Source organism: Streptomyces sp. NPDC097107 (assembly GCF_044762405.1).
In the GTDB taxonomy this organism is placed as follows: domain Bacteria; phylum Actinomycetota; class Actinomycetes; order Streptomycetales; family Streptomycetaceae; genus Streptomyces; species Streptomyces thinghirensis.
Genome location: NZ_JBIWEF010000006.1, coordinates 446,312 through 497,291 on the forward strand (window position 1 = coordinate 446,312; position 50,980 = coordinate 497,291).

Genomic DNA, 50,980 nt, shown 5'->3' on the forward strand with positions numbered 1-50,980 from the left:
AGGGAGTCGAGCAGGATGACGACGTCCTCACCGGCCTCGACCAGGCGCTTGGCCCGCTCGATCACGAGCTCGGCGAGCGCGATGTGCTGCTTGGCGCTCCGGTCGAAGGTCGAGGAGTACACCTCGCCCTGTACCGAGCGCCGCATGTCGGTGACTTCCTCGGGCCGCTCGTCGAGCAGCACCACCATCAGGTGGGAGTCGGGGTGGTTGCCGGCGACGGCGGCGGCGATCTGCTGGAGGAGGACGGTCTTGCCGGTCTTCGGCGGGGCCACGATCAGGCCGCGCTGGCCCTTGCCGACCGGGGCGATCAGATCGGCGACCCGCCCGGTCAGGCCGGCCGCCGGGTGTTCGAGGCGCAGCCGCTCGTGCGGGTGCAGTGGTGTCAGGTCGTGGAAGTGCCGTCGGCCGCCCTGCCGGTCGGGCGTGCGGCCGTTGACGCGGACGATGTCGGTCAGGGTCCGCCGGTCGCCGCGCACGCCCTCGACCAGGTCGCCCTTGCGCAGGCCGTGGCGGCGGATCAGCGCGGGGGAGAGGGCGGGGTCGGACGGCTCGGGCTGGAGGCTGCTGCCCCGCAGCTGCCCCTTCCCGCCCGCGTCGATGTCGAGGACACCGTTCGCGATCTCGGCCGGGGGCTGCTGTACAGGGGGGCGTTCGAGTGTGGTGGTCATGGTGTTCGGTCCTTTCGAGGACACGGGCATGGGGCATGCGGAAGGAAGGGGGGAGAAGCCGTGCGAGGGGTCGGACGACACGCCTCCGGACGGCGGGAACAGCACCTCGGGTACGGCGGGGAAGGGCCCTGCTCACGAGGTTGTGCTGAGAAGCGGACGCGCCGGTCGCACAGGGACGGGCGGGTCGGCGAACCGAAGGGAAACCGGCACCGGCGCCCACAGAGGGCGTACGCGAGTGCTGGACGCAGCCTACCACGGCAAGTGGACGAGCGGCCGTGGGGTGGGACGTTCACTGCGTCCCACCCCCGGGTTCAACAAGGCCGGAACGGCGTTCCATTCCGTCTTCCGCATGTGCCGGGCCGGGCTCAGACGCCCGAACGCCCCTGAGCCTCCTGCGCTTCCTGGGCGATCCGGTCGAACTGCGCGCCCATCGCGGCCTGGAGTGCCTGCGCACCCGACAGCGGGCGCACCATCACCGTGAGTTCGTCGATACGGCCGGACTCGTCGAGGTGCAGGAAGTCGCAGCCGCTGATCTCGCGGTCGCCGACCCGCGCCGTGAAGACCAGGGCGTGGTCGGGGCCGTCGGCCTCGCCGATGACGCGTTCGTAGCGGAAGTCCTCGAAGACGCGGGTGACGCCGCGCAGGATCGCGGCCGTGATCGCCTTGCCGTGGTAGGGCTTGAACACGACGGGGCTGGTGAAGACGACGTCCTCGGCCAGCAGTGCCTCGACGGCGCCGAGGTCGTGGGCCTCGACCGCCGCGCGGAATGCCTGCATCGTATCTCCTCGGTGAGAAGTACTGAACTATTTGAATAGGTGCGGAGTAGGCTAGCCTCCGCTTGCTAGCGTGTCGACATGTCTCTCAAGTACGCCGTCCTGGCCGCCCTGCTGGAGGGCGAGGCCTCGGGCTACGAGCTGTCCAAGGTGTTCGACGTCTCGCTCGCCAACTTCTGGCCCGCCACGCCGCAACAGCTCTACCGGGAACTGGAGCGCCTCGCGGGCGACGGGCTCATCGAGGCGCGGACGGTGCCGCAGGAACGCAGGCCCACCAAGCGGCTGTTCTCGCTCACGGAGGCCGGCCGGGAGCAGCTGAGCGCCTTCGCCGCCGAGCCGACCCGGCGCCCCACCGCCATCCGCGACGAGTTCCTGATCAAGATGCAGGCCATGGACGGCGTGGACCCGGATCGGGTCCGCGAGCTGGTGGAGGAGCGCAGGTCCTGGGCCCTGGGGAAACTCGCCCGCTACGAACGCGTCCGTGAGCGCCTCCTGGACGGCCGCGAGGAGGAGGAGCACCTGCGCGACTCCGACCGCGTCGGCCCCTACCTCACCCTGCTGGCCGGGATCACCTTCGAGCGCGAGAACGCCCGCTGGTGCGAGCGCGTCCTCACGGTGCTGCGGGAGCGGCGCGCCCCCACCGGGCCCGCCGGGCAGCCTCTAGGCTGACCGGATGTTCAGCCCCGAAGGCCCCACCCTGCGCGAACTCACCGTCCAGGCACTGTCGTCGGTCGAGCGCGGCTACGACCTGCTCGCCCCGAAGTTCGAGCACACCCCGTACCGGACGCCGGGCCGGGTGCTCGACGCCGTGGCCTCGGCGCTGGCGCCGATGGGGCCGTTCGGCGCCGGACTCGACCTGTGCTGCGGTACCGGCGCGGGAGTGGACGTACTGGCCCGGGTGTGCCGGGAGCGCGTGACGGGGGTCGACTTCAGTGCGGGCATGCTGGAGGTCGCGCGGGGGCGCGTCGTGCGTGAGGGGCCGGCTCTCTCCTGGGTGCGCGCGGACGCCCGCGCCCTGCCGTTCGGTCCCGAGTTCGACCTCGTGGTCAGCTTCGGTGCGTTCGGCCACTTCCTGCCCCGTGAACTGCCGGGCCTGTTCGTTCAGGTGCGCTCCGTACTGCGCCCGGGCGGCTGCTTCGCCTTCCCCGTGGTCGCGCCGCCCCGCCCCGGCTCCCGCGGCTACTGGACGCTGCTCGGCTTCGACGCCGTGATGCGGGCGCGCAACGCGCTGTGGCGGCCGCCGTTCGTCATGTACTACCGGACGTTCCGGCTCGGGGACGTGGGCCGGGAACTGGCGCGCGCCGGCTTCCGGACGGACCTGCACGCCCTGCGTGAGTTCGGGCGCCGGCCCGACGGCAGCCCGCGGGTCCGGATGGTCGTGGCCCGGCGGCTGCCCTGACGGCGGGCGCGGGCGGGGTCACCCGGCCGCCGGCAGGGTGAACTCGTAGACCAGCGCGTCCTGTCGGGAGTCCACGAGGAGGTCCGTGATCTCCAGGGGCCGTGCGTACTGGTCGTGCACCCGCCGCACGACCCGCACCGACGGCGTGTCCGCGAGGCGGCTGATCGTGTCGCGGTGATGGAGGGTCAGTCCCGCGCGGCGCATCCAGTCGTAGGCCCGCCGCAGGTGCGCCGACGCGGTGCCGTCGGCGCGGTCGCGGTACCGGGCCAGCTCCTCGACCTCGGCGAGCGCCACGGCGGAGAACGAGGTCACCGCGGTCCGCCGGCCGGTTCCGTCGGCGGTCGCGGACAGGTAGCGGTGCACCAGGGTCGGCCGGTCCGGCGCCAGCCCCAGTGCCGCGGCGTGCTCCGGCGAGGGCACCTCCCAGGTGACGGTCGCCCGGTCGCCGGTGGACGGCTCCGCGGTCCGGGCGCCGACCGGGAAGGTGAGGGACGCCGGGCTCTGCGCCGGTGGGCCGGGCAGGGCGGCGTGGCTGCCCCGCCGGTCGGTGGCGAGCAGGCCGTCCCGGCGCAGCACCTCCAGGGCCTGCCGCACGGTCTCCCGGCTCACCCCGAAGTGCTCGGCCAGTCGGCGTTCGCCCGGCAGTCGTGCGCCCGGTGGGACGGTCCCGTCGCGCAGCTCGCCGAGCAGCTGTACGGCCACCCGCCGGTAGAGGGGCTGTGCGTCGGTGAGCGGGTGGTCGTGCGGGGTGGTGGTGCGGACCATGCCGCGCCCTCCTGTTTGGTGACGTGCGGTAGCCGCGCGGGCTCGGTGCGCCACCAGAACTATCATTGGTCTAAACCAACCGGGAAGAGCTGTCCGCCGGTTCGGCCGAAACCTCACCTGCGCGTCGACCGTCCGTCACCCCCTCACAAGGCGCCGTACAGGGCCTCCACCAGTGCCGTCTTCCGCGGGTCGTCGGCGATGTGCGGTCCCGTGCGGTTCATGACGCAGCCCAGCGACACCCCGGCGTCCGGGTCCGCCAGGCCGCAGGAGCCACCGAAGCCGTCGTGTCCGAAAGCCCGCGGATCGGGACCGTAGGAGCCATGGGGGCCGCTGAGCCACAGCCCCGGCCCGGCTTCGGTCTCGTGCGCGAAGCCGGCGCCGAGGACGAGGTCGCGGCAGGCACCCTGCCCCTCGCGCACCCGCTCGGCGGCTTCCCGGGACAGCGCGCGGTGGCCGGCGTACGAGCCCCGGCCCGCGAGGAGCCCGTACAGCGCGGCGACCGCCCGCGCGGTGCCGTGTCCGTTCGCCGCCGGTATCTCGGCGGCCCGCCACGCGGCGGTGTTGGCCTCCGTGACGCCGATCGGGGGACTGGTGAGCGCCGCCACGGCCGCGGGCGCCAACCGGGCGAAGACCGCGGCCCGCTCGCCATGGGGCCGCCCTCCGCCGTACGCCCGGAGCCGGGCCGCGGCGGTGCGGACCGGCTCCATGAACACACCGACTGGTCGGACCGGACGAAAGTCCGCCGACCCGGCCGTGGCCGGAACGCGCGGACTCAGAGGTACGAGCGCAGCCAGCGCAGCTTGGCCGCCTCCTGGAAGGGTCCGCCGCCCTCGTGGTCGTTGAAGTCGTACACCTCGATCGCCTTGTCCTCGTGCGCCCAGGCGTTGAACGCCGCGAAGACGGTCGACGGCGGGCAGGTCTGGTCCTCCAGGGCCGCCGAGAACAGGGCGGGGGCCCGGCCGCGCGCCGCGAAGTGCACGCCGTCGAAGTAGGACAGCGTGCGCAGCGCGTCCTCGGTGCGGCCGCGGTGCGTCTTGAGGTACAGGCCGATCTCCCGGTAGGGGGGCCGGTCGGTGAGCCTGGTCGCGCGCGGGAAGTCGCTGAGGAACGGCACGTCCGGCGCGACGGCCGTGAGGTCCGGCACCAGGCCGCCCACGGCGATCGTGATGCCGCCGCCCTGACTGCCGCCGAGGGCGACCGTGCGTGCGGGGTCGGTGAGCGGGTGGGAGCGGGCCGCCTCGACCGCGCGCACGGCGTCGGTGAAGACGCGGCGGTAGTAGTAGTTCTCGGGGGCGTCCAGGCCGCGGGTCATGAAGCCCGGGTACGCGGGTGTGCCGCCGATGGGGTCCGCCGTCCCGCCACCGCCGCCCCAGGCGCTGCCCTGGCCGCGGGTGTCCATCACGAAGTGCGCCCGGCCGGTGGACGCCCACAGCAGGTGCTCGTGCGGCAGCCCGCGCCCGCCGCCGTACCCGACGAACTCCACTATCAGCGGCAGCGGTTCCTCTGCCGCGGCCGGCAGGATCAGCCAGCCCTTCACCGGGTGACCGCCGAACCCGGCGAACGTCACGTCGTGCACCCGCACCGTGGACAGTCCCGTGTCGACCGGTTCGAAGCGGGCGTCCAGATCGTGCGCGCGGGCTTCGTCGAGCGTCTTGCTCCAGAACGCGTCGAAGTCCTCGGGCTCGGCCGACGCGCTGCGGTAGGCGCGGAGTTCTTCGAGCGGAAGGTCGAACAGGGCCATCGAGAACCGCCTTTGCGGGGAGACAGTGCCGGACCGTACGGATGATCACACCGTACGTGAGTGGTCGGAGGACTCGCCAGATGGTGGGCGGGCAGTCCGCCGTCCTGACCTGCGGTTCGACGGATCGAACGCCGATCAGGACGATGGCGGGTCCTGGTGACGGGGCCAGGTGGTCGGGTCACCGGCGTCGCGTCAGGCCCGGCGGTGTGTCCACTGGGGCTCGGTGAGGGCCCAGTCGCGGTCCCACTCGGCCATCCGGTGCCGGAGGGCCACCTTGCGTACGGCGCAGTGAGCGAGGAGCACCGCGAGCGCCGACCCCATGGTGGTGCACACGCCGATCGTGACGCTGTGCTGCCAGACCGCGGAACCGTCCGTCGGCGGCGGCACGCTCTTGCCCCGGGAGTCCAGCCACACGTCGACCGCGTCACCGTGCCCGGTGCCGGCCGGGACACGGGCCGTAGTGCTCCGGTCGGTACCGTCCGGCGTGCTCCAGCGGACGGTCGCGCGGTACGAGTGCTGCCCGCCGGCCTGCACCGACGGCAGCGTGTCGGGAGTCCGGCCGGCCACCTCGGCGCGGACGCGGTGCCGCTCCGCGCGCTGCTCCGCCGCGACCGCCTGGGCCTGACCGTGACCCCACCAGGCCGCGGCGGCTCCGAGTAGCGGTGCCCCCACGACCAGCAGGACCGCGACGACCAGCACGGTCCACGCCTCGACGACGTCCGACCGGCGCCGCAGCGGATTGCGCCGCATACGCCGGCCGCGCACCCGGGTTCGCATGTCGACCTCCTCGCGACCACAGCGACCGGAGGCCGTGCGACGGCCGAACGAGAGTGGGGGCCGCCGTGTCTCCGAGTCGCGCCACGCGTGCGAGTGCCCGCACGAACCTGGTACCCCGTTCGGCGCGCCTCGCTCACCGTGTCGCCCACCCCGCGGCGCCGGACGGCTGCTCCGCACCGCGGTCAGGTGCCCAGCGGCGCATGAGGGAAACCCGGGCGCGGCCGGTGCGGCCCCGGGGGTTCGGAAGCCGAGGGGTGTCCGTCAGTGGGGCGGGGCGGGGCGTGGGGCGGGGCGTGGGGCGTGGGGCGCCGTCCACCGAGGCCCGGCCGTGGGTCAGCCGAAGCGTTCGATCCTGATCCGGTCCACCGGCTGACCGGCCGCGACCAGCAGCCGCGAGGCGTGCTCCGCGAAGGAGTTGGAGCCGCACACGTAGGCCTCCCAGCCGTCGGCGGGTGCCTCGGCCAGGAGCGGTGCCAGGTGCGCGGTCGTCATCCGGCCCACGGGCGTCCCGGCCGGCGCGCCGCGGGTGAACACGGGCGTCGTCTCCGCGCCGAGTTCGCGGGCGTAGATGAGTTCCCCGGGAGTGCGCGCGGACACCAGCAGCCGCAGCGGCACCGTCAGTCCCAGCGCCCGGTGGTGCCGCACCATCGACATCAGCGGTACCACGCCGGAGCCCGCGCCCAGCAGCAGGGCGGGCCGGTCGCCCGGCCAGGCGAAGAAGCCGCTCAGCGGGCCGCGCACCTCGATCCGGTCGCCGGGCCGGGCGACCGTGTGGAACCAGCCGGACACCTCGCCGTCCTCGACGTGGTCGAGGGTCAGCTCGATGTGCCCGGAGTCGTCCGGCGCGGACGCCAGCGAGTAGTGGCGCTGGGCCACGTACCCGTCCTCGGCGGTCAGCCGCAGCATCAGGTGCTGGCCGGGCAGATGGCCCGCCCAGCCGGGTACGGCGAACCGGAAGGTGGACGCGCGGTGCGTCTCGCGGCGGACCTCCGTGAGGGTGGCGGTCTGCCACGTCCCGGCCGCCGGGCCGTCCACCTCGATGCGTCCGGGCACGGCGAACCGCGTCGGGGGAGTGAAGGACCCTGCCGTGTGCGTCGCTGTCTCAGTCACCGGAGTACCGCTGCTCCTCCCAGGGGTTGCCGCGCGGGTGGTAGCCGTTCTGTTCCCAGAAGCCCGGTTCGTCGTGGTCCAGGAGCTCAAGGCCCGCTATCCACTTGACGCTCTTCCAGAAGTACAGGTGCGGCACCACCAGCCGCGCCGGGCCGCCGTGCTCGGGGACGAGCGGCTGACCGTCGTACTCCCACACGAGCCAGGCGCGCCCGCCGGTCAGGTCCGCGAGCGGCAGGTTCGCGGTGTACCCGGTGTGCGCGTAGGCGACGGCGTGCGTGGCGGACGGCAGCGGGCGCGCCGCCTCCAGGAAGGCGTCCAGGGACACGCCCCCGAAGCGCACCCCGAACTTCGACCAGCCGGTCACGCAGTGGATGTCACCCGAGTACGCCGACGCCGGCAGCCGGTGCGCCCCGGTCCAGTCCCAGGTGCGGGGCCCGGCCACCAGCCCGCTCACGCGGAAGGTCCAGTCGGCGGGCGATATGTCGGGCGTGACCTCGGCGGACAGCACGGGCCAGTCGTCACCGGCGTCGTACTGGCCGGGCGGCAGTCCCGGCCGGGCGGCGCGCGGGCGCCCGGTGAAGCCTCGGGTGGTGTTCATGCGGTGGGGCCTTTCGGGCCGCCGCGAGGGGATGCCCGCGGCCGGCGTGATCAGTGCGTACGCGGTCAACCGTACGTGCTCTCGGGGACGGACCTCAGTCCTGGTCCTCGCCGGGTGCGGCCTCCTGCCACGCGTTGTACCGCTCCAGATACGCGGCGAAGCGGACCAGGTCCTCCTCGGGCCAGTCCGCGAGCCGCTCCCGGAAGGCCGTCCGGCGGCTCTCGGTGACCTGGGCCAGTATGTGCCGTCCGGCCGCCGTCAGATGCAGGACCTGGACGCGGTGGTCGTCCGGGTCGACGCGCCGCTCGACGAGTCCGGTGCGCTCCAGGGCGGACACCTGGCGGCTGACGGTGGACTTGTCCAGGGCGTAGTGGGCGGCCAGGTCGGTGGCCCGGCAGCCGTCCCGCTCCTCCAGATGACCGAGCAGCGTGTACGAGACCAGCGACAGCTCGGGGTGCATGCGGCCCGCCGAGGCGCGGGCGCGGCGGGCGAAGGCCGTCATCTCCCGCTGGATGGTCTCCACGGCCTCCGCCGGGCGGCCACCGGGGGTGACGGTCGTCTCATCGGGTATCTCGGCCGTCGTCACACGTCCTCCTTCCCATTGCTAGTTGTATAGTACAACTTGAAGAGGGAGTTGTATAAGCCAACTACCTGCCGCCGCCGAACCAGTCGCTGGAGGAGGTGAGCGATGAGGTCGCACGCCCTGCGCCACGTGCTCACGCATCTGATCACCCCGCTGCTGATGTGCATCGGGATGGGACTCGCGTACATGGGGGCGTTCGTCACCCCCGAGCCGAACCACCTGCCGGTCGCCGTCGTCGGCTCCGGCCCCGAGGCGAAGGTGCTCGCCCAGTCGGTCAAGGACAAGGCCGGCGACGGTCTCGACGTACGGACCGTCGCCACCCGCGCCGACGCCGTCGACCTGCTGAAGGCCCGCGACATCACCGGCGCCTACGTGCCCGGCGACAAGGCGCCCGAGGTCGTGGTGGCCACCGCCGCGTCCGACATGGGCGCCATGGCGGCGGAGAAGGTCTTCACCCCGCTCGCCGAGCGGCAGGGCGTCCCGCTGAAGGTGACCGACGTGGCCACCCCGGTCGACGACGACCCCACCGGCCAGGGCCTGTTCTTCCTGCTGATCGCGGTCAGCATCGGCTCCTACGCCTCCGTGGCCGCCCTCGGCGCCGCCGGAGCCGCCCTGTCCATGCGCGTCCGGGCCCTGCTCACCCTCGGCGTCTCCGTCGTCGTCAGCGGGATCGGCGCCCTGCTCGCCGGACCGGTGTTCCACCTCGCCCACCACGACCTCGCCGGCGTGTGGGGCCTGGCCTGGCTCTACGCGGCGGGCATCCTGTTCGTCGGCGTGGGCCTGCACACCTTCCTCAAGCGGTGGACCACACTCGCCATGATGGTGCTGTTCGTGATGCTGAACTTCACCACCTCGGGCGGCCTGTTCCGCCCCGAACTGCAGAACGGCCTCTTCGGCACCCTGCACGCCTTCTGGAACGGCGCCGGGTTCGTCGAGGGCGCCCGCAGCCTGCTGTACTTCGACGGCGACGGACTGGGCCGCAGTGTGTGGGCACTGGTCGCCTGGCTGCTGCTCGGCCTCCTGGTGACGGCCGTCGCAGGCCTCCGTGAGCGGGGCGGTACGGTGCCCGCGTCGGCCACGCCTGCCAGGCACGCGAGGCCGCACGAGCGGAAGGCGGTGCCCGCGGCGGAGGAGGCGGACGAAGAGGCCGAGGAGACCGTCGGCGTCTGATCACTGGGGTAGTGTGACCGGCGGCCGAGGACAGTCCCGGCCGCCGGACGCCTGGGAGGTGAGACCCATTACCGCTGTGTCGGCCCGGGTGCTCTCACCTCACGGCAGTGCGGTCCCCGCCAACGGGTGACCGTGAGAGCGCCCTTCGGTTCTCGAAAGGCTCTCGGCTTCCATGCCTCAGCTGTTCTCCGCCCCTTCGTTTCCCTCCTCCTCCGTCCCGTCGCCCGACTCCGTCGTGGCCGTGCTGCGCGCCGCGGGCTGCGTCTTCGCCGAGGACGAGGCGGAGCTGATCCTGGGCGCCGCCCGCACCGCCGGGGAACTCGCCGCCCTGGTGGACCGCCGCGTCACCGGAGTGCCCCTCGAACTCGTCCTCGGCTGGGCCGAGTTCCGCGGCCTGCGCGTCGCCGTCGCCCCTGGTGTCTTCGTGCCCCGCCGCCGTACCGAGTTCCTGGTGGCCGAGGCTCTCGCGCACGCGCCGGACGCGGCCGTCGTCGTGGACCTGTGCTGCGGCTCCGGCGCCGTCGGTGCCGCCCTGGCCGCCGCACTGGACCGGCCCGAGGTGCACGCCGCCGACGTCGACCCGGCCGCCGTGCGCTGCGCCCGCGGCAACCTCGCGGACGCCGGGGGCCGGGTGTACGCCGGTGACCTGTTCGACGCGCTGCCCGCGGCGCTGCGCGGCCGGGTGGACATACTCGCGGCCAACGTCCCCTACGTGCCCACCGGCGAGGTCGGCCTGCTGCCCGCCGAGGCGCGGGAGCACGAGCCGCGGGTCGCCCTCGACGGCGGCACCGACGGCCTCGAGGTGCTGCGCAGGGTCGCGGCCGAGGCGCCCCGCTGGCTCGCGCCCGGCGGCTGCCTGCTGGTTGAGACGAGCGAACGCCAGGCACCGGCGGCCGTCGGCGCCTTCGCCCGCGCCGGCCTGACGACCCGCCTCGCGGTCTGCGACGAGCTGTACGCCCATGTGGTGATCGGCGTCAGGGAGTAGCGGCGCGGTCCCCGCCAGGATCTGTCGTGCGGATCAGGCAGGCTGAGAGCGACTGGGCCTTTCAGCCCACCCGTGCGGCGTGGTGCGTGCGGCTGCAAGGCGGAGGAGGGCGACGGGGCGGAGCCCCGGCAACCCACGACAACGCCGCGGATGCACGTGCCACGCCCCGCGACGCCGGCGTGTTCCGAACGGCAGGCCCTGGCTAGGGTCCGTCCGGCGGCGTGGCCCGGGCGATCAGCAGGGCCACGTCGTCGGAGTTCTCCGGCTCGTGCAGCGTGCGCAGGAGCAGGTCGCAGACCTCCTCCAGCGGGCGGTCCGGGCCCTCCAGCAGGGCGAGGAGCGCGTCCAGCCGCTCGTCCAGCGGATGCCGGCGCGTCTCGACGAGACCGTCGGTGTAGAACACCAGCCGGTCGCCCGGCTCCAGATCGACGGTGGTGGTGGAGAAGGCGACGCCGCCCACGCCCAGCGGTACCCCGGTGGGCAGGTCCAGCAGTTCCGGCGGACGGCCGGCGCGCAGGCGTACCGGCGGCAGGTGCCCGGCGTTGGCGATCAGGCACTGCCGCCGGTGCGGGTCGTGGACCGCGTAGAGGCAGGTGGCGATGGCCTGGTCCAGGCCGGCCGTGGTCCGGTCGAGGTGTCCGAGCAGGAACGCCGGGTCGAGGTCGAGGGCGGCCAGGGTGTTCGTCGCGGTACGCAGCCTCCCCATGGAGGCCGCCGCCGCGATGCCGCTGCCCATCACGTCGCCCACCACGAGCGCGGTCTTGCAGTCCTCGAGCTCGATCACGTCGAACCAGTCGCCGCCGACCTCGCTGGTCGCCTCGGCGGGCTGGTAGCGGGAGGCGACCTCCAGTCCGCCCGTCACCGGAGGATGGCTCGGCAGCAGGCTGCGCTGGAGGGTGAGGGCGGTGTCGCGGGCGTTCTGGTACCAGCGGGCGTTGTCGATCTGCACCGCCGCGCGGACGGCCAGCTCCCGGGCCAGCAGCAGGTCGTCCTCGCCGAACGGCAGCGGGTTGCCGGTGCGTTTGAGGTCCAGGGCGCCCAGCACCTCGCCCCGCGCGATCAGCGGAACGGCCAGGTAGGAGTGCACACCCGCCCGGCGCAGCAGCCCGGCCGCCTCCGGTGAACGGGCGATGCGCGGCAGGTCCTCCTCCGTCACCCGCTCCACCAGCACCGGCCGGGCCGTGCGCACGCACTCGGTGACCAGGCGCTCCGGCCCGTACCGGGCGACCTGGCCGGGCGGGTCGGCCGCCCGCAGCGCGTCCGGGGCGTCGTTCGCCTGCACGGCCAGGGCCCGGATCACCGCGGGCTCGGCCGGGCCCAGGGTGCTGCGCCGGCCCTTCACCACGGCCTCCAGCAGATCCACGGCCGCGATGTCGGCGAGCTCCGGCACGGCCACGTCGGCCAGCTCGTGCGCCGTTCGGTCCAGCTCCAGGGTGGTGCCGATCCGCGCGGAGGCGTCCGCGACGACGGCCAGCCGGCGCCGCGCGGCCTCCGCCTCGACGCCCGCCCGGTGCTGCTCGGTGACGTCCACGACCGACACGGCGACGCCGAGTACGGCACCGGCGGCGTCCTCCAGCCGGTACAGCGACAGCGACCAGGTGTGCTCCTCGTCCGGGTCGGCGGGGGTCCGCCCGGTCGCGGGCTGGCCGACGATCGGCCGTCCGGTCTCGAGCACCCGGCGCGCCGCCACCTCCAGGGGAGCCGCGTCCACCAGGGGCAGCACCTCGCGGACCGTCCGGCCGAGGTGCTCCTCGGCGGTCATGCCGTTCATGTTCTCCAGGGACGGGTTGACCGAGACGTACCTCAGATCGGTGTCGAGGACGGCCAGCCCGATCGGGGACTGCCTGATCACCCGCGTGGACAGCGCCACGTCGTGCTCCAGTCGGCGCACGGTGGACCGGTCGACGGCGAGTCCCAGCGCGTAGACGTCCCCCCGGTCGTCCAGGAGACGCATGTTGCGGAACTCCACCAATCGGGTGCCGCCGTCCTTGCGGCGGATGGGGAACGCCCCGGCCCAGCTCCGGCCGGTCTTCACGACGTCGGCGAACAGCTTCACGACCAGGTCGAGATGGCGTTCGTGGACCATGATGCGGGCGGCGTACTGCCCCAGCGCCTCCGGTGCGGTGTATCCGAACAGCTCCTCGGCCTGCGGGCTCCACAGCACGATCCGGCCCTCGGCGTTCAGTACGACCGAGGCCACGTTCAGCACGTCGAGCAGCCCGCTGGGCCGCACCGGTCCGCGCGGCGACGCGTCGCCCCCGAATCCGGCAGACCCGGCTGCACTCATCCCACGCCCCGCCTTCGCCGTTCCACGCGGCACGCCCTTTTGATGCCGACTCCTTTGTTCTACCGCGTTCCACCGCCCACAGGGCCGCTTCTCCGAGGCTCCGCCGTCTCCTTCCAGCATCACCCGGCACGGCCGCGGCCGCCGCACGGAGCACGGCCGGTGTTGGTCTGTACATGACCGCAGCGTCGGGACAGACTGTGCGCCGAGTGCGTACCGCTCCACCCCCCACCGAGGAGCCCGCCCATGCCCCTGCGCGCCCGGCAACGTTGTCATGCCGCCCTGACCGGCCTCGCCGCCCTCGCCCTCGCCCTCGGCCTCGCCGGTCCGTCCGCCGCTGCCCCGGCCGCCGACACCTGGACCGAGGTGGGCTCCGACCGCGCCGACCCGCTGACCGAGAGCCAGGGCCTGGCCTCGGTCGAGGTCCCGGCCGGCAGCCCCAACCGCTACACGGGCATCGGCACCATCCCCCTGAGCCTCGGCGCCCGCGGCTGGAACCACGTCGGCGACCCCGACGCCTCCTACGACGGCCACTACGTCGAGCCGTACCAGCGCGACGACGGGAACACCAAGATGTTCCGCGTGCAGGCGCCGGACGGGCGCTGGTCGGAGTACGTGCACACACTGAGCCCCGGCGAGGCGCTGAACAACTCCTGGTCCGCGATCTCCCCGGACGGCCAGTGGATGCTGGCGGGCGAGTGGGGCACCATGAACCGGCTGCTGGTCTTCCCGACGCCCGGCGTCAACGCGAGCACCTCGCCCTCGGCGAACCTCCCGCAGGCGGCCACCGTCCACCTGGACCACGCCGTGCGCGACGTCCAGGGCTGCGACTTCCTCGACGCGACCACGCTGCTGTGCTCCTCCGACGACCCGGCGGGCACCCTTTTCGGCATCACCAAGCCCCTGCTGCGGATCGACCTGTCCGCCGCGCCGAACGGCACCGCCGACGTCACCGGCCATGTCACCGCCCTGCGGCAGCTGCCCCTGCGCAGCGCCTGCTCCGGCGGCTTCGAGACGGAGGGAATCGACTACGACCGCCGTACCGGCACCCTGCGCGTGATCGTCGTGTCGCCGGGCTTCTGCGTGCTGACGGACAGCAGGACCTACCGCTTCACGCGGGGCTGACCCGTCCGCCGCCACCGGCACGGTCACGGCCGGACCGTGCCGGTAGTGCTCAGCCGCAGGTGGTGCTTTTCTGGTGGTATGGGCCACGAGAGGAGCGATCACGATGGACGGTGAGCGACTGCATCCGGAGTCCGTCTCGGTGGAGCTGAGCGGGTGCAGCAAGGAGGACGCCCGGACCGTGTTCGACGCCCTGTGCACGTGCTTCTCGTCCGACCGGCGCTCGGACGAGGTGCCCCGGGACTACCACGAGGTGCGCCCCACCGTGTGGCTCGGCACCTTCGACGTGGCCGAGGCCCGGGGCGAGTGCGACCCCGCCCGGCTCAGGGAGTCCGTGGAGGCCGACGTGCAGGGCGGCTACTGGGCGATCGAGCGCTTCCGCACCACCCTGGACTCCCTGTTCACCGTGCACGACCTGAGTACGGCCTCGGGGGACCAGGAGCGGGAACTGCACGTACGGCTGGAGAGCCACTGACCGAGGCCCGCCGACGCGGCGGTGTGGTGTGTGCCGCCTCTTTGTGCAACTAGTTGCACAAAGAGGCGGCCGTCCTCTACAACAGAGGCACGACACCGCCGCGGAGGGCCCGATGAGCCGTTACCCCCACCTGCTGAGCCCGCTCGACCTGGGCTTCACCACGCTGCCCAACCGGGTCCTGATGGGCTCCATGCACGTCGGCCTGGAAGAGGCCGAGCGCGGCTTCGAGCGCATGGCCGCCTTCTACGCCGCCCGGGCCCGCGGGGGAGTGGGCCTCATCGTCACCGGCGGCATCGCCCCCAACGACGAGGGCCGGCCGTACGAGGGTGGCGCCAAGCTCACCACCGAGGCGGAGGCGGACCGGCACCGGGTCGTCACTGAGGCCGTGCACCGCGAGGGCGGCCGGATCGCCCTGCAGATCCTGCACTTCGGCCGCTACGCCTACCACGCCGACCTCGTCGCCCCCAGCCCCCTCCAGGCGCCGATCAGCCCGCACGTGCCCCGCGAGCTGACCGACGCCGACGTCGAGCGCACCATCGACGACTACGCCCGCACCGCCCGCCTCGCTCGCGAGGCCGGTTACGACGGCGTGGAGATCATGGGCTCCGAGGGCTACCTGATCAACGAGTTCATCGCCGCGCGCACCAACCACCGCACCGACCGCTGGGGCGGTTCCTACGAGAACCGCATGCGCCTCCCCGTCGAGATCGTCCGCCGGGTGCGCGAGGCGGTCGGCGAGGACTTCATCGTCGTCTACCGGCTCTCCATGCTGGACCTGGTCCCGGGCGGCTCCACCCTCGCCGAGGTCGTGACCCTCGCCAAGGCCGTCGAGGCGGCCGGCGCGACCATCATCAACACCGGCATCGGCTGGCACGAGGCCCGCATCCCCACCATCGCCACCTCCGTGCCGCGCGGCGCCTACACCTGGGTGACCAAGCGCCTGATGGGCGAGGTGTCGGTGCCTCTCGTCACCACCAACCGCATCAACACCCCCGAGGTGGCCGAGCGGCTGCTCGCCGAGGGCACGGCCGACATGGTGTCGATGGCACGTCCCATGCTCGCCGACCCCGACTTCGTCGCCAAGGCCGCGGCGGGCCGACCGGAGGCCATCAACACCTGCATCGGCTGCAACCAGGCCTGCCTGGACCACACCTTCAGCGGGAAGATCACCTCCTGCCTGGTCAACCCGCGCGCCTGCCACGAGACCGAGCTGGTTCTCGCCCCGACCCGGCGGCGCAAGCGCGTCGCGGTCGTCGGGGCCGGACCGGCCGGACTGGCCTGTGCGGTGAGCGCGGCCGAACGCGGCCACGAGGTCACCCTCTTCGACGCCGCGAGCGAGACCGGCGGCCAGCTCAACGTCGCCCGCAAGGTCCCCGGCAAGCAGGAATTCGACGAGACGCTGCGCTACTTCCGTACCCGGCTGGCGGAACACGGCGTCGACGTACGGCTGAACACCCGGGTCGGAGCCGACGACCTCGCCGGCCACGACGAGGTCGTCGTCGCCACCGGCGTCACCCCGCGCACCCCGGCCTTCCCCGGCGTCGACCACCCGAGCGTCGTCGGCTACCTCGACGTGCTCCGGGGCGGCGCCCCCGTCGGCGACCGCGTCGCGATACTCGGCGCGGGCGGCATCGGCTTCGACGTCGCCGAGTACCTCACCGACGGCGGCGACAAGGCGCACGAGGACCCCGAGACGTACTTCCGCCTCTGGGGCGTCGACATGGACTACCGAGCGCCGGGCGGCCTCGCCGCGCCCGAGCGCCCCGCACCCCCGCGCACCGTGCACCTGCTCCAGCGCAAGACGTCCAAGGTCGGCGCCGGCCTCGGCAAGACCACCGGCTGGATCCACCGCACCGAGCTGAAGCACCGCGGCGTCACCATGGTCCCGGGCGTGCGCTACGACCGGATCGACGACGCCGGACTGCACATCACGATCGGCGACGAGTCCACCGTCCTGGAGGTCGACACGGTCGTCCTGTGCACGGGTCAGGAGCCGAGCCGCGGCCTGTACGACGACCTGGTCGCCGCCGGGCGCAGCGCGCACCTCATCGGCGGCGCCGACGTGGCCGCCGAACTGGACGCCAAGCGCGCCATCAAGCAGGGCACCGAGCTGGCGGCGGCGCTGTAGGGCCGCGCGGGCCGGAAGGCGCGGGGGCCGTCCCTAGGATGAGCCCATGTCACTCCCGCACGCGATCCTCACCGCCCTGGTCGAAAAGCCGTCGTCGGGGCTTGAGCTGACCCGCCGGTTCGACCGGTCGATCGGCTACTTCTGGTCGGCGACGCACCAGCAGATCTATCGCGAGCTGGGAAAACTGGAGAGGGACGGCCTGATCCGCGCGCTGCCGGGCCAGCAGCCGGCCCGCGGGCAGAAGAAGTCCTACGAGGTCCTGCCCGCGGGCCGCGCCGAACTGACCCGCTGGGCCGCCGCCGCACAGGACCCCAAGCCCCTGCGCGACACGATGCTGCTGCGGCTGCGTGCCGCCGCCGTGGTCGGCACGACCGGTATCGAACCGGACCTGCGCCGCCATCTCGATCTGCACGAACGGCAGTTGACCGAGTACGAGGAGATCGAGAAGCGGGACTTCCCGCCCGAGAGGGACAGCGCCGAGGACCGGCTGCGGCACCTGGTGCTGCGCGCCGGCATCGACCTGGAGACCTTCTGGACCCAGTGGCTCAGGCACGCGCTGGCGGAGTTCGCCGGGCTGCCGGGTGACGAGCGGAAGTGAGCGCGGCCACGGCTCAGAACCGGTACGGCTTCTGGCGGCGGCGCAGGAACCACGCCGCGGCGATGACGCCCGTGCCGACCAGCGCGCCGCCCGCCACCAGGGTGGCCGTGCCGTAGTCCTGGACGGCCCCGCCGATACCGCCCATGACACCGCGTGGCGACGCGGAGGGTGCGGGGGAGGCGGAGCGGCTGGGCGAAGGAGAGGGTGCCGCGGAGACGATGACGGTCTGGGCGCCCGCGGTGCTGTTGTTGGAGCACATGACGATGACCGTGTACGTGCCCGGGCTGATGCCCGCCCAGGAGGCGGACTGTCCGGAACTCGTTCCGGACAGCGCCACCTGGCGCCCTTGGGCGAAGTCCCCTTGACTGCCGGTGAGCAGCGAGGCGGTGCCCCAACTGCCGTTGAGCTGGGCGCAGGCGGTGGTCGTGACCGACACCGTGGTCCCGGTGGTGCTCACGGAGATCCCCGGGCCCGCGGAAGCCGGCCCGGCGGCCAGGGCGACGGGCAGCGCGGCGGCGGCTGCCGCGGTCAGGCCGGAGCGGAGTAGTGGCGATGAGATGCGCATGTGGACTGCCCTCCGGCGGCACGGTCGGCGGTACATCCCTTGCGCCGCCGAGATCGGGAACGCCCGTGCTGCCCACAGGCAGCCAACAGGGCGGCGGCCGTGCCCGCATGCCGAGCGCGACCGCCCAGGTGACGGGCCGGCCGGCCGCACGACCGCCGGGGCGTCACCCGCCGTCGCCGGTGGTCACCTTCCGCTCCGCCGACAGTCCGCCCCAGGTGCCGTCGGACAGCCTGGCCCGGACCCGCACCCGGTGCGTGACCCCGGCCTCCGGCCCCGCGTAGAAGCTGTACTCCGCCCGGTCGCGCGGCGCGTCCGCGCCGTAGACGAGTGACGTCGCCGGGCGGCCGTCCAGGTGGATCTGGTACTCGGTGACCAGGCCGTCGGTGCGCGGCGGGGTCCAGGTGAGGTCGATGTGGTAGCCGCCGTCGGCGTGGTGGGAGGCCGCGCGCAGACCGGTGGGCGCGGTGGCGCGGCCGTCGTCGGAGCCCGAGGTGGCGAGCCGGACGGTGGCGCTGGCGGGGGAGACGTTGTCGGCGGCGTCCCGCGCCCGGACCGTGAAGGAGTACCGGGTGCCCGGGCGCAGGCCCGTGACCACGGCCGCCGTCTGGCCGCCGCCGACGCTGTGCACCTTCGTCCCGCCCTGGTGGACGTCGTACGACACGACCCCGCGGTCGTCGGTCGCGGCGGACCAGGTGAGCTGGACCGCCCGGCTGCCCGCCGCCCGGCCGCGGGCGTCCGCCGGGCGCGTCGGGGCGGAGTCGTCGGCCACGGCGGCGGGGGTGGTCGCCCGCACCTCCTGGCTGCGCGGCCCCAGTCGCCCGTCGGCGTCGCGCGCCCGCACGGTGAAGGCGTAGGCCGTCGAGGGGCGCAGCCGGGTGACGTCCACCATGCGGTCGGACGCCTCCACCTTCTTCATCAGCGTGCCGCCGCGATAGACCTCGTACGTCTCGACCCCGGCGACGGCGTTCCACATCACGTGCACGGTCGTGGCGCTGCCCGCCTCGGCGGTGACGCCCGTCGGCGCCCCTGGTGGCCCGCCGCTCTCGCCGCCGTCGTCGCCCATGCCCCAGCCGCAGGACGTGACCAGGACGAGTGTGCCGCAGAGCAGGGCACAGCGGCGCGGTACGGAGACGGGGGCGGGAACAGCGGGAACGGGTGCGTCTCGCACGGCTCTGCCTCCAGGACGGCTTCGGCTCGGCTTCGGCTTCGGCTCTCCGGCTCGAGAGCAATGGTCCGGACCAATATGCGCTTGTGATGCGATCACATCAAGAGGGCGTGGTCGGTGACCCCGGTCGCGCGCCGTGCGCGGACGTGCACCGTCTGGCCCACAAAGGGTGGTCGCGCGCACGATTCGGGGACAGATGTGGCCGAGTGACCGTCCTTGTCCCCCAGGAGAGGCCACATAGTGCGTGTCCAGTCGCTGACACTGGTCGCGGCCAGCGCCGCCCTGCTCGCCCCCACGACGTTCCCCGGACCTCCGCTCCCGCCCCGCCCCGGCCCCCAGGCCCAGCTCGGCCCCGGTCACCGGCACGAGGCCCCGCCGGTCCGCGCGGGCAGGGCCGGCACCCGGGTCGGACCTGTCCCGCCGTCCGAGGCCGGTCTCGTTCCGCCCTCCGGGATCCGGCCCGGAGCCGGGGCGGGTGCCGGTGACGGGGCGAAGGAGGCCCGGCAGCAGGGACCCGTCCGCGCCGCCGACCTGCTGGCCAGGGTGCGGGACTGCGACCCCGTCTCGCGCGGGCGCTACCGCTCCGACGCCGGGGCGCCGGCGGACATCCCGGTCTGCGGAACGCGGGACGCCGTGTACTGGAAGGCCGACCTGGACGTCGACTGCGACGGCCGGCCCGGTGACCACTGCAACAGCGGTACCGACCCGCACTTCACCCCCGCCACCGCCTACACCCGGTCGGACGGCCGTCCCCTGGACGCCGAACGCCTGCCCTACGTCGTCGTGCCCGAGCCGAGCGACATCTGGGACCACCGCGGGAGCGACGTCCGCGGCGGATCGGTCGCGGCGGTCGTCCACGGGGACCGGGTGCGCTACGCGGTCGTCGGCGACGTCGGCCCGCGCGACCTCATCGGCGAGGCCTCCTACGCCGCCGCCGAGTCACTCGGCATCCCGGCCGACCCGCACGGGGGCGGTGTCGCCTCCGGTGTGACGTACATCGTCTTCAAGGGCAGCGAGGTCGAGCCCGTCGAGGACGAGGCCGCCGCCGGGAAGGCGGGTGAGCGCCTGGCGCGGGGGTTCGTGGACGGCGAGTGAACCCCCGGCGCCCCGTGGCCGCGGGGTGCCTCAGACCGCGGACCAGCCGTCGTCGACGGGCAGGATCGCGCCGTTGATGTTGCTCGCCGCCTCCGAGGCGAGGAACACGATCGCCGCGGCCTGCTCCTCGGGCCGCGACACCCGGCCGAGGTTGACGAAGTGCGGGCCGAGCGTGGCCGGCCCGTGGGCGCCCTGAGCGGGGTCGACGGTGATGGCGGTCCGGGTGCCGCCCGGACAGATCGCGTTGGCGCGGATGCCCCGCCCCCGGTACATCACCGCCAGCGACTTGGTCAGCCCCACCACGCCGTGCTTGGCGGCCGTGTAGGCGGCGCCCGCCGCGCTGCCGCGCAGGGCCGCCTCGGAGGCGGTGTTGACCACGGCACCCCGGCCCGCCGCCAGCATGTGCGGCAGCACCGCGCGGGTCAGCAGGAAGGGAGCGGTGAGATTGACCCTCAGCACCCGCTCCCACTCGGCGTCGCTCACGTCCGCGAGCGCCGACATCCGGTCCATGATCCCGGCGTTGTTCACCAGGACGTCGATCCCGCCGAACCGCTCGACCGCGGTCGCCGTCACCCGGTCGACGACGGCCTGCTCGCTCAGATCGCCCGCCACGGCCACGGCGGTGCCGCCCGCCCCCTCGATCTCCTGGGCCGCCGCGTCCGCGCCCTCGGCGTTGAGGTCGGCCAGCACGACGCGGTCACCCTGCGCGGCGAAGGCCAGGGCGGCGGCCCGCCCGATGCCGGATCCCGCTCCGGTGACGATGACACTGCGCCCGCCCGGTCCGCCGCTCATGTGGTGCTCCTTCTCGTGAGGTCCAGGGGCTGGAGCCCGCTGCCGGGCCAGCCTACGACTTATTGTCGGTGAGAGACAAAAAGTAGTCGTGGAGAATTCCGGGAGACCACCACCGGCGCCGGAGGAATAGATGGCCGCAGTTCGCGGACGCACAGGACGACCGCCCCTGACCGAGGAACGCAAGGCCGAGATCCGGCTGGCGATCGCCCGCGCCGCCGTGGAACTCTTCGTCACCCAGGGGGTCGCCGCGACCACGGGCGAGCAGATCGGCCGCGCGGCCGGCATCTCGGCGCGCACGGTGTGGCGCTACTTCCCGACCAAGGAGAGCTGCGTACGCCCGCTCCTCGCGGCCGGCGTCGAGCTGATCGCCGACTCGCTGCGGCAGTGGCGGCCCGGCCGGCCCCTCGACGAGGTCTTCGACTTCGAGCAGCGGACCTCCGACGACGACCGGCTCCTCGCCGGACCGGCCCACGCCACCGTCGGGGCACTGGTACGGCTGACCCGCACCGAACCGGGCCTGCGCGCGGTCTGGCTGCAGACCTACGACGAGGCCGAACCGGCGTTCGCCCGCGCCCTCGCCGAGCGCGCCGGACTACCCGCCGGCGACCTGCGGCCGGCGATCTGGGCGGCCATGTTCAACGCGGCGCTGCGTGCGGCGGTCGAGCACCACGCCTGGCACACGGCCGGCACCCCCGCCGACGCCGCGACCGCGCGAGCGGAACTGGCCACGACCCTGCGCACCGCTGTCCGGGCGGCGGCGGGCGGCCTCACCTGACGCACCCGCACCACGCCGGTGGCGTGGCGGGGGCGGCCCGTGCCGCCGCCCCCCAGGGCACCGGACGTTCGCGGCTGGACCCTTCTGTACGGCTGGACCCTCCGGACGGCTAGACCTTCCGGTAGGAGTACGCCTCCGCGGCCGCCGCCTCCACGGACGCCAGGTCGGCGCCCGTCGCGGCCGTCACGACCGCGGCCACCGCGCCCTCGACGAAGGGGGCGTCCACCAGACGGGTGTTCCCGGGGAGTTCGTCGCCCTCGGCGAGCAGCGCCTTGACGGTGAGTACCGCGCTGCCGAGGTCGGTGAGGACGGCGACCCCCGCGCCCCGGTCCACGGACGCGGCGGCGGCGGACACCAGCTCGGAGCTGGTCCCGAATCCGCCGGACGCGGTCCCGCCCGCAGGTGCGATCGGCACCGTCACGCCACCGCCCGACAGCGCCTTCGCCAGTTCGGCCACGGACGCGGCGACCTCGGCGCTGTGCGACACCAGCACGATCCCGACCAGCTTCTCGTCACTCACCGGCCGCCTCCTCCAGGGCCGCGACGAGCAGTGCCGCCGAGGTCGCCCCGGGGTCCTGGTGCCCGATGCTGCGCTCGCCGAGATAGCTCGCCCTGCCCTTGCGTGCCAGCAACGGCACGGTCGCCTCGGCCCCTTCCTCGGCCGCGGCGCGGGCCGCGGCGAACGAGTCGCCGAGGGCGTCCACGGCGGGCACCAGGGCGTCGATCATGGTCTTGTCACCAGGCGCGGCACCCCCGAGCGTCCGGACGGCGTCCACTCCCGTCCGCAACGCCTCGGCCAGCTGCTCCCGACTCACCTCGGCGGTGTCCCCGAGCGCCTTGCCGGTGCGGCGCAGCAGCGTCCCGTAGAGCGGCCCCGAGGCACCGCCGACCGTGGAGATGAGCTGCCGTCCGGCGAGCATCAGTACGGCGCCGGGTGTGCCGGGCGCCTCCTTCTCCAGCGTGGCCGCCACGGCCGTGAACCCGCGCTGGAGGTTGCTGCCGTGGTCGGCGTCGCCGATGGGCGAGTCGAGGGCGGTGAGCCGTTCCGCCTCGCGGTCGACCGACGCGGCGGTCGCCGTCATCCAACGGCGGAAGAAGTCGGCGTCGAGCACAGGATCTCCTTGCCTGGTAGGTACTTTCCGATCCATTCCCCGTCCACCGTCACATGCCCCACCTCAGACCGGGCGTGTTCACCGGTGCGTCCCACAGTCCGAGCAGCTCCTCGTCGATCTCGCACAGGGTGACCGACGCCCCCGCCATGTCCAGCGAGGTGACGTAGTTCCCGACGAGGGTGCGGGCGACGGCGACACCGCGCTCGCCGAGTACGCGCTGAACCTCCGCGTTGAAGCCGTACAGCTCCAGCAGCGGCGTCGCACCCATGCCGTTGACCAGGACCAGGACCGGGTTGCGCGGGGTGAGGTCCGTCAGCACCGCGTCCACGGCGGCCTCGGCGATCTCGCCCGAGGTCATCATCCGGCGCCGCTCCCGGCCGGGCTCCCCGTGGATGCCGATGCCCAGCTCCAGCTCGCCGGCCGGCAGGTCGAAGGTCGGGCTGCCCTTGGACGGCGTGGTGACGGCGCTGAGCGCGACACCGAAACTGCGCGAGCTGTCGTTCACCTGACGGGCGATCGCCTCCACCCGCTCCAGCGGCCGGCCCTCGTCCGCCGCGGCCCCGGCGATCTTCTCCACGAACAGCGTCGCCCCCGTACCGCGCCGCCCGGCCGTGTAGAGACTGTCCGTCACCGCCACGTCGTCGTTGACCAGTACCTTCGCCACCTGGATGCCCTCGTCCTCGGCCAGCTCGGCGGCCATGTCGAAGTTGAGCACGTCACCGGTGTAGTTCTTGACGACGAACAGCACCCCGGCCCCGCTGTCCACGGCCGCCGCCGCCCGCACCATCTGGTCCGGCACCGGCGAGGTGAACACCTCACCCGGACAGGCCGCCGACAGCATCCCGGGCCCCACGAACCCGCCGTGCAACGGCTCGTGCCCGGAGCCGCCCCCCGACACCAGGGCGACCTTCCCGGCCACGGGAGCGTCCCGCCGCACGATCACCCTGTTCTCGACATCCACGGTCAACTCCGGATGGGCGGCCGCCATACCGCGCAGCGCGTCCGCGACCACGGTCTCCGGGACGTTGATGAGCATCCTCATGGGTACCTCCTGGGTGACTCGGTACTGACCTCGATGACGAGGCGTCAGGGCGGGCGGTCCGGCGGGTCCGGTCGGGGCGCCGCTGTCGGCAGTATCGGCCTTGCGGCGGTGAAGGTCACGCGCGAAGACGCCTCGGGCGCGCCCCGGTCGTGAGCGAGACGCCTGCCTCAGTTCGCGTCGGAGCCGCGGGCCGTGAGGATGCGGACGGTGCGTCCACCGGTGTGGCCGTCGTGCCCGTGCCGGCAGCGGTAGTTGTCGAGGACCAGGATGTCGCGCTCGTCGGGACGGAAACGCGGGAGCGACGGTTCGATGCCGTGCACGGTGGCCTGGCCGGGCCACACGTACGAGCCGACCGTGAGTGCCATCGCCGCGCGGGAGTCGGCCTTGCCGACCACGAACGCCCAGCCGGCCAGGCAGCCCCAGAAGTCACCCAGGCGTTCACGGCCGTGGACGAAGGCGCCTCCGGAGGCCGGGTAGGGGGCGGCCCGTATCGGCAGAGGATCGAGGAGCCGCCGATTCCGCCCCGCGACCGCCGGTTGAACACCGGATGGCAAAGTGCTCCGGCACGTCGTGATTCTCTACGGGGAAGGGCGCGGCGGCCGGTCCTGCGTGGACGGCACCCTGCAAGGCTTGATCTATTCTCTTACGCGAATTCGCATGTAGTCATCGGTGGCCCGTAGAAGTAAGTATGACAATGTGACAGCGTCAGTCTCCTGTGATAGCGTGCCGATATTGGTGAAAACCGACTGGTAGCTTGGCAGTTGCGCTTCGGGGGAAGCTGGCGAGGACGGCCGGTATGCGCGGGCTCCTCCGTGTTCTCAGTGAGACAGGGTGAGCAAGCTTGTATGACGACCAGTTCGCCGATGTATACGATCGGGTCTATTGCGCCCTCTACGACTATGCCGAGCACGCCGAGCTGATCGGCGATCTGGCTCGACAGCATGTCGACAGTCCCAGGACCCTGCTGGACGTGGGGTGCGGTACGGGCGAACATTTGAGGTACCTCGCCAAGCAATTCTCGGTGACCGGTGTCGATCTCTCCGACTCCATGGTCCGGGTGGCCCGCCGGAAGCTCGGTGACGTCGCGGTGCACCAGGCCGACATGCGGGATTTCGACCTCGGTCGGACCTTCGACGTCGTGTGTTCGATGTACAGCTCGGTCGGATACCTGGGCGGTCCCGAGGAGTTGCGGGCGGCGACGGCGCGCATGGCCGCCCACGTGGCCCCCGGCGGGGTGCTCGTCGTCGAGCCCTGGATTCTCCGCGAGAAGTGGAACGGCGGGGTGCTGGCGCATGCCACCGTCGGGCACGAGGGCATGACCATCTCCCGGATGGGCCACTGGCGCACCGAGGGTGACCGCTCCCAGGTCGACATGCACTATCTGGTCTCCGAGCCGGACGGCGTGCGTCATTTCGTCGACCATCAGAACCTCGCCCTGTACTCCCTGGAGGAGTACCAGGACGCCTTCACCCGGGCCGGCCTGGAGGCCTCGCTGCTGCCGGCGGGCCGCGCCGACCGCGGAGTCTTCGTGGCCGTGCCCCGGACCGGGGCGCGGGGCGGCTGACGACCCCTCAGGGCGGCTGACCCGCTCCTTCTCCTGACCCGCGGCGGGCGGAAGCCGGACCGCCGGGTGCCGCCCGGGGGAGAAACGTGTCCGTCGGCGGAGGACGCCCGCGTACGCCGAGGCCGGCCGCCGCGAATCCCTTTTGCAGAACCTTGACGGAACGCTTGCGATTGGTAGAGCATCACGGTGGGTCACCGGGGTGCAGGAGTGTTATCGCCAGTCGGCACGGAGTGCCGGCACGCGCGAAATCGAGCAGTGTGGGTAACCGGGTGCTTTGGCCGCCGGGCGAGTTGTGTCAGGGACAGGGGACGCTCGCGGTCAACAGGGGGAACACGGGGAGAGACATGTTGGTCGAACGTGCACGCATACTTTCCGAACTGGGCGAACTCATAGGGTGTGTCCACGGCGGCCGGGGTGGTGGCGTCGCCGTCATCACCGGACCCGTCGCCGTAGGTAAAACAGAACTCACGCATTCGCTGGCCGAGATTGCTGAAGAAGGTGAACTGAAAGTCCTTCGAGCGCGCATGTGCTTGACCGGAAGTCAGGGTCACCGGGAATTATTCGAGCAGCTCACCGGCAGTCTGCGGCCCGAAGCACAGCGAAGTGCCGGGATGTTCGCCGGTGAAAAGCCCGACGCAGTCGACGACGCCCGTCCGGTTCCCGGCGGAGCCGTCGCGCCGAGCCCGGTGCGGGCCGCCGAGGAGATCGCCCGGTACTCCCACCGGTCACCGCTGCTCATCGTCATCGACGACCTGCACCACGCCGACCCCGACTCCCTCGACGGCATCCTCCACCTGGTCCGGCTCTGCCGCACGGCCCGCATCATGATGGTGCTCGTGGCATCCGACTCCTCCTACGAGCACATGCCCCTGTTCCACGCCGAGTTGCTCCGCGCCCCGCACTACCGGCGGGTCCGCCTGCGCCCGCTGTCCCGCGTCGGCGTCGCCGAGGTCGTGGCGGACAGCCTGGGACCCGAAGTGGCCGAACGGGCCGCCGCCGACTACTACCGCTACAGCGGCGGCAACCCGCTGGCGCTGCGGGCCCTCATCCAGGAATGGTCCTCCACCCGGTTCACCGACGAGGGCGGCCCCGAGACCACCAGGGGCGGTGTGCCCACGCCCGGCAAGGTCTCCGCGCTGGCCGTCTTCACCTCGCTGCACCGCAGCGGCCCGCAGGCCATGGCGGTGGCCCGCGGCATCGCCCTGCTGGGCCCCGCGGCCGGCCTCGACCTGCTGTGCCAGCTCCTCGGGAGCACACCCGAGGACGTCACCCGGCAGTTGCAGGACCTGGAAGCGGCCGGCGTGCTGGGCGGGTTCCGCTTCCGCCACCCGGGCGTCGCCCAAGTCGTCCTCGCCGACCCGGAGTTCCACGGAATACGGGAACTGCGCCATGCGGCGGCCGCCCTGCTGGAGGCGGACGGGCACAGCTCCCTCCAGGTGGCCCGCCACCTGATCGCGGCCGACATCGTTGCCGAACCCTGGACCATCCCCGTGCTGCGGGAGTCGGCCAGGGAAGCCGTCGGCCACAACGACTGGGACTTCGCCCTCAAGTGCCTCCGACTGGCGCTGCGCGGTGCCCTCACCGACGAGGAGAGGGGCCTCGTCGTCAGCGAGTTCCTCCGCGTCGGATGGCGGCAGAACCCCGCCCGCGTCACCAAGTACTTCCAGGAGTGCTTCGAGCTGCAGCAGAAGGGCCACGTCCCGGACGCCGAGACGCTCACACTGCTGACGGTCTTCCTGTGGCACGGGCACATCGAGGACGCGGTGACCATGCTGCTGGACGTGGCCGACCGGTGCGCGGACGGCCCGCTGCGCACCGAGATCCAGCACTTCCTGGACTGGGCCCGGCTCAGCCACCCGGGGCTGCTGGACCGGATCCGCCGGGCCGACGAGCACCTGCTGAACCGGCTCCTGGAAACCTCCGCGACCTCACTGCGCCCGCTCACCTCGCTGTCCCTGGCCCTGTGCGAGACGGGCCACGCCAACGTCCCCGCCACCGCCCAGGAGGTGCTGGCCGACCGGCGACTGACCGGTGACACGGCGGGGGCGGTGCTGCAAGCCCTGCTCTACGCGGGGGAGCTGGGCCCCGCCGAGCGCTGGGTCGCCCGGGCCGTCCAGGACCCCGGACGGCTCGCCACCCCCCTGTCCCGCGGCATGCACCAGGCGGTCTGCGCCGAGATCGCCCGGCGGCGCGGTGACCTGCCGGGCGCACAGCAACTGGCCGAGCGGGCCCTCGCGCACCTGGCCCCGCGCGCCTGGGGAGTCGCCCTCGGGCTGCCCCTGAGCGTCCTCGTCGCCGTGCACACCGCCCGGGGCGACACGGAACGCGCCGCGGAGCACCTCTCGTGGAGCGTGCACCCGGAGACGTACCAGACGCTGTACGGGCTGCACTACCTCCAGGCCCGGGGCCGTCACCACCTCGCCGTCGGCCAGTACACGGCCGCCCAGCGGGACTTCCGGGCCTGCGAGGACCGCGTCCGCTCCTGGGGCCTGGCCCCGCCCGTCCTCGCACCCTGGCGGCTGGGCCACGCCGAGGCGGCCCTCGCCCTCGGCGACCGGGGCGAGGCCCGCCGCGTCACCGAGAGCGAGCTGAACCAGGCGCGGGGCCGGCACCCGCACCTGCGCGGCGCGCACCTGCGCGTGTACGCCAGGCTGGTGGACCGCAGTCGCCGGCGCGACGTGCTCACCGACGCGGCCGAGCTGGTCGCGGACGGGCGCGACCGGTACCAGCACTTCCTGGTGCTGACCGACCTCAGCCGTGCCCACCAGGAGGCCGACGACACGGCGAGGGCACGCGTCACCGGTCAGCAGGCCTGGCACAGCGCCGTGCGCTGCGGCGCCGAACGCCTGGCCCGGACCCTCCTGCCGGAGAGCGCCGTCACCGCCGCCGAGGAGACGGCGGCCGTCCCCGACCAGCGGCTGAACACCGCCATGCTCAGCGAGGCGGAGCTGCGCGTCGCCGAACTGGCCGCGGCCGGTGAGACCAACCGGGAGATCTCCGGAAAGCTGTTCATCACCGTCAGCACCGTGGAACAGCACCTCACCCGCGTCTACCGCAAGCTCCGCCTGTCCGGGCGGGCGGATCTGCGGGCCTGCCTGGCCACGGAGCCCGGGGTCGGCGCGAAGATGCCCGAACACTGCGCGCCGGGCGGCTGACCGCGCGCCCGGCCCGGCCCGCCGCCGTAGGGGGCCGGGGCGCCGGGTAGGGGTTGGCCGCCGCCCGGACCGTGCGTAGCGTCCCAGATGCCCGGGGAGGGCCGCCGCCCGTCGCCGCGCGGTCCGACGCCCGCCCGGCCAAGCCGCCCACTGCAGAGGTGATCGACCATGGCAACCGCTCCCGGCCTCGCCGCCCCCAGCGCCAAAGGGCAGCTCTCCTTCGGCGAGTGGCACACCTGGTACCGGGTCACCGGTGACCTGAGCGGCGGCCGCCCCGCCCTCGTGGTCGTCCACGGCGGTCCCGGATCCACTCACGACTACCTGCTGCGGATCGCCGAACTGGCCGAGGACGGCTGGCCCGTCGTCCACTACGACCAGCTCGGCAACGGCGGCTCCACCCACCTGCCGCACAAGGGCGCCGACTTCTGGACCGTACGGCTCTTCCAGGACGAACTCGACAACCTCCTGCGGGGCCTGGGCATCGCCCACGACTACGTCCTCTTCGGCCACTCCTGGGGCGGGCTGCTGGCCGCCCGGCACGCCGCGGAGCGCCCCGCAGGGCTGCGCGGCCTGGTCATCGCCAACTCACCGGCCTCCTACCCGCTGTGGCTGAGTGAGATGAAGGTGCTCAGGGCGCAGCTGCCGCCGGGCACCGACGACATCCTGCGACGCCACGAGGAGGCCGGCACCACCGACAGCGAGGAGTACCGGGAGGCCGTCAAGGTCTTCTACGCCCGCCATGTGTGCCGACTGCGGCCGTGGCCGCGTGAGTTCATGGCCTCGTTCTACGAGATCGCCAACGACCCCACCGTCTACCACACCATGAACGGCCCCAACGAGTTCCATGTGATCGGGACCCTCAAGGACTGGTCGGTGGTGGAACACTGCTCCGCCATCGCGGCGCCCACCCTGCTCGTCTCGGGCCGGCACGACGAGGCCACCCCGGTGACCGTGCGGCCCTACGCCGAGCACATTCCGGACGTCCGCTGGGAATTGTTCGAGGAATCCAGTCATCAGCCGCACCTGGAAGAGCCGGAGCGTTTCCGGGCCGTACTCGGGGAATTCCTCCAAAGCGTTTCGGCACAGCCGCCCGGCGCGGGGCGATGACCTGAGTGCACGCACGACGACCGGGCCGGAACCCCTCGGGGCTCCGGCCCGGTCCGTGTCCCCGGGCGCCGTTCTCAGGCGGCCGACGCGTCGAGCCCGCGGAGGGTCAGCCACAGCCGCTCCGGCGTGGCGAACGTCGCCAGGGTCAGCGCCTCGTCGACGAACCGCAGGTCGTAGGCGTGTTCCAAGTCGCTCAGCAACTCCACCGTGGCCAGCGAGTCCAGCCCCAGATCCCGCAGCGCGGTGCTCGCGGTCAGCTCCTCGTCATGGCCCAGGAACGGCAGGTGCCGGCGCACGATCGCTTCGAACTTCTCGTCCCACATGGTGTCTCCGCATCCGAGAAATGGCTTGTAGCCATAGCAGTCCCGAACGCCCCCGGGTGACAACCCTTATCACCGTCCTCTGGGGTCGGCTAGGGGTGTTTCAGACGCCGTTCCGTTCTTACTCTTCCGGAGAAGCGGAAACAACGCGGTGCGAATACGCGCGGATGCGAAGCGGAGAGACCATGACGGAACTCGCGGTTTCAGAGACCGCTCCGGATTCCCCGGTGACGGCGCCGTCCCTGGTGCACGAACTGCTGGACGAGGCCGCGCGAGCCGTGCCCGACGGCACCGCCGTCCGCGACGCGGCCGGCGGCTGGACGTACCGGGAACTCCACCGGACCAGCCGCGCCTTCGGCGCCTGGCTCGACGCGCGGGGACTGCGTCCCGGGGACCGCCTGGTCGTACAGGCACCCAGCCGCCGCGACCTGGTCGCCTTGTTCTACGGCGCGGTCTCCCGCGGTGTGGTCTTCGTGCCGCTCAACCCCGGCATGAAGCCCTTCCACCTCCAGTCGGTGCTGGGCAACGCCGAACCGGCCCTGGTGATCGGGTCGGGCCCGACCGTGCCGCGGCTGCGGGAACTGTCCCCCGTCCCGGTCCACGACCTCGCCGACCTCTGGCCCGACGTGACCGAACGCGCCGGACGAGGGGAGTCCGCGCCGCCGGTCACCGTCCACCCCGACGACATCGCCGTACTGATCTACACCTCGGGGTCCACCGCCGCCCCCAAGGCCGTGATCTGCCCGCACGCCCAGGTCACCTTCGCCTCCCGGGCCATCGTGGACGCCCTCGGCTACCGCGCCGACGACGTGGTCTTCTGCCGCTTCCCGCTCTCCTGGGACTACGGCCTCTACAAGGTGCTGATGACCTGCCTGGGCCGGGGCGAGATCGTCCTCGCCGACGAGGAGTCGGACCTGACGCTGCTCGACCGGATGCGGCGGACCGGCACCACGGTGGTGCCCATCGTCCCGTCCCTGGCCCAGATGATCGTGTCCCTGGCCCGGCGTGCCCCGGACGCGCTGCCGCCCGTGCGGATGTTCACCAACACCGGGGCCGCGCTGCCCGCCCCCACCATCCGGGCCCTGCGGGACCTGTTCCCCGGCGTCCGGGTAATCCGCCAGTTCGGCCAGACCGAGTGCAAGCGGGTCTCCGTCATGCCCCCCGCCGAGGACGCCGGCAGACCGGACTCGGTCGGACTGCCGCTGCCCGGCACCCGGGTCCGGATCCTGGACGAGAACGGCGACGAACTGCCCACCGGCGACATCGGCGAGATCGTGGTCAGCGGACCCCACGTGATGCCGGGCTACTGGCGCGACCCCGAGCAGACCGCCCGCTCCTTCCGCCGGGACCCGCGCACCGGTGAACTGCGCCTGCACACCGGCGACTACGGCAGCCTGGACGAGGACGGCTACCTCTACTTCCAGGGCCGGCGCGACGACATGTTCAAACGCAAGGGCATCCGCATGAGCACCGTCGAGATCGAGGCCGCCGCCATGGACGTCCCCGGCGTGCGGGCCGCGGCCGTCGTGCCCCCCTCCGGCGGCGCCGACCTCGCGCTCGTGGTGGAGGCCGACGACCTGGAACCGCACACCGTGCTGCGCGCCCTGGCCGCCCGGCTGGAGCCCGCCAAGGTGCCCGCCCGGTGCAAGGTGGTCCCGAGCATGCCGCTCACCGGCCACGGCAAGAACGCCCGGCACGAACTGGCCGCTCTCGTCCGGGAGGGCGCCCGATGACCGGCACGCTTCAGGAGCCGCACGGCGCGCTCGTCGAGCGCTTCGGCACCCCGCTCTACGTGTACGACCTCGACGAGGTCACCGCCGCCCGCACCGAACTGCTGGGCGCCCTGCCCGACGGGTCCGTGCTCTACTACGCGCTCAAGGCCAACCCGCACCCCGACGTGGCCCGCGCCCTGCGCGGCGACGACGGCCGGGTCCGCGCCGAGATCAGCTCCAGCGGAGAACTCCACGCCGCCCTGGAAGCCGGCTTCGACCCCGCCCACTGCCTCTACACCGGCCCCGGCAAGACCACCACCGAACTCGGCCACGCGCTCGACCTCGGGGTGCGCACCTTCTCCACCGACTCGGTCAGCGACGTACGCCGGGTCGGCCGGGCCGCCACCGAGCGCGCGGTGACCGCCGGGTGCGTCCTGCGGGTCAACGCCGTCAACACCGACACCGGCGGCGCCACCACCGGCATCCGCATGACCGGGCGGCCCAGCCAGTTCGGCTTCGACGCCGAGAGCCTGCCCGACGCGCTGTCCGACCTGCGCCACGTCGACGGCGTCCGGCTGACCGGACTGCACTTCTTCCCGCTCAGCAACGCCAAGGACGAGGCCAACCTCGTATCGGAGTTCCGGCACACCGTGGCCGCCGCCGTCCGCCTCGCCGACGACCTCGGCCTGCCGCTGGAACTGCTCGACCTCGGCGGTGGCTTCGCCGCTCCCTACGGGACGCCCGGCACCCGCGACAGCTACCCCGCCCTGCGCGGAGAGCTGGAGGCCATGCTCGACGCCGCCCTGCCCCACTGGCGCACGGGCAGTCCCCTGATCGCCTTCGAATCGGGCCGCTACCTCACCGCCTGCGCCGGCACCCTCCTGCTGGGCGTCACCAACGTCAAGACCGGACGCGGCCGCACCCACGTGATCCTCGACGGCGGCATCAACGCCTTCGGCGGCATGTCGGGCCTCGGCCGGCTCCTGCCCACCCACGTCGAACCCGCCGCCACCACGGCCCCCGCCGACGCCCCCACGGTGACCGCCCGCCTGGTCGGCCCGCTGTGCACACCCGGTGACGTCCTCAGCCGCGACCTGCCCGGCCCCGCACTGCGCCCCGACGACGTGGTCACGGTCCCCAACACCGGCGCCTACGGCCCCACGGCCAGCCTGCTGGCGTTCCTCGGCCGCCCCGCCCCCGCCGAGATCGTCCTGCGCGGCGGGGACCTCGTCTCGGCCACCCGCATCGACTACCGGCGTACGCCCGTCGAGGGCGCCGGCACCCCGGCCCCCGCACGCCGATCCGCTCAGGAGCCCGCCCCGTGACCCACCTCCCCGGCGCCCGGCACGGCACCGACGACGTCCACCCCATCGAGACCGCGGGCACGGTCATCGTCACCACCGTGTCGTCCGACTCCCACACCTGGAACCTGGTCTTCCTCCAACTCCTCCTGGAGGAGAGGGGCTACCGGGTCGTCAACCTCGGCCCCTGCGTGCCCGACGCCCTGCTGCTGTCCGAGTGCCTGCGCCACGAACCCACCCTGGTCGTCGTGAGCAGCGTCAACGGCCACGGACACGTGGACGGGCTGCGCCTGGCCCGCACCCTGCGCGCGCACCCCGGACTCGCCACCGTCCCCGTGGTCATCGGCGGCAAGCTCGGCGTCTCCGCCGTGGCCGCCGAACGCGGCCGCCAGGCGGCGGCCCTGCTGGAGGCCGGCTTCGACGCCGTCTTCGACGACGGCCAGGAGGAGGACCTGCGCCGCTACCTGGACACCGCCCGGCCCGTGCCCGCCCTCACCGGCGCCCGGTCCGGAGCCCCGGGTACGCCTTGACCCCCGACAGCCGGCCCGCGCCCCTCCCCGGCCCGCTGGAGGGCCCGGCAGGCGGCGTCACGCACGCCGGGGACTTCGGGGACTTCGTACGGCGGGAGGGCGGTGCCGGGCGCCTGGTCGTCCAGCCCCGCATGGGCTTCGACGACCCCGGCCGGATGCGCGCCGGGCTCGCCGCCACCAAGGCCGCCCGCGCGGTCACCGTGGGCACCGTGACGCTGGACAGCTACACCCGGCTCGGGGACAGCGAGGCACTCGCCGGCGCCCTCGCCCAGAGCCGGGAACTCAACGGCTACCCGATCACCGCCCACCCCCCGGCCGTCACCGCCCGGATGCTGGCGGGCATCCGCGACCGTACCTTCCCGGTGCAGGTCCGCCACGGCTCCGCCGTCCCCCAGCACATCTTCTCCGCCCTCATCGACCAGCGCATCGACGCCAGCGAGGGCGGCCCGGTCTCCTACTGCCTGCCCTACGGGCGCACCCCGCTCGCGGACTCGGTGCGGAACTGGACCGAGGGCGTACGCCGCTTCGCCGCCCTGCGCGACCTGGGCAGCGAACCCCACCTGGAGTCCTTCGGCGGGTGCCTGCTGGGCCAGCTGTGCCCGCCGAGCCTGCTCGTCGCCGTGTCGGTGCTGGAGGCACTGTTCTTCCACCGGCACGGGGTGCGCGACGTCTCCGTCAGCTACGCCCAGCAGACCGACCCGGCACAGGACCGGGAAGCGGTGGCCGCGCTGCGGCGGCTGTGCGCCGAACTGCTGCCCGCCCCCACCTGGCACGTGGTGGTCTACGCCTACATGGGGCTGTACCCGGTCACCGAGCACGGCGCCTACGGCCTGCTGTCCGACGCCGCCGCGCTGGCCGTGCACTCCGGCGCCGAGCGGCTGATCGTCAAGACCGTCGCGGAGTCCCGCCGTATCCCCACCATCGAGGAGAACGTCGCCGCGCTGGAGGCCGCGGACCGGTCGGCGCGGACCGCCGCGCGGGGCACCACGCCGCCCACCCGGCAGGAGTCGGCCGCCGCGGACAGCGAGACCTACGTGGAGGCCGCCGCCCTGGTCCACGCGGTGCTCGACCTGCACCCCGATCCCGGCGTCGGCCTCGCGAGGGCCTTCGCCCGCGGCTACCTCGACGTCCCCTGGTGCCTGCACCCCGACAACCGGGGCCGCACCCGCAGCTACATCGACGGCGACGGCCGGCTCCGCTGGGCCGACACCGGAGCGCTCCCGTTCGGCCGCACCGCCTCCCGCTCGGCCCCGGCGCGCCGGATCGGCTCGGCCGACTTCCACGCCGACCTCCACCACGTGCAGCGCCACTACGACACCGCGGGCGGCCGGCTCCCCGCCGGGGCCGGCGCGGAACCGGAGTCCGCGGAGATCACCGCGGGTGGGAGCGGCTCGTGGGTAAGTCATAATTGACGCCATGTGGTTCGGGGTCCTGGGCGAGTTCGTGGTGCGGCGCGATGACGGAAGCTCGGTGGCCGTCCGAGGCCCGCGAGCCCGGTCCCTGCTCGTCCTCCTCGCCCTGGAGGCCGGCCGGCCTGTCACCGTCGACTCCCTCATCGAGGGCCTCTACGGCGACAAGCCGCCCGGCGACGCCCTCAACGCCCTGCAGTCACAGGTCTCCCGGCTCCGTCGCGACCTGCGCGGGGCGGCGTCGCACGAACTGGTCGAGTCCCACCCCCTCGGCTACCGGCTGGCCGTCGACCCCGACAGCGTGGACGCCCACCGCTTCGAGCGCCTGGCCGCCGAGGGCCGCCGACAGCTCGCCGCCGGCGACCACGCCGCCGCGACCGCCACCCTGCGCCGGGCCCTCGACCTGTGGCAGGGCCCGGTCCCCGTGGAACTCGGCGAGGCCGTCGCCGCCCGCGCCCGCGCCCAACGCCTGGAGGACCTCCGGCTGACCGTCGCAGAGGACCGCGCCGAGGCCGAACTCGCCCTCGGCGGCCACCGCGAACTCGTCGCCGAACTCCAGCAGCTCGTCGCCGCGCACCCGCTGCGTGAACGGCCCCGCGGCCAGCTGATGCGGGCGCTGTACGGCTGCGGCCGCCGCGCCGACGCCCTGGCCGTCTACGAGGACGCCCGCCGCACCCTCGCCGAGGAACTGGGCAACGACCCCTCCGAGGAACTGGCCGCCGTCCACCTGGCCGTACTCCGCGGCGACGCGTCCCTGACCACCCCCGCCGCGCCCGCCCCGTCCGAGCCCGCCACCGTCGCGCGGACCGGGCCGCCCGCCCAGCTCACCACCTTCGTCGGCCGGCGCGACGAACTGGAACGGGTCTCCCGGCTCCTCGGCCCGCTGGACCGCGGCGGCGGCGCCCGCCTGGTCACCGTCGTCGGCTCCGGCGGCTCCGGCAAGACGCGCCTGGCCATCGAGGCCGCCGGCCGCGACCCCGGCGGCGTCGTCTTCGCGGACCTGGGCGGTCTGCGCGACGGCACGGACCTGCCCCGGCAGGTGCTCGACGCGTTCGGGGTCCGCGAGGGCGTGCTCAACGCCGGCGGCCGCCAGAACCAGCCCCCGGACACCGTCGAGCGCCTCGTCGCCGCCCTGTCCGACACAGAGATCCTGCTCGTCCTGGACAACTGCGAGCACATGGTGGAGGAGGTGGCACGCCTCGTCTTCCGTCTGCTCACCTCCTGCCCCCGCATCCGGGTCCTGGCCACCAGCCGCGAGGCGCTGGGCATCACGGGCGAGGTCCTGTGCCCCGTACCCCCGCTGGCCGCCCCACCGGAGGGAGTCAGCGCGGCCGAGGCCCTGGAGTACCCGGCGGTACGGCTCTTCGCCGACCGCGCCATGGCCGTACGGCCCGACTTCACCGTCGACGCCGCCACCGTCGCCCCCGTGGTGCGGGTCTGCCGCGCGCTGGACGGACTGCCGCTGGCCATCGAACTCGCGGCCGCGCGGCTGCGGTCCCTGCCCGTGGACGAGGTCGCCGCCCGCCTCGACGACCGGTTCCGGCTGCTCAGCCAGGGCAGCCGGACCGCCTCGCCCCGCCACCAGACCCTGCGCGCGGTGGTCGGCTGGAGCTGGGACCTGCTGGAGGAGGACGAGCAGCGGCTCGCCCGCCGGCTCACCGTCTTCGCCGGCGGCTTCACGCTCGGCGCGGCCGGACGGGTCTGCGAACTGTCCGACGCCGAGGCCGTCGAGCGGCTGACCGGCCTCGCCGACAAGTCCCTGATCGAGGGCGACGGCGGCCGCTACCGCATGCTGGGCACCGTCCGCGCGTTCTGCGCCGAACGGCTGGCCCAGGCCGGCGAGGAGGAGGAGGTCCAGGGCCGGTTCACGCGGTACTTCCTGGACCTGGCCCGCACCGCGGAGCCGTACCTGCGCAGCGCCGACCAGCTGGCCTGGCTCGAGCGGCTGGCCGCGGAGCACGCCAACCTCCAGGCCGCCCTGCACCGGGCCGTCCGCGCCGACCAGGACACCGCGCTGCGGCTCATCGCCACCCTGACCGGCTACTGGTGGCTGCGCGGCCTGCGGGGCCACGGCGCCGCGGCCGCCGCCGAGCTGCTGCGCAAGGTCGGCACCGAGCCACCGCGGGAGCTGCGGGAGGAGTACGTGCTGTGCGTGCTCAACGCGGCGGCCGGCGGCGACGACGGCAACGCCCTCCAGCCGCACTGGCTCCGGGCCGAGGAGATCATGGCCGAACTGGAGTGGCCGCCCCGGCACCCCTTCCTGACCGTTCTGTGGGGCATGGGCACCGGAGCCCCGCGCGCCGCCCAGGCCGGCGGCCCCCGACGGCCCGACCCGTGGTCCGACGCGCTGGCCCGGCTCGGCCGGGGGCACATGGCCCTGTTCGGCGGCGAGGTGGACGAGGCGGCGCGCCAGTTCGAGGACTCCCTCACCGGGTTCCGGTCCACCGGCGACCGCTGGGGCATGGCCCTGTGCCTCGCCGAACTCGCCATGCTGGCCGGGTGGCGGGGCGAGGGACAGCGCTCCATGGCCCTGTACGACGAGGCGCTGGAGTCGGCCGGACAGCTCGGCGCGGTAGAGGACCTGGCCGACCTGCTGTGCCGCAAGGCCGACGGACTGGTCCGGGCCGGGGACCTCGCCGCCGCCCGCACCGCCTACGAACGGGCGGCGCGTACCGCCCGGGAGGCCGGCGCGCCCACCCTGCCCGCCGCCGTGGAGTGGGGACTGGGTGAGATCGCCCGGCTCAGCGGCGACCTCACCGAGGCCCGCCGCTTGGTGGAGGCGGCCCTCGCGGGCTGTGCCACCGGATGGTTCGCCGTGGAGGAGCTGCGGGCCCGGGTGTTCGTGGCGCTCGGCCGGATTGCCGAGGCCGAGGACGACACGGCCCGCGCCCGGGAGTGGCACCAGCGCGCGCTGAACGTGATGATCGGCAGCCGCAATCTCGCGGGCGCGGCCGGAGCGGTGGAGGCGCTGGCCGGCGTGGTGCTGCTGGAGGGCGACGCGGAAAGGGCCGCGCTGCTGCTGGGGCTGGGCGCGGGACTGCGCGGCATCTCCCTGGACCAGGACCCGGACGTGGCACGGACCATGAGCCGGGCGCGGGAACTGCTGCCGCCGGACGTCTACGAGGCCGCGTACCGGCGCGGACGCGCCATGACCGGCGAGGAGGCACTCGTCTTCCTCGGCCGGGTCTGACGGCCCGGAGCGCCGCGGGGCGGGCGTCGACAGGAGGCCCGGGCCGCACGAGCGGGCCCCGGGGGGAGTGGGGTGAGCGGATGCCGCCGCCGCCGGAACGGGGGATGGCCGCGGCGGCGGCACCCGGTGCGGGCCGCTTCCCACGTGACAGGGACACGTGACGGGAGGCGGGCACCGCGTCCGGCGCCCCGCAGGGGCACCGGAGCCGGAGGGTTCAGCGGGCGGTGGGAACGGGCAGGGCGGGCTCGTCGCCCGGCTCCTCCTCCTCGATGACCTTGGGGACGCCGCGCAGGGTCACCAGCGAGACCACCGCCACCGAGGCCATCACACCGGCCGCGACCAGCGCGGAGAGGTGGAAGGCGTCCACGAACGCGTGCCGTGCGGCCTCCAGGACCTGCGCGCCCAGTTCCCCCGGCAGCGAGGCCGCCACCTGCGCGGCGGAGGCGATGGAGTCCTCGATCGCCGGCACCACCGAGGCGGGCACCCCGTCGGGCACGTCCAGGCCACTGGTGTAGGCGGAGTTCAGCGCGCTGCCGAGCACCGCGATGCCCAGCGCGCCACCCACCTCCATCGCCGTCTCGGAGATCGCCGCGCCGGAGCCGGCCCGCTCCTTGGGCACGGTGGCCAGTAGCGTGTCCCCGGTGACCGCGAACGCCATGCCGAAGCCCACGCCGACCGGCACCATCGCCACGACCAGCATCAGGTAGTTCGACTCCATGCCCGCCGTCGTGTAGAGCGCCAGGCCGATCGAGCCCAGCCCCAGCCCCAGCCCCACGGTCCTGGCCCGGCCGATCGCCGAGATCAGCGGTGCCGCCAGCGCGCCGCCGCCCACCGCGGACGCCGCCGCGCCCGGCAGGCCCGCCAGGCCCGCCTTCAGCGGCGACCAGCCGAGGACGAGCTGGAAGTACTGCGCGAAGATCAGCGACTGCGCCACCATCGCGAACATCGCGAAGAGGTTGGCGAGGACCGCGCCGGTGAACGCGGCCCTGCGGAACAGCCGCACGTCGATCAGCGGGTGCGTCAGCTTCGTCTGCCGCACCACGAACACCGCCAGCGCCGCGATGCCCAGCAGCGCGGTCACCCACACCTTCGGCTGGTCCACGCCGCCGTGCGCGGCCTCCTTCACCGCGTACACCAGGGCGATGAGGCCGCCGGTGGACAGCACCACGCTCGGCCAGTCCAGCCGCCCGGGACGCGGGTTGCGGGACTCCGGCAGCACCAGCAGCGCGGCGATGAACAGCACCAGCAGGATGGGGATGTTGATCAGGAAGACGGACCCCCACCAGAAGTGGTTCAGCAGCACCCCGCCGATGATCGGCCCGAGGACGAACCCGGAGGCCGACATCCCGCTCCACAGACCGATCGCCGCGGTGCGTTCCTTGGGGTCGGTGAACACGTTCCGCAGGATCGACAGGGTGGACGGCATGATGGTGGCGCCGGCCACGCCCAGCAGGGCCCGCGCCACCAGCAGCGTCTCGGCGTTGGGCGCGTACGCGGTGAGCAGCGAGGCCGCGGCGAACCCGACCGTACCGATCAGCAGCAGCTTCTTGCGGCCGATCCGGTCACCGATCGAACCCATGGTGATGAGCAGACCCGCCAGGACGAACCCGTAGATGTCCGCGATCCACAGGATCTCGGTGGCCGAGGGGTCGATATCGCTGATCAGCTTCGGAATGGCGAGGTGCATGACGGTCAGGTCCACCGTCAGCAGGACCACGGCCGCGCAGGCGATGGCCAGGACGAGACCCTTGTGTAGGCGTCCGTTGACTGGAGTGTGCATGCTCCCAGCCTGGGGGGCCGCGCTTACCGCCCGCGCACCGCGCGCTTACCGCGCGCGCACCGCCCGTACGCCGGGCGGTGCGCGCGGACCCGCGGGCTACGCCAGCTCGGTGGCGATGGCCCGGACGTACGCGCCGTAGGCCGAGGACGGCAGCCGCGCGCCGAGCCGCTCGCACGCCTCCGCGTCGATGTAGCCCATGCGCAGTGCCACCTCCTCCACACAGGCGATCCGCACACCCTGGCGCTGTTCCAGCACCGACACGTACTGGCTCGCCGCCAGCAGCGAGGACGGGGTGCCGGCGTCCAGCCACGCGAACCCCCGGCCCAGGTCGACCAGTCTGGCCTTCCCGCGCCGCAGGTAGTGCAGGTTCACGTCGGTGATCTCGAGTTCGCCGCGCGGCGAGGGCCGCAGGTTCTTGGCGATGTCGATCACGTCGTTGTCGTAGAAGTACAACCCCACGATGGCCCGGTTGGAACTGGGCCGGGCCGGCTTCTCCTCGATGGAGACCAGCCGTCCTTCCGCGTCCGTGACACCCACCCCGTACCGCTCGGGGTCCTCGACCGGATACCCGAACAGCACGCACCCGTCGACGTCGTGGGCGGCCCGCTGGAGGATCTCGTAGAAGTCGTTGCCGTGGAAGACGTTGTCCCCCAGCACTAGTGCCACCGGATCCCCGCCGATGTTGTCCGCGGCCAGGATGAACGCCTCGGCCAGTCCGCCGGGCACCGCCTGCTCCACGTAGTCGAGCCGGAGCCCCAGCGAGGACCCGTCGCCCAGCAGCCGTTGGATCTGCGGCAGGTCGTGGGGGGTGGAGATGATCGTGATCTCCCGGATGCCGGCCAGCATCAGCACCGACAGCGGGTAGTAGATCATCGGCTTGTCGTTCACCGGCAGCAGCTGTTTGGAGACGGCGAGCGTCAGGGGATGGAGCCGGGAGCCGTGTCCGCCCGCCAGCAGGATGCCCTTCATGCCCGCTCGGCCGCCAGCCGTTCCAGCTCGGGCACGATGTCCCGGGGCGCCGGCGCCGACAGCAGTTCCTTGGCCAGCCGCTCGGCGCTGTCGGCGAACGAGGGCTCGCTCAGCACCCGTTCCACCGCGGCCTGCAACGTGCCGGCCCGGAACTCCCGTGGCTCGATCATCAGGCCCGCTCCCTGCGCCTGGACCGCGAGCGCGGTGGCCCGCTCGTCCCACAGCCAGCCCGGCACGATCACCTGGGGCACACCGTGCCGCAAGGTGTTCTGCAACGTGCCCATGCCCCCGTGGTGGATGATCGCCGAACAGGTCGGCAGCAGCTCGTTCAACGGCACGAAGTCCACCAGCCGCACGTTCTCGGGCAGAGCGGTCCCCGCCAGCGACTCGACCACCGCGGAGCCGACCGTGGCGATCAGCTCCACGTCCATCTCGGCCGCCGCCGCCAGCAGGTCCGTGATCGGGAAACCGTCGTTGTACGCCTCGGGCAGGGTCAGCCCGAGAGTGAGCACCACCCGCGGCCGCTCGGGCTTCTCGTGCGTCACCCAGTCCGGCACCACCGACGGCCCGTTGTACGGCACCGGGCGCACCGGGACGCGGGCCAGCCCGGCGTCGATCCGCAGGAACGACGGCAGCGGGTCGATGGTGCGCTGACCGACCACCAGCTCCTCGTCGAACCGCCCGTCGCCCTCCGGGTCGCAGCCGAGGCCCGCCAGCCGGCCGGTGATCCAGTCCCGCAGCACGTCCACCCGGGCCTCCTCCGGCTGCTCCGCGGCCAGACGCAGGAACAGCTCCCGCATCCGGGCCCAGTGGTCGGTGCCGAACAGCAGCCGCGCGTGCGCGGCGCCCGAGGCCCGGGCGACGGCCGGGCCGACGTAACTCATCGCGTCCCACAGCACCAGGTCCGGCTGCCACGCGCGGGCGAACCGGGTCAGGTCGGTGAGCATCTCGGTGTTGGTGGACAGCTCCGCGATGTGCGCGTAGGCGGCCAGCGTGTCCCGGACGTACTCCCAGGTCAGCTTGGCGGGGTCGGTCTCGGCGATGTTGAAGCCGCTGCCGTAGCCGGCCTCCGCCGACTCCGGGGCCTGCTGGGACTGCTCCATCAGATGCAGTGCCTGGCCCACCGGAACGGCCGTCAGGCCGGCCCGGGTGATGGCGGGCACGAGGTCGGGCTGGCTGGCCACCCGGACCTCGTGCCCGGCGCTGCGCAGCGCCCAGGCGATCGGCACCGTGTTGTAGAAGTGCGAATCGAGCGCGAGTGTCGTGACGAGGACACGCATGTGACATCTCCCTGGTGAACGGAATGCCGGGTGCGACAAGTCCGGGTTCGGCGCCGGGCTCTTTCCCATCTCCGATCAGCGGGGAACGCACCACACGGCTTCCCTCATGTGCGCAGTCACCGTATTCCGGCCACCCTGGCCGCCCAACCCCTAGCGTCCGGGGCCTGCCCCTAAGGGCCGCCAAGGGCCCCTAGGGGTTTTTCCGGTCATCGGTGTTCCCTACTTTTGACGCCTGCGGCAGGAACGAAAGGCGGCCATGCACATGGATCCGAGCACGGAATCGTCGTCCCGCTCCGCGATCGTCTTCCCCGGCATGGGGGCGATGTCTTTCGCGGACGCGGGCCGGTTCATGGTGGCCAACCCGCACGCACGGCGGTTGGTCGCCATCGCCGAAGAAGTCCTCGGCTATTCACTCATCGACGGTTACCGGCAGTCCGAACACGACTACAGCGAAGCCGCCCAGGTCGCGTTCCTGGTCAACTGCCTGGCGCTGGCGGAATGGGCGGAGGCCGAACTCGGCGTCACCCCCGACCTGTGCGCCGGCCCCAGCTTCGGCGGAAAGGCCGCCGCGGCCTACACCGGCTGTCTGCCCTTCTCGGACGCGGTGCTGATGACCACGCGGCTGGCCGCCTGCCAGGACGACTACTTCGCCGAGCACCACACGGACGTGGTCACCCACTCCTTCGTCCGCACGCCCGAGCCGAAGCTCCGGGAGATGCTGGCCGAGTTCGAGGCGCGCGACGAGTGGTACGAGATCTCCTGCTACGTCGACCACGACCTCTACATGGTCTCGCTGCGCGAGGGCGGCCTGGAGCGGTTCAAGCAGCGCATCCGCTCCCTCGGCGGCCTCTCCCTCTACACCATGCGCCCACCGCTGCACTCGGCACTCTTCGCCGGCCTGCGCCGCCGGGCCGAGGACGAGGTGCTGGGCAAGCTGCCCTTCGCCGACCCCCGGATGCCCATCGTCTCCGACCACGACGGCACCCTCCTGACCGAGGGCGACCAGATCCGCACCCTGCTGCTGGACGGCATCGTCCGGCCCATGCGCTGGCCGGACGTCGTCGGCACCCTGCGCGGCCAGGACGTGACGACGGTGCACGTCGCCGGGCCCGACAACCTGTTCGGCCGGGTCTCCTGCACCACCGACCACTTCGACGTGGTGCGCGTCAACCCGCGGCTGGCGCTCCAGCCCCGCAGCCGGCCCCACGCCGAGGCGTGACGACCCGTCCGAGGAGCACCCATGCCCGAGGCGTACGCCGACGCCCTGCACACGCGGTTCCTGCGCGGACTCGCCCTGGCCCCCGAGCGGGTCGCGGCCCGCGGGCCCGGCTGGGCCCTGACCTACCGGGAGCTGCACGAGCGCGCGCTGACCTGGGCGGGAGCCCTGCTGCGCGCCGTCGACGGTGACGACCGGGGCGGCCCCGGCACGGTCGCGGTGCTGGCGGACAAGGGGCCCGACGCCTACACCGGCGTCCTCGCGGGACTGTGCGGCGGCATGACCGTCGTGCCGATGAGCACCGGCTTCCCCGCTTCCCGCATCCGGCAGATGCTGGACGCGGCCGGCGTGTCCGCGGTCGTCGCCGACGCGGCCGGACGGGCACTGCTCGCCGAGGCCGTCGGGCCCGGCGGCCACACTCCGCCCGTGCTGGCGGCCGAGGGCGGCACCGTCCGGGCCGACGCCGCGCACGCACTCACCGAGCCCCGCCCGGTCCGGGCCGAGGACACCGCCTACGTCCTGTTCACCTCGGGTTCCACCGGCCGGCCCAAGGGCGTGCGCGTCACGCACGGCGCCACCGACCACTACTTCCAGGTGCTGGACACCCGCTATCCCTTCACCCCCGAGGACGTCTTCTCCCAGACGTTCGACCTCAACTTCGACTGCTCCCTGTTCGACCTGTTCTGCGCGTGGGGCGCGGGAGCCACGGTCCAGCAGATCCCCGCGACCGCCTACCGCGACCTGCCCGGCTTCGCCGCCTCGGTGGGGCTCACGGTGTGGTTCTCCACGCCCAGCGCCGTGGCCCTGGCCCGCCGCACCGGCGGGCTGGCCGAGGGTGCCCTGCCGGGTCTGCGCTGGAGCTTCTTCGCCGGCGAGGCGTTCACCTGCCGCGACGCCGCGGACTGGCAGCGGGCGGCCCCGCACTCACACGTGGAGAACCTCTACGGGCCCACCGAGCTGACGGTCACCGTCACCGGCCACCGCTGGTCGCCGCAGGACCCGCCGGACCGGGCCGGCAACGGGCTCGTGCCCATCGGCACCGTCCACAAGGGCCACGACTGGCTGCTGCTCGGCGAGGACGGCGAACCCGTGCCCGACGAGGGGGAACTCGTCGTCACCGGGCCGCAGATGACCCCCGGCTACCTGGACCCGGCGGACGAGGCCGGCCGCTTCCTGGAACGCGACGGCCGCCGCTGGTACCGCACGGGCGACAGGGTGCGCCGCGTGCGCGGCGAGGTACTGGCGTACGTGGACCGCCTCGACGCCCAGGTCCAGGTGCAGGGCTGGCGGGTCGAGCCCGCCGAGATCGACCAGCGGCTGAGGGGACTGCCCGGCGTGCAGGGCGCGGTCACCGTCGCGGTGACCGGGCCGGACGGCCAGACCGCGCTGGTCAACTTCTACACCGGGGCACGGCAGTCCCCGGCCGTCCTGGTCCGCGGACTCCGCGCCCACCTGCCGGAACGCATGATCCCGCGCCGCTTCGAGCACCTCGCCGAGTTCCCCCTCAACGCCAACCGCAAGACCGACCGGAAGGCGCTGCGCGCCGTCGCCGCCGCACTGCTGGGCACGACCACGCCGTGACCGCCGGTAGGCCCCGCCCGTGAGGGGCGCGGGGCCTACCGGCGGATCCGCTCAGGCCGTCGTCAGGCCGTCGCGCAGCGGCTTCCACCAGGCCGGGTTGTCGACGTACCAGCGGACCGTGGCGGCCAGGCCCTCGTCGAAGGAGACACCCCGCCGGAACCCCAGCGCCCGCAGCTTGCCGTCGTTCAAGGAGTACCGCCGGTCGTGCCCCTTGCGGTCCGGCACCCGACGCACCATCTCCGGACCCACGTCCAAGGCCCGCAGCAGCCGTTCGGTCAGCTCCAGATTGGTCAGCTCCGTCCCGCCCGCGATGTGGTGCACCTCGCCCGGCACGCCCCGCTCGGCCACGAGCTGAATGCCCCGGCAGTGGTCGTCCACGTGGATCCAGTCCCGCACGTTCAGCCCGTCCCCGTACAGCGGCACCGGGCGGCGCTCCAGCAACCGGGTCACGAACAGCGGGATGACCTTCTCCGGATACTGGTACGGTCCGTAGTTGTTGCCGCACCGGGTGACCCGCACGTCCAGTCCATGAGTACGCGCGTACGACAGGGCCAGCAGATCCCCGCCGGCCTTCGCCGCCGCGTACGGGGAGTTCGGCGACAACGGCGCCTCCTCCGTCCACGAACCCGCGTCGATCGAGCCGTACACCTCGTCCGTGGACACGTGCACCAGCCGCGCCCCCGCCGCCAGACAGGCCTCGGCCAGACGGTGCGTCCCCACCACATTGGTCAGCGTGAACACGTCCGCCGCCGTGATCGACCGGTCCACATGCGTCTCGGCCGCGAAGTTGACCACCACGTCGTGCCCCGGCACCAGCGACGCCAGCAGCTCGCTGTCGCAGATGTCGCCCCGCACGAAGGTGTACCCGCCCGAGACCGGCTCGAGATTCGCCACATTGCCGGCGTACGCCAGCTTGTCCAGGACGGTCACCTCGGCATCCGCCCAGGCGGGGAACCCGCCCGTCAGCAGGGTGCGCACATAGTGCGAGCCGATGAACCCGGCCCCGCCCGTCACCAGAACCCGTTTCACCATGCCCACGCCTCCGGCCCCGGACCGCCGTTGCCGAGCGGCGGGAACAGCTCCTCCAGCTCGGCCAGCAGCCCCTCGTCCAGCCGCAGACCGAGCGCCCGCCGCGCCCCGTCCAACTGCGCGGTGGTGCGGGGACCGACCACCACCGACGTCACTCCCGGGCGGTTCACCACCCAGGCCAGACCGACCTCGGCCGGATCCAGCCCCGCCTCGGCGCACAGCTTCTCGTAGCGGGTCACCGCCGCCCGGTGCTGCTCCAGCGCCACCGACGCCCGGCCCTGCGCCGTCTTCACGGCCGTGCCGTCGGCCAGCTTGCGCAGCGCCCCGCCCAGCAGCCCGCCGTGCAGCGGGGACCACACCAGCACGCCCATGCCGTACGCCTGCGCGGCGGGCACCAGCTCCAGCTCCACGTACCGGGTCACCAGGTTGTACACGCACTGCTCGGAGACGATGCCCAGGAAGTGCCGCCGGTTCGCCGCCTCCTGCGCCGCCACCAGGTGCCAGCCCGCGAAGTTGGACGACCCCACGTACCGGATCTTGCCCTGCTGGACCAGCACCTCCATGGCCTGCCACACCTCCTCCCAGGAGGCCGCGCGGTCCACGTGGTGCATCTGGTACAGGTCGATCCAGTCCGTGCCCAGCCGCCGCAGCGACTCCTCGCACGCCGCGATGATGTGCCGCGCCGACAGCCCCTGGTCGTTGGGCAGATCACTCATCGGGTTGAACACCTTGGTGCCCAGCACCACCCGCTCGCGCCGGCCGCCCCCCTGGGCGAACCACGCGCCGATCAGCTCCTCGGTGAACCCCTTGTACTGCTGCCAGCCGTACTGATCGGCCGTGTCGAAGAAGTTGATGCCGCGCTCCAGCGCCTCGTCCATCAGGGCGAACGCCTCTTCACGCGTGGTGCGCACCCCCAGGTTGAGGGTGCCCAGGCACAGCCTGCTCACCTGGAGCGCCGTCCGCCCCAGCCGGGTGTACTCCATGGCGTCCGCGCCGCCGCCTTCGTGTGCCGTGGTCATCGCGCCAGGACCTCCTCGCCCGGGCCGGCCGTCCGGGTGCCGCTTGCCAGACTGTGCAGGCACGCGACGAGACTGCGGGCCTCGATGTTCAGATACTGACCGTGCCGGAGAAGCCCGGCGAGCTGGTGAAGGGCGACCCAGCGGAACGTCTCGTCCTCGATCCGGTGATCACCGGGCCAGTCGACGATCAGATAGCGGTTGACCGCGTGGTGGAACCGGCCCCCCTCCTCCGACAGACGGCTGTCGAAACGGATCCGCTCCGGCGGCGCGCCCAGCACCTCGTCCAGGAAACGCAGCGGCGACGGACGGTCCGCCCGCGCGTAGTTCGACGGCACGCACTGCACCGTCGGCGCCAGCTCCACCTTGTCGATCAGGCCCGCCTGGGTACGGGCGTGGACCAGGGCGTGCACCACTCCGCCGATCTCGGTGACGAGAAACGCCACCACGCCCTGCGCGACCGGCTCGATCAGGGGCTGCGTCCAGTGCCGCACCTCGCGCCCCGCGGCCCGCACATCCACCCCGATCACGCGGAAGAACCGCCCGTCCTCGTGGGTCACGGACTCCTCGGTGCGCTTCCACCCTCGCACCTCGTCCAGCGGAACGCGCCGCACCGACAGGCCGCCGCCCGCCCGCAGACCGGCCAGCCAGCTCAGGATCTCCCCGGTGGTGTGCAGGGCGCCCGCACCGTCGGCGCAGGAGCGCAGCAACGCCGTGGGCGCCGGCGCCGTCTCGTCGGCACCGCCGAAGGGCAGACAGGCCAGGACCGACCGGGCGTCCATGTTGATCACGTCGTCCTGGGCCAGCAGCCGGTGGATCTGGCCCAGGGTGAGCCATCGGAAGCCTTCCCCGGCCTCGACCTCCTCCGACACCTCCACCACGATGTTCCGGTTCCGCTTCCCGGCGAACCAGGATCCCTGCTCCGACTGGAGCGAGTCGGCCAGTACACGGTGCCGCTCCGGCCGCTGGAAGAACTCCAGATACGGCACCGCGGCACCCCGGTGCACACGCGTGTAGTTGCTCCGTGTCGCCTGCACCGTGGGGGACAACTGGACCCCGTTGTGGTTGCCCGGCTCGTTCTTCGCCTGCATCAGGAAGTGGAGCACACCACCGAACTCCCGGGCGACCAGCCCCAGGACGCCGATATCCGGCTGCCGGATCACCGGCTGGTCCCAGCCCGGCAGTCCACCCCCGGCATCCTCGGCCGCCAGCCCCTCCACCGAGAAGAAGCGACCCGAGTCGTGCACCAGGTTTCCGGTGCCCGGCTCGGAGCGCCAGCCGGACAGCTCGGCCAGCGGTATCCGGCGGACCTCCGCGACGTCCTCGCGCACCCGCCCGGCGTACCAGTCCCGGAACTCCCGGCTGCCGGTGGCCACACCCTCCACCGCGAGCGCCGACTCGGCCATCCGCGCGGCGGTACGCAACGCGCCCTGCCGGTCCGGCGGTTTCAACGGCGGCGCCACCGCGGGAAATACATCGGCCATGGGAGATCCCCTTCGGTCGTACCTTTCCCATTCGCCCGCGAGCCTATTGAGGGCCGGACGGCACTGGAATGCTCCACGACCCCGGAATATCGTCCCCCGCCACGGTCAGCGTGTTCCCCCGAAGATTAGGGGTGGTCCGCGAGAGCCGCCTCGTCCACCGCGGCCAGGGAGGGCACCGCGTAGGGGTGGCCCCGAAGACCTAGGGGTTAACACCGCGCGCACCCGCTCTTTAGGCTCCCCCCGTGTTCCGACCTCCCGTATTCCGCGAGCCACTGCACGTCGGCCGCCCCAATATCGGTGACCGTGAAAAACTCCGGGAAAAAATCGACGAAGCGCTGAACCGCCGGTGGCTGAGCAGCGGCCCGCTGGTGCGCGAACTCGAGGACCGGGTCGCCGAGCTGGCCGGCACCGCCCACGCCGTGGCGACGTGCAACGCCACCGTCGCCCTCCAGCTCGCGGCCCGCGCCACCGGTGTGCGGCCCGGCGCCGAGGTGATCGTCCCGTCCTTCACCTGGGTGGCCACCCCGCACGCGCTCGACTGGATCGGTCTCACGCCCGTCTTCTGCGACATCGACGAGGAGACCGCCGGCCTCGACCCGGCACACGCCGATAAGCTGATCGGCCCCGCCACCGGCGCCATCCTCGGAGTACACGCCTTCGGCCGCCCCTGCCCCGTCGACGAACTCACCGAACTCGCCGACCGTCACGGGCTGCCCCTCCTGTTCGACGCCGCCCACGCCCTCGGCTCCACCCACCACGGGCGCCCGATCGGCTCCTTCGGCAGCGCCGAGGTCTTCTCCTTCCACGCCACGAAGTTCATCAACAGCTTCGAGGGCGGAGCCCTGGTCACCGACGACCCCGGGATCGCCGAACGCGCCCGCGCCATGCGCAACTTCGGCATCGGCGAGGACCGGGAGGTGGCCTCCTCCGGCACCAACGCCAAGATGAGCGAGGCCAGCGCGGCCATGGGTCTGGTCTCGCTGGAACGCGTCGACGCCCTGATCGAGCAGAACACCCGCAACCACCGGCTCTACGAAGAGGGCCTGGCCCGGCTGCCCGGCGTCTCGGTACGCGCACAGGCCACGGGGGAGCGGGCCAACCACCAGTACCTGGTCATCGAGATCGACCAGACCCGGGCCGGCGTGCACGCCGACCACGTACACGCCGTACTGGAACGCCACAACGTGCTCGCCCGCCGCTACTTCCACCCCTGCTGCCACCAACTCGCCCCCTACAGCGACCGGCCCGAGACCCACGCCCCCCTGCCGCTGCCGCGCTCCGAGGCACTGGCCGAGCGGGTGCTGGCGCTGCCGACCGGCGAAGTCATCGGCGAGGAGGAGATCGACGGCGTCTGCCGCATCATCCGCTGGGCCGTCGAGACCGGCGGCGCGGACGGCGACCCGAGCACGACGGACTGAGACGACGGGAACGCCGGCCGCCGGACGCGGCCGCGCCACGACGGGCCGGGTCCGCGACACCTGGCCCCTGCCATGTACGGAAGAGGCTGGTGTGCGGATGTCGAACGAGTCGAACGAGTCGAGTGCGTCGAGTGCGTCGAGTGCGTCGAGCGCGTCGAGCGCGTCGAGCGAGGCGAGCGAGGCGAAGCTGCTCGATTACCTCAAGCGGACCACGGCCGACCTCCGCGAAGCCCGTCGGCGCCTGAGCGAGGCCGAACAGTCCGAACGCGAGCCCTTGGCCATCGTGGGCATGAGCTGCCGGCTGCCCGGCGGGGTCACCAGCCCCGAGGAGCTGTGGCAGCTCGTCGTCGACGGCCGCGACGGCATCACCCCGTTCCCGCGCGAGCGCGGCTGGGACGTCGACGGCCTGTACGACGCCGACCCGGACAAGGCCGGCAAGAGCTATGTGCGGGAGGGCGGCTTCCTCCAGGGTGCCGCCGAGTTCGACGCGGGCTTCTTCGGGATCAGTCCGCGTGAGGCGCTTGCCATGGATCCGCAGCAGCGGCTGCTGCTGGAGTCCGCGTGGGAGGCGCTCGAACGCGCCGGCATCGACCCGGCGTCCCTCCGGGGCAGCCGCACCGGTGTCTTCGGCGGCGTCATGTACTGCGACTACGGCTCCGGCCGGACAGTCGTCCCCGAGGACCTGGAGGCGTACCTCGCCGCGGGCAGCGTCGCCAGCATCGTGTCCGGCCGAGTCTCCTACACCCTGGGCCTGGAGGGCCCGGCCGTCTCGATCGACACCGCGTGCTCCTCGTCCCTGGTCAGCCTGCATCTGGCGGGCCAGGCACTACGCCGGGGCGAGTGCTCCCTGGCCCTCGTCGGCGGCGTCACCGTCATGACCCAGCCCAACATGTTCGTGGAGTACAGCCGCCAGCGCGCGCTCTCCCCGGACGGGCGGTGCAAGGCCTTCTCGGCGGGGGCGGACGGCACCGGCTGGTCCGAGGGTGTGGGTGTGCTGGTGGTGGAGCGGCTGTCGGACGCGCGGCGCAACGGGCATCGGGTGCTGGCGGTGGTGCGTGGTTCGGCGGTGAACCAGGACGGCGCCTCCAGCGGCTTTACCGCGCCGAACGGTCCGTCGCAGCAGCGGGTGATCCGGCAGGCGTTGGCGGCTGCGGGGTTGCGGGCTGCGGAGGTGGACGCCGTGGAGGCGCACGGGAC

The 50,980-nt window shown here is 73.1% G+C and carries 44 protein-coding genes and 2 pseudogenes (1 of these 46 only partly in view); 22 read left to right on the forward strand and 24 right to left on the reverse strand.

Translation table 11 applies throughout. The annotated features are described in order from the left end of the window. Nucleotides 1–668, reverse strand: the 5' portion of a protein-coding gene (rho, locus tag ACIQ1J_RS17515) for a transcription termination factor Rho (protein ID WP_403557535.1). Its footprint begins 472 nt before the window's first position; the window shows 668 of its 1,140 coding nt (coding positions 1–668); the start codon lies at nt 666–668; its stop codon lies beyond the left edge, outside the window. A 365-nt stretch (nt 669–1,033) separates the two neighbouring features. Further along, nucleotides 1,034–1,444 (reverse strand): nuclear transport factor 2 family protein, encoded by a 411-nt coding sequence (locus ACIQ1J_RS17520; protein WP_403557536.1) that lies wholly within the window; start codon nt 1,442–1,444, stop codon nt 1,034–1,036. Between the two features lie 78 nt (nt 1,445–1,522). Here ACIQ1J_RS17520 and ACIQ1J_RS17525 point away from each other — a divergent pair, with 78 nt between their 5' ends. Further along, the gene (locus tag ACIQ1J_RS17525) at nt 1,523–2,110 is read left to right on the forward strand and encodes a PadR family transcriptional regulator (RefSeq protein ID WP_403557537.1); all 588 of its coding nucleotides are present in this window, start codon (nt 1,523–1,525) and stop codon (nt 2,108–2,110) included. Nucleotides 2,111–2,114: 4 nt separating this feature from the next. Then, nucleotides 2,115–2,840 (forward strand): class I SAM-dependent methyltransferase, encoded by a 726-nt coding sequence (locus ACIQ1J_RS17530; RefSeq protein ID WP_403557538.1) that lies wholly within the window; start codon nt 2,115–2,117, stop codon nt 2,838–2,840. An 18-nt stretch (nt 2,841–2,858) separates the two neighbouring features. Here the strand turns inward: ACIQ1J_RS17530 and ACIQ1J_RS17535 are convergent, their stop codons facing one another. The 7 genes and pseudogenes from ACIQ1J_RS17535 to ACIQ1J_RS17565 all read right to left on the reverse strand — a co-directional run bounded on the left by ACIQ1J_RS17535 (nt 2,859) and on the right by ACIQ1J_RS17565 (nt 8,417). Beyond that, entirely contained in the window at nt 2,859–3,605 is a 747-nt protein-coding gene (locus ACIQ1J_RS17535; protein WP_403557539.1) for a GntR family transcriptional regulator, read from the reverse strand. A 143-nt stretch (nt 3,606–3,748) separates the two neighbouring features. After that, nucleotides 3,749–4,249 (reverse strand): annotated as a pseudogene (locus ACIQ1J_RS17540) (serine hydrolase); the annotation flags it as partial. 128 nt (nt 4,250–4,377) lie between these two features. Continuing rightward, the gene (locus tag ACIQ1J_RS17545; RefSeq protein ID WP_403557540.1) at nt 4,378–5,346 is read right to left on the reverse strand and encodes an acetylxylan esterase; all 969 of its coding nucleotides are present in this window, start codon (nt 5,344–5,346) and stop codon (nt 4,378–4,380) included. A gap of 192 nt (nt 5,347–5,538) precedes the next feature. Then, entirely contained in the window at nt 5,539–6,123 is a 585-nt protein-coding gene (locus ACIQ1J_RS17550) for a hypothetical protein (protein ID WP_403557541.1), read from the reverse strand. Between the two features lie 333 nt (nt 6,124–6,456). Continuing rightward, nucleotides 6,457–7,233: a ferredoxin reductase gene (locus tag ACIQ1J_RS17555; RefSeq protein WP_307852090.1), complete on the reverse strand. Its 777-nt coding sequence runs from the start codon at nt 7,231–7,233 to the stop codon at nt 6,457–6,459. Continuing rightward, the gene (locus ACIQ1J_RS17560; RefSeq protein WP_403557542.1) at nt 7,226–7,831 is read right to left on the reverse strand and encodes a sulfite oxidase-like oxidoreductase; all 606 of its coding nucleotides are present in this window, start codon (nt 7,829–7,831) and stop codon (nt 7,226–7,228) included. The genes ACIQ1J_RS17555 and ACIQ1J_RS17560 overlap by 8 nt, the downstream gene beginning before the upstream one ends. A gap of 94 nt (nt 7,832–7,925) precedes the next feature. Next, nucleotides 7,926–8,417: a MarR family winged helix-turn-helix transcriptional regulator gene (locus tag ACIQ1J_RS17565; RefSeq protein ID WP_403557543.1), complete on the reverse strand. Its 492-nt coding sequence runs from the start codon at nt 8,415–8,417 to the stop codon at nt 7,926–7,928. Between the two features lie 102 nt (nt 8,418–8,519). Between ACIQ1J_RS17565 and ACIQ1J_RS17570 the strand changes: the two genes are divergently transcribed. Together ACIQ1J_RS17570 and ACIQ1J_RS17575 are read left to right on the forward strand one after the other, a co-directional pair. Beyond that, nucleotides 8,520–9,584, forward strand: a complete 1,065-nt coding sequence (locus tag ACIQ1J_RS17570) for a hypothetical protein (protein ID WP_403557544.1) — start codon at nt 8,520–8,522, stop codon at nt 9,582–9,584. A gap of 172 nt (nt 9,585–9,756) precedes the next feature. Then, nucleotides 9,757–10,569, forward strand: coding sequence for a putative protein N(5)-glutamine methyltransferase (locus ACIQ1J_RS17575; protein WP_403557545.1), 813 nt, complete (start codon nt 9,757–9,759; stop codon nt 10,567–10,569). A gap of 202 nt (nt 10,570–10,771) precedes the next feature. On the opposite strand, the gene ACIQ1J_RS17580 is transcribed toward ACIQ1J_RS17575, so the two are convergent. Beyond that, nucleotides 10,772–12,856: a SpoIIE family protein phosphatase gene (locus ACIQ1J_RS17580; protein ID WP_403557546.1), complete on the reverse strand. Its 2,085-nt coding sequence runs from the start codon at nt 12,854–12,856 to the stop codon at nt 10,772–10,774. A gap of 243 nt (nt 12,857–13,099) precedes the next feature. Here ACIQ1J_RS17580 and ACIQ1J_RS17585 point away from each other — a divergent pair, with 243 nt between their 5' ends. The 4 genes from ACIQ1J_RS17585 to ACIQ1J_RS17600 all read left to right on the forward strand — a co-directional run bounded on the left by ACIQ1J_RS17585 (nt 13,100) and on the right by ACIQ1J_RS17600 (nt 17,176). Further along, nucleotides 13,100–13,978: a hypothetical protein gene (locus ACIQ1J_RS17585; RefSeq protein WP_403557547.1), complete on the forward strand. Its 879-nt coding sequence runs from the start codon at nt 13,100–13,102 to the stop codon at nt 13,976–13,978. Nucleotides 13,979–14,081: 103 nt separating this feature from the next. Beyond that, nucleotides 14,082–14,450 (forward strand): hypothetical protein, encoded by a 369-nt coding sequence (locus tag ACIQ1J_RS17590; RefSeq protein ID WP_403557548.1) that lies wholly within the window; start codon nt 14,082–14,084, stop codon nt 14,448–14,450. A gap of 112 nt (nt 14,451–14,562) precedes the next feature. Further along, complete coding sequence (locus tag ACIQ1J_RS17595) at nt 14,563–16,578, forward strand: FAD-dependent oxidoreductase (RefSeq protein WP_403557549.1); 2,016 nt, start codon at nt 14,563–14,565, stop codon at nt 16,576–16,578. Between the two features lie 46 nt (nt 16,579–16,624). Beyond that, nucleotides 16,625–17,176, forward strand: a complete 552-nt coding sequence (locus tag ACIQ1J_RS17600; protein WP_403557550.1) for a PadR family transcriptional regulator — start codon at nt 16,625–16,627, stop codon at nt 17,174–17,176. A gap of 13 nt (nt 17,177–17,189) precedes the next feature. On the opposite strand, the gene ACIQ1J_RS17605 is transcribed toward ACIQ1J_RS17600, so the two are convergent. Beyond that, the gene (locus tag ACIQ1J_RS17605; RefSeq protein WP_403557551.1) at nt 17,190–17,741 is read right to left on the reverse strand and encodes a hypothetical protein; all 552 of its coding nucleotides are present in this window, start codon (nt 17,739–17,741) and stop codon (nt 17,190–17,192) included. A gap of 163 nt (nt 17,742–17,904) precedes the next feature. Further along, on the reverse strand, nt 17,905–18,909 hold the full coding sequence (locus ACIQ1J_RS17610) for a fibronectin type III domain-containing protein (protein ID WP_403557552.1): 1,005 nt from the start codon (nt 18,907–18,909) through the stop codon (nt 17,905–17,907). Nucleotides 18,910–19,146: 237 nt separating this feature from the next. Between ACIQ1J_RS17610 and ACIQ1J_RS17615 the strand changes: the two genes are divergently transcribed. After that, a complete protein-coding gene (locus ACIQ1J_RS17615; RefSeq protein ID WP_403557553.1) occupies nt 19,147–20,001 on the forward strand; it encodes a glycoside hydrolase family 75 protein in 855 nt (284 codons plus the stop codon). Nucleotides 20,002–20,031: 30 nt separating this feature from the next. On the opposite strand, the gene ACIQ1J_RS17620 is transcribed toward ACIQ1J_RS17615, so the two are convergent. Further along, complete coding sequence (locus ACIQ1J_RS17620; RefSeq protein WP_403557554.1) at nt 20,032–20,793, reverse strand: SDR family NAD(P)-dependent oxidoreductase; 762 nt, start codon at nt 20,791–20,793, stop codon at nt 20,032–20,034. 130 nt (nt 20,794–20,923) lie between these two features. Here ACIQ1J_RS17620 and ACIQ1J_RS17625 point away from each other — a divergent pair, with 130 nt between their 5' ends. Further along, nucleotides 20,924–21,568, forward strand: coding sequence for a TetR/AcrR family transcriptional regulator (locus ACIQ1J_RS17625; protein ID WP_403557555.1), 645 nt, complete (start codon nt 20,924–20,926; stop codon nt 21,566–21,568). A 109-nt stretch (nt 21,569–21,677) separates the two neighbouring features. Here the strand turns inward: ACIQ1J_RS17625 and ACIQ1J_RS17630 are convergent, their stop codons facing one another. The 4 genes and pseudogenes from ACIQ1J_RS17630 to ACIQ1J_RS17645 all read right to left on the reverse strand — a co-directional run. Then, a complete protein-coding gene (locus ACIQ1J_RS17630) occupies nt 21,678–22,088 on the reverse strand; it encodes a PTS-dependent dihydroxyacetone kinase phosphotransferase subunit DhaM (protein ID WP_386520530.1) in 411 nt (136 codons plus the stop codon). Further along, entirely contained in the window at nt 22,081–22,680 is a 600-nt protein-coding gene (gene dhaL / locus ACIQ1J_RS17635; protein ID WP_210960926.1) for a dihydroxyacetone kinase subunit DhaL, read from the reverse strand. The genes ACIQ1J_RS17630 and dhaL overlap by 8 nt, the downstream gene beginning before the upstream one ends. Before the next feature lie 49 nt (nt 22,681–22,729). Next, nucleotides 22,730–23,722, reverse strand: a complete 993-nt coding sequence (dhaK, locus tag ACIQ1J_RS17640; RefSeq protein ID WP_403557556.1) for a dihydroxyacetone kinase subunit DhaK — start codon at nt 23,720–23,722, stop codon at nt 22,730–22,732. 323 nt (nt 23,723–24,045) lie between these two features. After that, a pseudogene (locus ACIQ1J_RS17645) lies at nt 24,046–24,207 on the reverse strand (amino acid permease); the annotation flags it as partial. A 356-nt stretch (nt 24,208–24,563) separates the two neighbouring features. Between ACIQ1J_RS17645 and ACIQ1J_RS17650 the strand changes: the two are divergent. The 3 genes from ACIQ1J_RS17650 to ACIQ1J_RS17660 all read left to right on the forward strand — a co-directional run bounded on the left by ACIQ1J_RS17650 (nt 24,564) and on the right by ACIQ1J_RS17660 (nt 29,548). Then, a complete protein-coding gene (locus ACIQ1J_RS17650) occupies nt 24,564–25,286 on the forward strand; it encodes a class I SAM-dependent methyltransferase (protein WP_403557557.1) in 723 nt (240 codons plus the stop codon). A gap of 344 nt (nt 25,287–25,630) precedes the next feature. Beyond that, on the forward strand, nt 25,631–28,441 hold the full coding sequence (locus ACIQ1J_RS17655) for an AAA family ATPase (protein WP_403557558.1): 2,811 nt from the start codon (nt 25,631–25,633) through the stop codon (nt 28,439–28,441). Between the two features lie 168 nt (nt 28,442–28,609). After that, the gene (locus ACIQ1J_RS17660; RefSeq protein ID WP_403557560.1) at nt 28,610–29,548 is read left to right on the forward strand and encodes a proline iminopeptidase-family hydrolase; all 939 of its coding nucleotides are present in this window, start codon (nt 28,610–28,612) and stop codon (nt 29,546–29,548) included. Nucleotides 29,549–29,622: 74 nt separating this feature from the next. Here the strand turns inward: ACIQ1J_RS17660 and ACIQ1J_RS17665 are convergent, their stop codons facing one another. Continuing rightward, on the reverse strand, nt 29,623–29,871 hold the full coding sequence (locus ACIQ1J_RS17665; protein ID WP_210960921.1) for a phosphopantetheine-binding protein: 249 nt from the start codon (nt 29,869–29,871) through the stop codon (nt 29,623–29,625). Nucleotides 29,872–30,053: 182 nt separating this feature from the next. Between ACIQ1J_RS17665 and ACIQ1J_RS17670 the strand changes: the two genes are divergently transcribed. Genes ACIQ1J_RS17670 through ACIQ1J_RS17690 form a run of 5 tightly spaced genes read left to right on the forward strand, consistent with a single transcriptional unit; the run spans nt 30,054 to nt 38,010 of the window. Beyond that, nucleotides 30,054–31,601 (forward strand): AMP-binding protein, encoded by a 1,548-nt coding sequence (locus ACIQ1J_RS17670; RefSeq protein WP_403557563.1) that lies wholly within the window; start codon nt 30,054–30,056, stop codon nt 31,599–31,601. Continuing rightward, entirely contained in the window at nt 31,598–32,905 is a 1,308-nt protein-coding gene (locus tag ACIQ1J_RS17675; RefSeq protein WP_403557565.1) for a type III PLP-dependent enzyme, read from the forward strand. Before ACIQ1J_RS17670 ends, ACIQ1J_RS17675 begins: the two co-directional genes overlap by 4 nt. After that, on the forward strand, nt 32,902–33,411 hold the full coding sequence (locus ACIQ1J_RS17680) for a cobalamin B12-binding domain-containing protein (RefSeq protein ID WP_403557567.1): 510 nt from the start codon (nt 32,902–32,904) through the stop codon (nt 33,409–33,411). Before ACIQ1J_RS17675 ends, ACIQ1J_RS17680 begins: the two co-directional genes overlap by 4 nt. After that, entirely contained in the window at nt 33,408–34,823 is a 1,416-nt protein-coding gene (locus ACIQ1J_RS17685) for a methylaspartate mutase (protein WP_403557569.1), read from the forward strand. Before ACIQ1J_RS17680 ends, ACIQ1J_RS17685 begins: the two co-directional genes overlap by 4 nt. Before the next feature lie 4 nt (nt 34,824–34,827). Continuing rightward, entirely contained in the window at nt 34,828–38,010 is a 3,183-nt protein-coding gene (locus ACIQ1J_RS17690; protein WP_403557571.1) for an AfsR/SARP family transcriptional regulator, read from the forward strand. Nucleotides 38,011–38,224: 214 nt separating this feature from the next. Here ACIQ1J_RS17690 and ACIQ1J_RS17695 read toward each other — a convergent pair whose 3' ends face one another. From ACIQ1J_RS17695 to ACIQ1J_RS17705, 3 genes are all read right to left on the reverse strand, one after another. Next, nucleotides 38,225–39,790 carry an MFS transporter gene (locus ACIQ1J_RS17695; protein WP_403557573.1) on the reverse strand — a complete coding sequence of 522 codons (1,566 nt, stop codon included), beginning with the start codon at nt 39,788–39,790 and terminating at the stop codon, nt 38,225–38,227. 96 nt (nt 39,791–39,886) lie between these two features. Then, a complete protein-coding gene (gene rfbA, locus ACIQ1J_RS17700) occupies nt 39,887–40,759 on the reverse strand; it encodes a glucose-1-phosphate thymidylyltransferase RfbA (protein ID WP_403557575.1) in 873 nt (290 codons plus the stop codon). Next, entirely contained in the window at nt 40,756–42,039 is a 1,284-nt protein-coding gene (locus ACIQ1J_RS17705) for an activator-dependent family glycosyltransferase (RefSeq protein ID WP_403557577.1), read from the reverse strand. Before ACIQ1J_RS17705 ends, rfbA begins: the two co-directional genes overlap by 4 nt. 256 nt (nt 42,040–42,295) lie before the next feature. Here ACIQ1J_RS17705 and ACIQ1J_RS17710 point away from each other — a divergent pair, with 256 nt between their 5' ends. Continuing rightward, nucleotides 42,296–43,258: an ACP S-malonyltransferase gene (locus ACIQ1J_RS17710; protein WP_403557579.1), complete on the forward strand. Its 963-nt coding sequence runs from the start codon at nt 42,296–42,298 to the stop codon at nt 43,256–43,258. 21 nt (nt 43,259–43,279) lie between these two features. Next, nucleotides 43,280–44,836 (forward strand): AMP-binding protein, encoded by a 1,557-nt coding sequence (locus tag ACIQ1J_RS17715; RefSeq protein ID WP_403557581.1) that lies wholly within the window; start codon nt 43,280–43,282, stop codon nt 44,834–44,836. 51 nt (nt 44,837–44,887) lie between these two features. Here the strand turns inward: ACIQ1J_RS17715 and rfbB are convergent, their stop codons facing one another. Genes rfbB through ACIQ1J_RS17730 form a run of 3 tightly spaced genes read right to left on the reverse strand, consistent with a single transcriptional unit; the run spans nt 44,888 to nt 48,365 of the window. Then, nucleotides 44,888–45,868: a dTDP-glucose 4,6-dehydratase gene (rfbB, locus tag ACIQ1J_RS17720; RefSeq protein WP_403557583.1), complete on the reverse strand. Its 981-nt coding sequence runs from the start codon at nt 45,866–45,868 to the stop codon at nt 44,888–44,890. Next, nucleotides 45,862–46,884 (reverse strand): aldo/keto reductase, encoded by a 1,023-nt coding sequence (locus ACIQ1J_RS17725; protein ID WP_403557585.1) that lies wholly within the window; start codon nt 46,882–46,884, stop codon nt 45,862–45,864. The genes rfbB and ACIQ1J_RS17725 overlap by 7 nt, the downstream gene beginning before the upstream one ends. Next, nucleotides 46,881–48,365, reverse strand: coding sequence for an NDP-hexose 2,3-dehydratase family protein (locus ACIQ1J_RS17730; RefSeq protein ID WP_403557587.1), 1,485 nt, complete (start codon nt 48,363–48,365; stop codon nt 46,881–46,883). The genes ACIQ1J_RS17725 and ACIQ1J_RS17730 overlap by 4 nt, the downstream gene beginning before the upstream one ends. Nucleotides 48,366–48,607: 242 nt before the next feature. On the opposite strand from ACIQ1J_RS17730, the gene ACIQ1J_RS17735 reads away from it, so the two are divergent. Continuing rightward, a complete protein-coding gene (locus ACIQ1J_RS17735; RefSeq protein WP_403557589.1) occupies nt 48,608–49,783 on the forward strand; it encodes a DegT/DnrJ/EryC1/StrS family aminotransferase in 1,176 nt (391 codons plus the stop codon). Between the two features lie 97 nt (nt 49,784–49,880). Next, a partial coding sequence (locus tag ACIQ1J_RS17740; RefSeq protein ID WP_403557591.1) for a beta-ketoacyl synthase N-terminal-like domain-containing protein occupies nt 49,881–50,980 on the forward strand: 1,100 nt, incomplete at its 3' end.

Coding starts and splice junctions, on each gene's coding strand:
- ACIQ1J_RS17520 (WP_403557536.1), bottom strand. CDS start 1,444: ATGCAGGCATTCCGCGCGGCGGTCGAGGCCCACGACCTCGGCGCCGTC.
- ACIQ1J_RS17525 (WP_403557537.1), top strand. CDS start 1,523: ATGTCTCTCAAGTACGCCGTCCTGGCCGCCCTGCTGGAGGGCGAGGCC.
- ACIQ1J_RS17530 (WP_403557538.1), top strand. CDS start 2,115: ATGTTCAGCCCCGAAGGCCCCACCCTGCGCGAACTCACCGTCCAGGCA.
- ACIQ1J_RS17535 (WP_403557539.1), bottom strand. CDS start 3,605: ATGGTCCGCACCACCACCCCGCACGACCACCCGCTCACCGACGCACAG.
- ACIQ1J_RS17545 (WP_403557540.1), bottom strand. CDS start 5,346: ATGGCCCTGTTCGACCTTCCGCTCGAAGAACTCCGCGCCTACCGCAGC.
- ACIQ1J_RS17550 (WP_403557541.1), bottom strand. CDS start 6,123: ATGCGAACCCGGGTGCGCGGCCGGCGTATGCGGCGCAATCCGCTGCGG.
- ACIQ1J_RS17560 (WP_403557542.1), bottom strand. CDS start 7,831: ATGAACACCACCCGAGGCTTCACCGGGCGCCCGCGCGCCGCCCGGCCG.
- ACIQ1J_RS17570 (WP_403557544.1), top strand. CDS start 8,520: ATGAGGTCGCACGCCCTGCGCCACGTGCTCACGCATCTGATCACCCCG.
- ACIQ1J_RS17575 (WP_403557545.1), top strand. CDS start 9,757: ATGCCTCAGCTGTTCTCCGCCCCTTCGTTTCCCTCCTCCTCCGTCCCG.
- ACIQ1J_RS17580 (WP_403557546.1), bottom strand. CDS start 12,856: ATGAGTGCAGCCGGGTCTGCCGGATTCGGGGGCGACGCGTCGCCGCGC.
- ACIQ1J_RS17585 (WP_403557547.1), top strand. CDS start 13,100: ATGCCCCTGCGCGCCCGGCAACGTTGTCATGCCGCCCTGACCGGCCTC.
- ACIQ1J_RS17590 (WP_403557548.1), top strand. CDS start 14,082: ATGGACGGTGAGCGACTGCATCCGGAGTCCGTCTCGGTGGAGCTGAGC.
- ACIQ1J_RS17595 (WP_403557549.1), top strand. CDS start 14,563: ATGAGCCGTTACCCCCACCTGCTGAGCCCGCTCGACCTGGGCTTCACC.
- ACIQ1J_RS17600 (WP_403557550.1), top strand. CDS start 16,625: ATGTCACTCCCGCACGCGATCCTCACCGCCCTGGTCGAAAAGCCGTCG.
- ACIQ1J_RS17605 (WP_403557551.1), bottom strand. CDS start 17,741: ATGCGCATCTCATCGCCACTACTCCGCTCCGGCCTGACCGCGGCAGCC.
- ACIQ1J_RS17620 (WP_403557554.1), bottom strand. CDS start 20,793: ATGAGCGGCGGACCGGGCGGGCGCAGTGTCATCGTCACCGGAGCGGGA.
- ACIQ1J_RS17625 (WP_403557555.1), top strand. CDS start 20,924: ATGGCCGCAGTTCGCGGACGCACAGGACGACCGCCCCTGACCGAGGAA.
- dhaK (WP_403557556.1), bottom strand. CDS start 23,722: ATGAGGATGCTCATCAACGTCCCGGAGACCGTGGTCGCGGACGCGCTG.
- ACIQ1J_RS17655 (WP_403557558.1), top strand. CDS start 25,631: ATGTTGGTCGAACGTGCACGCATACTTTCCGAACTGGGCGAACTCATA.
- ACIQ1J_RS17660 (WP_403557560.1), top strand. CDS start 28,610: ATGGCAACCGCTCCCGGCCTCGCCGCCCCCAGCGCCAAAGGGCAGCTC.
- ACIQ1J_RS17665 (WP_210960921.1), bottom strand. CDS start 29,871: ATGTGGGACGAGAAGTTCGAAGCGATCGTGCGCCGGCACCTGCCGTTC.
- ACIQ1J_RS17670 (WP_403557563.1), top strand. CDS start 30,054: ATGACGGAACTCGCGGTTTCAGAGACCGCTCCGGATTCCCCGGTGACG.
- ACIQ1J_RS17675 (WP_403557565.1), top strand. CDS start 31,598: ATGACCGGCACGCTTCAGGAGCCGCACGGCGCGCTCGTCGAGCGCTTC.
- ACIQ1J_RS17690 (WP_403557571.1), top strand. CDS start 34,828: ATGTGGTTCGGGGTCCTGGGCGAGTTCGTGGTGCGGCGCGATGACGGA.
- ACIQ1J_RS17695 (WP_403557573.1), bottom strand. CDS start 39,790: ATGCACACTCCAGTCAACGGACGCCTACACAAGGGTCTCGTCCTGGCC.
- rfbA (WP_403557575.1), bottom strand. CDS start 40,759: ATGAAGGGCATCCTGCTGGCGGGCGGACACGGCTCCCGGCTCCATCCC.
- ACIQ1J_RS17705 (WP_403557577.1), bottom strand. CDS start 42,039: ATGCGTGTCCTCGTCACGACACTCGCGCTCGATTCGCACTTCTACAAC.
- ACIQ1J_RS17710 (WP_403557579.1), top strand. CDS start 42,296: ATGCACATGGATCCGAGCACGGAATCGTCGTCCCGCTCCGCGATCGTC.
- ACIQ1J_RS17715 (WP_403557581.1), top strand. CDS start 43,280: ATGCCCGAGGCGTACGCCGACGCCCTGCACACGCGGTTCCTGCGCGGA.
- rfbB (WP_403557583.1), bottom strand. CDS start 45,868: ATGGTGAAACGGGTTCTGGTGACGGGCGGGGCCGGGTTCATCGGCTCG.
- ACIQ1J_RS17725 (WP_403557585.1), bottom strand. CDS start 46,884: ATGACCACGGCACACGAAGGCGGCGGCGCGGACGCCATGGAGTACACC.
- ACIQ1J_RS17730 (WP_403557587.1), bottom strand. CDS start 48,365: ATGGCCGATGTATTTCCCGCGGTGGCGCCGCCGTTGAAACCGCCGGAC.